Below are 57,671 nucleotides of genomic sequence, written 5' to 3'. Positions count from 1 at the left end.
ATCGAACAGCCCCGGCGGTGTTGCACAGTTCTTTGACCGGGATGCCCCTGCGGAAATGGCCAAAGTTGCCATGGAAGGGTTCCAGGAATTCATGGTCAAGCCGGACCAGGTCGACAGCATCCTGTCCAAGCTGGAACGCGCACGCGGCCGCATCTACAAATAAGCAGGCAAGATGCACCCATGGGTGCCTCTTTTCCCGCCTTTGACACTGCAAGGCGCGGCAGCCAGCCGCCCCTTGCCCCCGTTATCCGCCGTAAGGCGCAGGCCCCCTGCACCGCCGCCCAAGGATAGATCATGACCCAAGCTGCCCTGCCCACCGCATCCGCGCCAACCCGTTCTTATTGGCAGCGCAATCAACAGACGCTTGCGCCCTGGCTCTTTCTTATCCCCGCCATCCTGTTCTTTGTGTTCTACGTCATCTACCCGGTTTTTCAGTCGTTCAACCTGTCGCTTTATGTATGGGACGGATTGGGTGAGGCGGAATATGTGGGTCTGCGCAACTATGAGGACCTGTATTACGAATTTCAGGACCGGGATGCGTTTTACACCTCGCTGAAGAACAACCTGATCTGGCTGGTGCTGTATCTGCTGGCGATCCCTGCGGGGCTGTTTATCGCGCTGTTTTTGAACCAGACGGTGACGGGCATCCGCCTTTATAAATCATTGTTCTTTTTTCCATTCGTCATCTCTCAGGTTGTCGTGGGCCTTGTCTTTACGTGGTTCTATGATCCGGCATTCGGTATCCTGAATGTGGTCCTTGGATGGGTCGGAATGGGACCGATCAATGTGTTGGGTAATGAATACACCGTGACCTACGGGATTATCCTTGCCGGTCTGTGGCCTCAAACGGCCTATTGCATGATCCTGTACCTGACCGGCCTGAACGCCGTGAACCCCGAACAGATCGAGGCCGGGCGTCTGGACGGGGCCAAGGGGCTGCGCATGCTCTGGCATGTCGTGCTGCCACAACTTCGGCCCGCAACTTTCATCGCTTTTGTTGTCACAATCATTGGCGCGCTGCGGTCCTTCGATCTGATTTCGATCATGACCGGCGGCGGCCCCTTCGGGTCAAGCCGCGTGCTGGCGTATTATATGTTCGAGGTGGCGCTGTCCGAATACGGGTTCCGCATGGGATATGGTGCCGCAATCGCGGTCGTTCTGTTTGCGATCATGATGGTCTTTATCGCCTATTTCCTATGGTCGATGTACCGCGAGGAGAAACGCTGATGTTCCCGACACCGCTGGAAAAACGTGCCCCCGCCGCCAAGACGACCTATCAGCTTATCCTGCCGCTGGCCCTCATCGCGTGGCTGTTGCCCTTGCTGGCGGTCGCCGTGTTCTCGGTCAAACCGGGGGCGGATTTCACCAATGCAAATTATTGGGGCCTGCCATCGTCGTTTGATTTCTTTGAGAACTACGGTCAGGTCTTTTTCAACTCCGACATGCCGCGGTACTTGCTAAATTCGGTGTTCATCACGGTGCCGACGGTGATCGGTGCGGTGACCCTGTCCGCGATGGCCGGGTTTGCCTTGGGCATTTATCGGTTCAAGGCCAATATCTGGATTTTCTTCATGTTTGTTGCAGGCAACTTCGTACCGTTTCAAATCCTGATGGTGCCGGTGCGTGACCTGACGCTGGATCTGGGGCTTTACAATACCAAGACCGGGCTGGTGTTGTTTCACATCGCCTTTCAGACCGGGTTTTGCACGCTCTTCATGCGCAACTTTATCCGCGCCCTGCCCTTTGAACTGATCGAGGCGGCACGTGTCGAGGGCATCTCGGAGATCAGGATTTTCTGGTATGTTGTCCTGCCCCTGATGAAGCCCGCGCTCGCGGCCCTGTCGGTGCTGATCTTTACCTTCATCTGGAACGATTATTTCTGGGCCGTGGTGCTGACCCAGGGACCAGAAAGCCAACCCGTGACCGCAGGCATCACCGCGTTTAATTCGCAATTTCGCGCGATGTATCACCTGATGAGCGCAGGCAGCATTGTTGCCGCCCTGCCCCCGGTCGCGATGTTTTTCCTGATGCAGAAACACTTTATCGCCGGTCTGACGTTGGGCGCGGTGAAATAACCCTCAACCTGAGTATGCGAGATGACCAAGATTACGATGATCGGGGCGGGTTCAACCGTCTTTATGAAGAACCTGATTGGGGACGCGCTGTCCAAGGCATCCCTCAGTGCGGCGCATATCGCGCTGATGGACATTGATCCAAACCGGCTGGCGCAATCCGAACTGGTGGCGAAAAAGCTGATCCTGTCGGTGGGGGCCGCGGCAACGGTCAGCACCCACACCAACCAACGCGAGGCGCTGGAGGGTGCGGATTTTGTCATCGTCGCTTTTCAGATCGGTGGCTTTGATCCGTCAACCAAAATCGATTTTGACATTCCAAACACCTATGGGCTGCGCCAGACCATCGCCGACACACTGGGCATTGGCGGCATCATGCGGGGTCTGCGCACCGTGCCCCATCTGTGGAAGATCGCCGAGGATATGGCGCAGGTCTGCCCCGGTGCTACCATGTTGCAATACGTCAACCCGATGGCGATCAACACCTGGGCGCTGAGCGCGCGTTATCCGGCACTGAAACAAGTGGGCTTGTGCCATTCGGTGCAAAACACAGTTGAGGAACTGGCCCTTGATCTGGGACTTGACGAAAAAACGCTGCGCTACCGGGTGGGCGGGATCAATCACATGGCGTTCTTGCTTGAGTTCACGGATGCGGACGGCAAGGATCTCTATCCCGCAATGCGGGCGGGCTATAACGCTGGAAAAATCCCGCTTGAATCGCGCTGGAATGCGCGCTGTCCGAACCTTGTACGCTACGAGACCTTTATGCACCTTGGCTATTTCGCCACGGAGTCTTCTGAGCATTTTGCCGAATACGTGCCGTGGTTCATCAAATCGCACCGCCCTGACCTGATTGAAAAATTCCGCATCCCACTGGACGAATATCCTGCCCGCTGTGTTGAACAGGTGGCGACATGGGAAGATCAATATGCAGAGCTGCAAAATGCCCCGGCCATCGCCCATGAGGTGTCCAACGAATATGCGGCCACGATCATGGACAGCATCGTCACCGGCACGCCGTCCGTGATCTATGGCAATGTTGCGAACACCGGTTTGATCCCGCAACTGCCGCAGGGGGCGGCCGTTGAGGTGCCCTGCCTGGTGGACGGCCATGGCATACAGCCGACCGTCGTCGATGATATTCCCAAGCATCTGCTGGCGCTGATGCGTACAAATGTGAATGTGCAGGAATTGACGGTTGAGGCGCTGCTGACTGAAGACATCGCACCGCTTTATCACGCCGCCTATATGGATCCCCATACCGCCGCAGAGCTTGATCTGAGACAAATCAGATCACTGGTGGATGATTTATTGATTGCGCATGGGGACTGGATCCCTGAATGGGCACGTAAAAGACATGCGGCATAACCAAAGCGCATCGGCGCAACTTAAAAAGATGCTCGTTTCAACAAGGGAAAAGACATGACCCAGATCGCCACGTTTCACGACCTGCAAGGCAAATCGGTTTATATCACCGGTGGTGGATCTGGCATTGGTGCGTCATTGACGGATGGGTTTCTGGCGCAAGGGGCGAATGTGACCTTTATCGGCCGCTCTGATGCCAGCGCCTTTGTGGCGGATATGCAGGAAAAACACGGGCGCGCGCCGCTGTTTCTGCAAGGCGATATAACGGATACCGACCGTCTGCAGGCCACCATCAAAGAAGCCGCACATACATTTGGCCCGGTCGACGTGCTGGTCAGCAATGCCGCCAACGATCAGCGCCATACGATGGCCGAACTGACGCCTGACCGCTGGGACGCGCTTTTGGCAATCAATCTCAAGGCGTATTTCTTTGCAGCTCAGGCGGTCGCACCGGGGATGCAGGCGAAGGGTGCCGGGTCCATCATCAACTTCAGCTCGGTCAGCTATATGATGGGCAATGCAGGTTATCCTGCGTATACAACGGCCAATGGTGGCATTACGGCATTGAGCCGTAGCTTGGCACGCGAACTGGGGCCGGACGGCGTGCGGGTGAATGCGCTGGCCCCGGGGTGGGTTCTGACCGAAAAGCAACTTGAAAAATGGGCCACGCCAAAGGATCTTGCCGCACATCTGGACCGGCAGTGTCTCAAGACCCATCTGGCCCCGCGCGATATCGTCGATGCGGTGCTTTTTCTGGCCTCCGACGCCAGCCGGATGATGACCGGGCAATGTATGGTCGTCGATGGCGGCACGGTAACGACAGGATAATTTGATGAGTACAGGTGCCACAGAATGGATTGCGGTGGACTGGGGCACCAGCAATTTGCGCGTCTGGGCGATGCAGGGGGATGTTGTGTTGGCCCGCGCAGGGTCAGACGCCGGCATGGGCGGGCTGACGCGGGACGGTTTCGGCCCGGCATTGGCGGCACTTACTGACGATTGGGGCCTGCCGTCAAACGTGCCTGTCATTGCCTGCGGCATGGTGGGGTCCCGGCAGGGATGGGTTGAAGCGCCCTATCGGTCTGTGCCCTGTACACCGCTGGGCGATCGCATGATCAAGGTGCCGGGTGCCGCCAAGGACATCCGTATCATTCCGGGGCTTAAACAAGACACACCTGCGGATGTGATGCGCGGCGAAGAGACACAGATCGCTGGATTTCTGGCGCTCAACCCCAATTGGGACGGTGTCATCTGCCTGCCCGGCACCCATGCCAAATGGGTGCAGATCAGCGCCGGCGAAGTGGTCAGTTTCCAGACCTTCATGACCGGTGAACTCTTTGCGCTGATTTCGACCGGGTCGGTTCTGCGCCATTCGGTACAATCGGATGGCTGGGACGCAGATGCGTTTGTCGAAGCTGTTTCAGACACCCTGTCGCGGCCCGAAAAATTGGCGGCGCGGCTTTTTTCCATTCGCGCAGAGGATTTGCTGAACGCGACCCCTGCGCCGGTGTCGCGTGCGCGGTTGTCCGGGGCATTGATCGGGACCGAGCTTGCCGCCGCACGCCCCTATTGGTTGGGCCAACAGGTCGCAATCATCGGGGCCGATGCAACAGCACGGCATTATGTCGAGGCATTGGCCGCGCAAGGGGTGCCCGCGACTTTGGCGGATGCGGAACGGATGACCCTTGCGGGCCTGACCGCCGCCTATAAAACATCAAAGGTGACCTCATGACCTTACCCCTTATTGCGATCTTGCGCGGGATCACCCCGACAGAGGCCCCCGCGGTCGCAGGTGCGTTGATCGGATGCGGCATCACCACGATCGAAGTCCCGCTCAATTCACCCGACCCCTATGACAGCATCGCCGTTATGGCGCGCGAGCATGCGGATCACGCGGTGATTGGCGCGGGCACAGTCCTGACAGTTGAACAGGTAGATAAAGTTGCGGATGCAGGCGGCACATTGATTGTGTCGCCCAATTGCGACGTGGCGGTGATCGCGCGCAGCAAGGCGCGCGGTCTGCAAAGCTGGCCGGGGGTGTTTACCCCGACCGAAGCCTTTGCCGCCCTTGCCGCAGGTGCCGATGGTCTCAAACTTTTTCCCGGCAATATGGCGGGCACCGGCGGTCTTGCCGCCATGCGTGCGGTCCTGCCCAAGGGCACCTTGGTCTATGCCGTGGGCGGCGCAGGCGCGGACAACTTTGGTGATTGGATCGCGGCGAGCGCGGATGGTTTCGGCATCGGTTCTGCGCTTTACAAACCGGGCTTGTCGGTGGCCGAGGTTGAGGAACGCGCCCGTGCGCTGGTGGACGCCTACAAGGCTGCGATCAGGTGAGCACGTTCGACAGTCATACCTGTCTGTTGGGCGAAGGACCCTTGTGGCACCCTACACGCAACACGCTGTTTTGGTTTGATATTGCCCGAAAAACCCTTTTCTCGCGAAAGGGTGCAACACGCCGTGAATACCCGCTTGATGCCCATTATTCGGCGGCGGGCTGGGTGGACGACGACACGCTTGTCATTGCCTCTGAAACGGCGCTTTGGCGGTTCGATATCGGCTCTGGCACCCGCACTCATCTGGTTGATCTTGAGGCGGACAACGCCATCACCCGGTCCAACGACGGGCGCGCCGATCCTTGGGGTGGATTTTGGATTGGCACCATGGGCAAAACGGCAGAGCCAAAGGCCGGGGCGATCTATCGTTACTATCGCGGCACTCTGCGGCAGGTGGTGGGTGATATCACCATCAGCAATGCCATTTGTTTCGCGCCAGACCACAGTCATGCGTATTACACCGACACGACGACAAGGCAGATCATGCGCATCGCTCTGGATGCCAAAACCGGATGGCCCGATGGTGATCCGGAGGTTTTCAAAGACTTGGCCGCGGATGGCCTGAATCCGGACGGTGCGGTGACAGATGCGTCAGGCAACATCTGGGTGGCGCTGTGGGGGGCGGGTCAGGTAGCGTGTTTTGCCCCCGATGGCACAGCCTTGCGCCAGATCGAGGTCCCCGCAGCGCAGCCGACCTGCCCTGCTTTTGGCGGGCCTGATCTGCGCGATCTTTATGTGACATCTGCCACGCAAGGGTTAAAAAAGCCGGGTGCCACAGATGGTATGACTTTTTGTTTCCCGGATGTGTCCAAAGGGCTGCCGGAACCGCAGGTGATCTTATGAAACGCGCCCTTGGTGTTTGTTATTACCCCGAACATTGGCCTCAGGAGATGTGGGCACCGGATGCCGCACGCATGGCTGAGGCGGGCATCACATGGGTTCGCATTGGCGAATTTGCCTGGTCCAGGTTGGAGCCGCAGCCGGGTGTGTTGAACTGGGACTGGCTGGATCAGGCGATCGCGGTGTTGGCCGATGCGGGCCTCAAAATTGTGCTTGGCACACCCTCTGCCACCCCGCCGCGCTGGATGCTGAATTGGTTCCCCGACATGCTGGCCGTTGACGCCACAGGCCACGCGCGCAAGTTCGGTTCCCGCCGCCACTATTGCCACAGCCATGCAGGATACCGCGACGCAGCGGCACAGATGGCGGCACAATTGGGTACAAGATACGGGCGCGATCCGCGCATCGCCGCCTGGCAAATCGACAATGAATACGGCTGTCATGAGACGGTGATCAGCTATTCTGAGGCGGCGCGTGTTGCGTTTCGCGACTGGCTTGCGCAGAAGTACCAGGATATTTCGGCGCTCAACATGGCATGGGGCAATGTGTTCTGGTCAATGGACTATGGCAGTTTCAGCCAGATCGACCTGCCCAACCAGACCGTGACCCAGGCCAACCCGTCGCATGAGATGGCCTTTCGCCGCTTTTGTTCAGATCAGGTGGTTGCGTGGAATGCAGCACAGGTGGCGGCATTGCGCCCCTTAACGGATGCGCCGCTCATTCATAATTACATGGGCCGGGTGCTGGAATTTGATCACTTCGCCGTGGCGCGTGATCTTGATATTGCGTCCTGGGACAGCTACCCCATCGGCTTTCTGTCGGACCGATTGGAGGCGTCCGCCGCGCACAAGGCCCGTTATCTGCAACAGGGTGATCCCGACATGCAGGCCTTTCATCACGACCTCTACCGCGCGATGAACAAGGGGCGCTGGTGGGTGATGGAACAGCAACCCGGCCCGGTCAACTGGGCACCCTACAACCCTGCCCCCCTGCCCGGCATGGTGCGGCTTTGGACCTGGGAGGCCTTTGCCCACGGGGCCGAGGTGGTGAGCTATTTTCGCTGGCGCCAAGCGCCTTTTGCGCAGGAACAGATGCACGCAGGCCTGATGCGCCCGGATGATGTGGCCGCACCGGGACTGGCCGAAGCCGCCGCCGTCGCCGCGGAAATCGGCGAAATGCCTGAGGTCGATATTGCACAGCCTCCCGTTGCGTTGATCTTGGATTACGCGTCTGCCTGGGCTTGGAATGTGCTGCCGCAGGGGGCCGACTTTGACTACTTTCGTCTGGTTTTTGACGCCTATCAGGCGGTCCGGCGGCAGGGGTTTTCGGTGGATATTCTGTCAGCGGATCATGCGGATCTGAGCGGGTATAAATTGGTGCTGGCCCCCGGACTGGCCACCCTGCCCGATGATTTGCGTGCGGCAATGGATACCTGCAAGGCCCCATGCCTGATCGGCCCGCGCAGCAATCTGGTGACCGACGAACTGCGCATCCCTCAGCCAATGGGTCCTGCATTGACGAGGATGGATGCGACGGTGACACGGGTGGAAAGCCTGCCTCCGGGCGTGTCGCGGCCCGTTCAGGGCGGCGGTGCAATCGTGCATTGGGCTGAAACAGTTGAAGGGGCAGCAGAGCCCGTCCTGAGCGGCCAAGACGGTGCCCCCGCGCTGCTGGCCACTGGAAATCTGCACTATCTGGCAGGTTGGCCGGATGCGACATTGTGGGACAGGCTGATAAACACATTGGCCCGCCAAGGCGGTCTGGAACCAACGCAACTGCCCGAGGGCCTGCGCCTGCGCGACACGGCAACACATCAGTTTGCCTTTAACTATGGCACGGACCCTGTGACATGGCGCGACCGGGAAATTGCGGCCGCAGGGGTGGCGTGGTGGCCGCTGGACGACACAGGTCAGCCATAACACCGATGCGGATTGGACTTGATATGGCGGGTCGCTGCCGTAGGAAGGCACCATCAATGATGTAAGCCCGCGCTGTTGCGCAAGGCCCGCTCAATCCGCCGTTATCTTTCAGGAGATCAACAATGAAGGTCCGAACACGATGAAGTGGGATGAATTTCGCGCACGGGGCAAGGATGCCGCCGATTGGGCCGCCGATTACCATGCAAACCTGCGCGAGCGCCCGGTGCGCGCGCAGACAAAGCCCGGCGATATTCTGGCGCAATTGCCGCTGTCGCCCCCCGATGCCGCACAGCCCGTTGACGACATTCTGGCCGATCTGGAAAACACGATTCTGCCCGGTATGACGCACTGGCAGCACCCGCGTTTCTTTGCCTATTTCCCGGCCAATGCCGCCCCGATTTCGGTGCTGGCAGAATATTACGTCAGCGCCATCGCGGCGCAATGCATGTTATGGCAGACCTCGCCCGCGGCCACAGAACTGGAAACCCGTGTATGTGACTGGATGCGACAGGCGGTTGGCCTTCCGGATGGTTTTGCCGGAGTGATCCAGGACAGCGCCAGCACCGCCACACTTTGTGCGGTCCTGACCATGCGGGAAAAAGCGCTGGAATGGGCGGGCAATGCCAAGGGGCTGGCGGGTCAGCCGGCCCTGCGCATCTATTGTTCGGCCGAGGTGCACACATCGATTGACCGCGCGATCTGGATCGCCGGGATTGGTGAGGCCAATTTGGTTCGCATCAAAACCCATGGGCCTGCGCGCGGCATGGATGTGGACGCCCTTGGTGCCGCGATTGCAGCAGACCGCGCAGCCGGGCACCTTCCCGCCGGGATCATTGCGTGTGTCGGTGGCACCAGCGCCGGGGCAACCGATGACATCTGCGCGGTCATGGACGTGGCAGAGGCCGAGGGGCTTTACACACATATCGATGCTGCATGGGCCGGTTCGGCAATGATCTGCCCTGAATTTCAGGCGCTTTGGGCTGGCGTTGACCGCGCTGACAGTGTTGTTCTGAACCCGCACAAATGGCTGGGCGCGCAGTTTGACTGCACCACACATTTTCTGCGCGATCCGACCACATTGGTTAAAACGCTGGCCATCCAGCCAGAGTACCTCAAGACCCACGGGGCGGATGGCATCATTAACTACTCCGAATGGTCGGTGCCTTTGGGACGCCGTTTTCGCGCCCTGAAATTGTGGTTTCTGATCCGCGCCCATGGTCTGGACGGGCTGCGCGAGATGATCCGAAATCATGTGACCTGGGCGCAAGCGCTGGCCGCCCGTCTGGATGGCACGGCTGATTTTGAGATTGTGACGCAGCCAATGCTGTCGCTCTTCACGTTCCGCTATGCGCCTGAGGGGGTGAAGAATGCTGACGCTTTGAACCAAACGCTGGTGAACCGCATCAACGACGATGGCCGCATCTATCTGACGCAAACCCGGATTGACGGGGCATTGGTGATCCGGTTTCAGGCAGGCGCGTTCACCAGTACGGCTCAGGATGTCGATCTGGCGTATGATGTGATTTGCGAAACGGCTCAGGGGTTGTCGCGCGCGGTCTAGCGCGGGTGACGTCCAAAGAGCTGTGCCCCGGCAGAACGCAAAATGTGGCGGCGCTGGGAACAGCAAACATCAATGCATAAGGTGTTGATAGGTCTCATTTTCGAGGCGATGGCACCCTTAGGGCGTGATCATCGTCACGCCGGGAATGCGCTGAATGTTGGTCACATCGTCGTCGTAGATATCTGTCATTTCATCGACCAGTTCCTCGGTCCATCCGGGCATATCCAGTTCTTCTTCAATCTCGTCATCAATGGCGAATTTATCAAGAAACGCGGCAATCACCCGGCGCTTTTGGATCTCTGACATCTCTGGGTGTTTGTCGAGATAGGCCCTGAACCGCTGCATGCCCTCTTTGGTCATGATGGTGGCCAGCAAATCAAACCCGCCTGAGATCTTTTCATGGAGCTCAAGGCCTGCAATCTCACGGATGACCTGTGCCCAGATCAATGGCAAATCTTCATTGCACCAGACCGTAATCGGGATTTCCGGGGCCGCTTCTCGGATCAGACCAATGGTCTGCGACCATCGCAGATCAAGCGGATTGCGCCCCCCCCAGAACGCGGCATGTTTCTTGTCGATTGCCTTGTCAAAAAAGATGGGTACGTGGGATGCAGGGTTCCGAATGGCCATGAAAATCTCCAGATCATCATTCGGAAAAAGCTCTGCCATATACATCATCCGCTTTGCAGCGTCCGGGTAAAGATGGCCCCTCATCACGGCAGTGGCTGGTGTGCGGAAAAAATTCGGATCAGACAGGATCAGCCGATCCGCAGAGGCATCATCAAGGGCGGCATCCAGCAATACGTCACGCGCATCCGGCCCTGCCGGGGCCTTGTGCATGGCGTTGAGCGTGGCCCGAAACAGCCCCCGAAAACCGCTGGGATCCGGCACCGCGATGCCGCGTTCGGCAAAGCTGCTCTTGTTGTGAAGCAGACATTTCAGCAGTCGGTCTTCTTCGGTGTAATGGGTGCCTGTGTGCAATACCAGCTGCATATATTCCGCTTAAGATTGGGGTGCTGTTGCCGTTGAATAGCGGGTTCGCGAACAGGTGTAAAACTGCAATGTGATTGGCGACTTTCGACGGGTCGCCCCTTAGTCCCAGTGCCAAGGCGGTGAGCGTCTCGTTTTTACTCAGACCGATATGGCTCGTGCGCCATGGGCCCGTCGCCCGCAGCCATGCGCCGTTTGTTGGCCGACGTGCTCATTTGATCTGTGGAACGGCCATGCTTTGAGCCCGAAAGCAACACCATAGGAGGCGCGCAGGCTGCTCTTCTGATCGCTTAAGAGCATCGACCTTTGCCCTGACGAATGCGTCAAAACCTGGCCCGAAAATTTCCTTGCTCAGTAGGGTGTCAGCACTCTTGCATCCTTTTCAATCATCTACTAAAGAACGCCCACGCAATCGCGGCACTGGGTTGTTGATTGTGAAGACGTTGTAAAACGTTTGCCCCTATAGCTCAGCTGGTAGAGCAATTGATTTGTAATCAATAGGTCCGCGGTTCGAGTCCGTGTGGGGGCACCATTAAATTTCACTTATAAATCATATACCTGATCCAATTCGGCAAAGCCCGATAGTTTCCTATTTTAGTCAAAAGTAGACAATAAGTAGACGGTCTTAAGGGGGAGGCTCAGGATTCCGATAAGCTTCCGGATTTTCCATGCCGAATTCTCCGCTCTATGTGAAATCGTAACTATCTGATCAAAAAAGGAAAAATGGTGAGACCGTCCGGGTTCGAACCGGAGACCTACTGATTAAAAGAAAGACACGGCTGGAAATCCGAAGATACTCAGCAACGTCAACACACTGAATAGTATAAATACTATTCTAGAGACTAGCCGTCGGCTGTCACTGAAAATGCTGACAATCCGTGCCGATTGCACCAAATTTGCACCAAGCCACGAAATCGTTCATCCATTTCTAAGAACCGGACTTTCGCTGCAATGGTTTCTAATGCTCTTTGTGCGGACTTTCCGGACCTCGGCTGAGATTGTGCCAAAGTCTGCTTTCCGTCGACTGAGTAAATTTTTAGAGGGCCGGTCGTTTAAAGATCGAAGTTTGTAGGCATCATCACAACGTCCCGAATTGTCATGCCGCGAGGTCGCGTCAGCATGAACATAACAACTTCAGCGACTTCACTCGTTTCCAACAGGCTTCCAGAGTCTCGCGCCTCTTGTAGTTTCTCCGGTGGCCAATCTGACAGCAAGGCCGTGATAACTGGCCCCGGTGATATAGAGCCTACGCGGATACCATGCTTGAAAACTTGTCGACGAACAGTCTGGACGAAGCAGTTAATAGCCCATTTGGACGAAGCATATACGGGCTCCCATGGGGTGGGAAAGTGAGCAGCCAGAGAGCTGGTGACGATTATGTCGCCCGATCCTCGTTCGATCATGTGTGGCAATACATCGTGTACATTCTTCATCACAACGTTGACGTTCAGATTCATCATGCGATCAATGGCACTGGTGTCATTTTCAATCAAATCGCCACCGACATATGAGCCAGCGTTACAATGTAGAATGTCGAGCTGGCCGCACAACTCAAGAATTTTAGGAACCAATGTCGCGCAATCTACTGGATCCAACAGGTCGATAACAAGCGGAATGGCGGCGTCGCCATACCTGTCACAAATTGCCTTCAGCGCAATGGCATCACGGTCAACGATAACCACCTGTGCCCCAGCAGAGAGCATCGACTCGACACTTGCGAGCCCTATTCCTGACGCTCCGCCAGTGACCGCAGCAATTTTTCCATTCAATTCACCAGCCATAGGCCAATCTCCATTTTCGGTCGTTGCACTCTTTCAGTCCCAGCATCACGCATTCCAGACATTCATACAATGCGCAGCATCGGACACATTGGGCTCTGACCGGTCCTTCGCGGCGGCTTGCATGAAGGTCTTGTTTGGGCCTTCTTGTTGTTGAGAAACGCCTGCAGGAAGGGCGGATTGCTGTCGTTCGCTGCGGTCAGCCCCAAGTTCCGCTATGCGGACTTTCCGGACTTATGCAGGCGCAGCTAGTGCTCACGCAGAAAAACCTCGCAACTGCGGCATGGCTGTTGCTGCGTTGCAGCCAAGGTCACCAGAGCGGTCGTTCAAAACGGCGACGAGCCTCCAATCCCGAACCACCCTTTCGCTGCAACAAGGATTGACAATCAAGACGCGGGACAGAGCCGCCTTTTGCCAACGCAGCTTTCGCATACGCAAAAAATGTTCGCATTCGCGGCGGCGAACTTTCGGCGATGAAGCGGATTTCCCTAGACCGATCTTTCAATCACGTCGAACCCAGCTGATTACAAACCAACTATTCGTCGAAGTTTGCATAGTGCAGCAGGTTTTCGAAATAGGGGCAAGTAGTGCGAGCGATGGCGAGGTTGCGGGAGACATAGATCGCACATCCAAACGACCACGACATTTCATAATCCAGCCATGACCGACTCAGTCTAGTCTCAGAGTTCAGAATTTCTGACGGCCGCGAGGCCGTCACCAGAGCAAGCTTTATCGTCGTTTCGCAGAGCGCCGCCCGGCCAGAACGCCGGATTCCAGAATGATGCTGGAAACCAGATGCTCGCGGCGATAAGCCATTATGTGCACGCCCGCTACACCTTCAATCTCGCGCAACTGCTGCATAAGCTCAATGCAGATCTTCTTGCCCTCCTCCGAAGGGTTCGCGGCCCCTTCCATACGCGCGATAATCTGATCCGGGATGTGGATGCCGGGCACATTGCTGCGCATCCATCGCGCCGCCTTGGCCGACGCCAGCGGGCCGACACCGGCGATGATGAACACGCGCTTCTCTGCGCCCTCATCACGGACCCGCGCCATGAACCTTTCGAACAGAGGAATGTCAAAGATGTAATTGGTCTGGATGAACTCGGCACCCGCATCGATCTTCTTGATCAGCCGGTCGGGCCGCCAGTCATAGGGTGGAATACAGGGGTTTTCGGCCGCACCTAGAAACAGCTGCGGCGGGCGGGTGATTTTGCGCCCCGACAGGAACACACCTTTGTCGCGCATGGTGCGGATCGTGCGCAAAAGCGTGAGCGAGTCGAAATCGAACACCGGTTTTGCCCCCGGTTGATCCCCGACGCCCACACCATCCCCCGTCAGGCACAAGACGTTGGACACACCCAACGCCGCCGCTCCCAGCACATCGCCCTGAATCGCGATCCGGTTCCGGTCGCGGCAGGAAATTTGGTAGACCGGCGAATAGCCCGCGCGTGTCAGCAAGGCACATATCCCGATCGAAGACATGTGACAGTTTGCGCCAGACGCATCGGTCGCATTAATCGCATCAGCCACTTCGCCCAAAGGCTGTGCTGCTTCAAAGACATCCGCAGGATCGGCGCTGTCGGGTGGATTGAGCTCGGCCGTCACGGCAAATCGGCCTGATCGCAGCACCCGCTCCAGCCTGCTGTGTGAGACATGACCTTCCGGTGGCTTGATATAGGCAAAATGATCGGTGCCAACGCCATCCAAATCAATCATCGCTCAGACTCCGCTTGCGTGGCCTTGGGCGGCTCAACGCTCAGGGGTGCCGCCGCCGGCTCCTGCAATCGCGCTTCGGGGAACGCCTTCGCCAGCGTGACCCGTGCCGCATTCTGGCTCTCGCGCATCTGACCGGCCTTTTCACGGCTCACCCTCAGCCAGGAAGACGACCCCTTGAGCGTGTGCTCGACCGGTGGCAGGACCTCGCGGATTTTCCTTGCGCCCTCTTTCATGCGGCTTGCCCCGTCCCAGGCCAGCACCCAGACGCATTTCATATCGGGTTTGACCTCGCAATACCCGCCGTCGCGCACTCCGCCGCAGGGGCCGTTGCGCAATTGCTTCGGACAATTCATCGGGCAGGACATACCGGTAGACGACAAAACGCATTGCCCACACATTTTGCAATCGAATAGCAAGGTTTTTACGCCCTTTTCGATCATAGCAACGGGACGCTCGACCCTGTTGTACCCGATCCGGGAAAACAACGGATCAAGGGCAACCATCACCCTTTCAACGCATTTGTAGATCCATTCAAAACTGCGGGCGTGGCGAACAGCGAATAACCGGATGCGATACATTTTTGTCCCCTTCCCTGCGTCGGGCACAGGTTACGATAGATTTTGGCGCAGTCCACCCGCATAGCAGAGCTTGTGGATGACGATAAAGAAAGGCTTTCAAAGCGCCTCAGCAACACTTAGGCGTCGTGCGTTCTGTCTGCGTTGCTTCGGCGTCTCGCCATACCTGCGTGCGAAATTCTTGTTCAGCGCCCCGGAAGAGCCAAACCCCGAGGCCACAGCCACCTCGAGAACGGTCATGTTTGTCTGCATCGTCAGATTATGCGCGTGCTCCAGCCTCAGCTGCGTATAATACTGCATTGGCGATGTGCTCAGGTGGTTTTGAAACGACCGCTCAAGCTGGCGTACAGACACACCGCATTTCTCAGCGACCTGCGTCGCTTGCAACGGATACTCGATGTTGTACGCCATCACCCGCACCGCATCCGAGAGGATCTGGGGCACATCCCGCAACCGATGCGCCAGTGATCCGGGTTGGCTGGTATTCCCACGCCGCGGTAACGAAACCAGCAATTGATTTGCCGTGGCCTCCGCCGCCTGCGGCGAAATCGAGCCAATGATATCCAGCACCATGTCGAGGGTGGCCAGTTCTCCAGCGCAACTTATCACCGAGCCATTTGAGACAAAAAGCGCATCTTCAGTACAGACTTCACTGTATTGTTCCGCGAAAGCCGCGAGCGATTTCCAGTGAACCGTGCCCTTGCCGCCTTTGAGGATGCCAGTTTCGGCCATCAGCCAGGTCGCACCGCCTACGCCGTAAATTGACACGCCATTTCGGTTCGCAAGACGTAAGAGCGACAGAAGTCGGCTCCTCTCAACGATACGAGCCTCGGTATCGCTGCAAATGATGATCGACGCGGGTGCACGCCCACGGCCAAGTCGCACAATCAGGGCCTCTCCGTCCTCGTCACACTCGATCATCACTCCGCTTTTTGACCGCACAGACCTTCCGTCCAGCCCAGCAAGGATCAACCTTGGTGCAATCTCTGGAAACGACTTTGCCAGATGAGAAAAAGGCTCAATGATCGACCCCAGACTCAAAGTTGAGAACCCGTCCAGAACGACGACGGCGACATAACCATTTAGATCGATTGAATGAAACATGGGAAGAGAGCCTCCGTCGGCAAAGATTTGGGTCTAGGAGCGGCTTGATTTAATTGCGTGCATGGCTCATCTGCCTGATGTCATTTTGCGCCAAGATCTCTTGCCTGTTCACGCAGGACGAATTTCTGGATTTTTCCGGTCGAGGTGCGCGGAATGTCCATGAAGACAAACTTGCCCGGCACCTTGTAGGGCGCAAGCTGTTCTTTGCACCATGCCTTGAGCGTATCGGTATCCGCCACTTGCCCCTCTGCAAGTTCGACGAAGGCACAGGGCGTTTCGCCCCATTTTTCATGTGGCATTGCGACGACAGCAACAACCCCGACGGCGGGATGGCGATACAGCGTTTCCTCGACTTCGATCGACGAAATATTCTCGCCGCCGGAGATGATGATATCCTTGGACCGGTCCTTGAGTTGGATATACCCGTCTGGATGCATCACCCCCAGATCGCCCGAGTGGAACCAGCCACCGGCAAAGGCGTCTTGGGTGGCGGCGGGATTGCGGAAATACCCTTTCATCACCACGTTGCCGCGGAACATGACCTCGCCCATGGTCTGGCCATCGCGCGGCACGGGCAGCATCGTTTCCGGGTCCAGAACATCCAGACCCTCCAGCGGCAAGTAGCGCACACCCTGGCGGGACTTCAGCGTCGCCTGCCGGGTTGCGGGCAGAGCGGACCAGCCTTGATGCCAGTCATTCACCACCGCCGGGCCATAGGTTTCAGTCAGTCCGTAAAGATGCGTGACGTCAAAGCCAGCGGTTTTCATGTCCGCCAGCAGTTTTTCAGGCGGTGGGGCGGCAGCGGTAAAGAACTGCACGGTGCGATCAAGGTCACGTTTGGCCGCATTCGGTGCCGAAATCATCAGCGACATCACGATGGGGGCACCGCACAGATGGGTGACGCCTTCATCCGCCAGCGCATTCCAGATCGGTTCGGCCCGGACCTGGCGCAGGCACACATGGGTGCCGACAATAGCCGACAAGGTCCAGGGGAAACACCAGCCGTTGCAATGAAACATCGGCAGGGTCCAGAGATAGACGGCGTGTTTTGCCATCGACGTGGTCAACGCATTGCCCTGGGCCAGAAGGTAAGCACCGCGGTGATGTGACACGACACCCTTGGGATCACCCGTGGTGCCAGAGGTGTAGTTGATCGAAATCGCATCCCATTCGTCCAGCGGCATCAGCCAGTCGAAATCCGGGTTGCCACGCGTCAGGAACACGTCGTAATCGGCGGTCTTCACTTCGATGCGCGCACCATCGTATTCTGGATCGTCGTACTGGATCAGGACGGGCTTTACCGTGGCAAGGGCAAGCGCCTCCTGCATCAGCGGCATCAATTCACTGTCGACGATCACCAGTTTGGCCATTGCGTGATCCAGCTGGAACGCGATGATCGCCGCATCAAGCCGCGTGTTGATCGAATGCAGAACCGCGCCGCACATCGGCACGCCGTAATGGCATTCAAGCATCGCAGGCGTGTTGTGCAGCAATACAGACACCGTATCGCCGCGCCCGATCCCGTTCTTGCTCAATGCCGAGGCAAGTTGCCGCGACCGCGCGAAAAACTCCGCGTAGCTGCGCCGCAGCGAACCGTGCACGATTGCGGTGTGATCGGGAAAGACGCTGGCGGCGCGTTCCAGAAAGGTCAGCGGCGTCAGGGGCTGATAGTTTGCCGGGTTACGGTCCAGCCCAGAGTTGTAGAGATTGGTGTCCATTGGCTCAGATGTCCTGCCATTCGGGGCTACGTTTCTCGATGAAAGCGCCGATGCCTTCCTCGGCATCGCGGGCAAGCATGTTCTCGACCATCACCTGAGAGGCGTAGTCATACGCCTCAGACAGCGGCATTTCGCGTTGCGCATAAAAGGCCCGTTTACCGGTGGCCAGCGTCATGCTGGATTTCGATGCGATCCTAGCGGCCATTTCCATCGTGGCATCTTGTAATGCGTCGGCTGCGGCCACGCGATTGACCAGCCCGATTTCGGCCGCGCGACTTGCCGGTGTCATATCACCGGTCAGCAGCATTTCCATCGCGTGTTTGTTATTCACATTGCGTGACAAGGCCACCATGGGTGTAGAGCAAAACAGGCCGATATGAACACCAGGTGTGCTGAACTGCGCGGTGTCGGCCGCAATGGCCAGATCACAACTTGCCACAAGCTGACACCCCGCTGCGGTTGCAATTCCCGTAACCTCGGCGATGACAGGTTTGGGGCAGTTCACAATCGCCTGCATAACGCCGCAGCATAAGGTCATGACCTTGGTAAAATAAGCTTTGCCGCCATCAGGACCCGCGCGACCGGCGGTCATTTCCTTGAGATCATGGCCGGCGCAGAAGGCCGGCCCGTTGGCCGCGAGAATGATAACGCGTACCGACGCATTAGTACCCGCCTTGGCAAAGGCAGCACCCAGCTCTGCCAGCATCGCCTCGGACAGGGCGTTGCGCCGACCCACATCATTCAGGGTCAGGCGCAGGATGCCAGTATCATCCAGATCGCGCAGCAGTATATCGCTCTTTTGCATGGGGTCAGTTCCTTCTCTGAGGTCTACAGAATGTTGACTTCGACGCTGTTGGCCAGCGTATTGGCGATAAAACAATAACGATGGGCGCGATCCTGCATCTGCTCCATCTCTGCATCGCTGACCTGAAAGCCGGTGTCGAAACGCACCACCGGATGCAGGTCAATACGCGTGACCGACATCTGCCCCTGCGGGTTCTTGCCCAGATGGGCGACGGCGTAATCGTGATAGCTGGCCACCGGCCATTTGGCCTTGGCCGCCAGCGCGAGGAACGTCAGCATGTGACAGCTCGACAGCGCCGACGCGAGCGCCTGCTCGGGGTTGGTGCAGGCAGGATCGCCGCCGTAATCAGGGGCCGCGTCCACCTGGACTTCATTGCTGTGATTATACTGCACAACATGTTCGCCCGAGTAATTGCCTGACTGCAAAGCAGGCACGGTGCGATGCCAGTGCAAGTTAACAGAAATTTCTGACATTTTCAGGGCCTCTGATCTGATTGTGGCGTTCATGATGCTGCGATTTGTTTTTTGGGATCATAGAACGGACGTTCCACGATGGTGGCATTTTCCGTTCCAGGTTCGTTCACGATGCCGGATCTGTTCACGACTTTCACCCGTGTACCCAGATCGGCATGCTCTGTCGCGACCATCGCCAGCGCAATGTTCTGTTCCAGACGCGGCGAATAGACAGCAGACGTGACTTTGCCGATAACCACACCATTCTTTTCAATACGCCAATAAGAGGTGTTCGGGCCGTTCAGTGCGTCACCTTCGATAATCAGACCAACCTGTTTGCGGGTTACACCCTCTTCCTTGATGCGACGCAGCGCGGCCTTGCCGATAAAATCAGCCTCCATATCAAGATTCACCAACCTGTCCATTCCAAGCTCAAATGGGTTATTCGTGATATCCGCATCAGCGTGATACGACAGCATGCCACCTTCAATCCGGCGGATCGAGGATGTGTGGCCGGGTTTGAGGTTAAGGGGCGCGCCCGCAGCCATGATTTTTTCCCACAGCTCATCACCGCGTGATCCATCCTGAAGATAAAGCTCATAACCCAATTCGCTTGACCAGCCGGTGCGCGACACGATCAGCGGAATGCCGTCAAGGTCGAGCTCACGCAGCCAGTAGTACTTGAGGTCCGCGATGCTGTCGCCAAACAGAGCTTTCATGATCTCGCCCGATTTTGGCCCCTGCAATTGCAGCGGTGATACGTCGGGTTCGCAGATCGTGACATCCATCCCGGAATTCACGGCAAGGCCTTGCGCCCACAGCAGGATGTCGCTGTCAGCCAGCGAAATCCAGAATTTGTTTTCCGCCAGACGCAGCAGGATCGGATCATTCAGAAGCCCGCCATCGACATTGGTGATCATGATGTATTTGCACTGCCCTACCGCCAGTTTGGACAGATCGCGCGGGGTCAGCATCTGAGTGAATTTGCCGGCATCCGGGCCGGTGATCTCAACCTGACGCTCAACACCCACATCGCACAGGATCGCGTCGTTCACCAGGTTCCAGAAGTTCTGTTCCGGATCACCGAAGTCGCGCGGAATATACATGTGGTTATAAACCGAAAATCCTTTTGCGCCCCAGCGAACTGTTGCGTCGAAATAGGGAGATTTGCGGATCTGTGTACCGAAGCCGAAATCTTCCGATTGTAGGTCGTCTGCTTGTGTCATGTTATTCGCCCTTGTTAGCACGTGGCCCGACTGGCCATGGAGTGTTTGAACCTGGCGAAGGTTTAGTCTTGAAAGGCTATTGAAAGCGGGCTGAAATTTTGCACGTTACAAACCAATCAGACCAATTTTTGAACTTCAACAGACTGTTTGGGCGTGCGGGGTTAATTACTTGCCCTGTCCACCAGTTTTGCAAGATTGGGCTGGCTTGATTTGACCCGCCGAGTCGCGATGTAAGTCATGTAGCGATCAATCTCGACGTCCAGCGATAGCAGGTCGTTCATTAAGGATTGAAATGAGGCAAGGCTGGGGGTTGTCGTCTTCATCACATAGTCCATCCCGCCTCCCGTGGCGATGCACTCGGTGACCTCGTCCAGACTCATTATATGGGCCTCAAACCGTTCGAAATCCACCTTTCGGTGATGGGTCAGAGAAACAGTTACAATGACCTGGGTAAAGTCAACGATGCGGTCCAGCGCGAGTTCTGCGTGATATCCTCGTATGAAACCCGCAGCCTTCAACCTGTCCAAGCGGGCCCAGCACGGGGTGGCAGAAATATTGACGATCTCTGCCAACTTGATCTTGCTGAGTTGCCCGTGCTTCTGAACCGCGCTGAGAATACGAATATCCGTTGCATCAAGAGCATTCTTTTTCATCCAATCGAAACTTTCTTTGAGCCCTGTCACAACATTGAGCAACATCGCCTATGTAGCAACTTATTTAACTCCCCGGTGTACTATGGCCAACCTGATCGCAATGCGTCAGTAGTCAAGCGGCGATCAGAATCCAGATCTGCTAGGCAGCGGACTCATAAAACTCGATCCACAGACGTACCGATGCCAGATTGATCAGAGCTAGAAAGTTGCATGACGTTTTCTCATATCGGGTTCCGATGCGGCGGAAAGAGGCTTTGAGACGGGCAAAGAAGCGTTCTATTTTGTTGCGCTCTTTGTAGATTTCGGCGTCAAAATCCTTGGGCAACTTACGGTTGGATTTGGACGGGATCACGTCGATGGCCCCTTGTTCCCAGATCATCTCGCGGATCCAATCGGCGTCATAGGCCTTGTCCGCTTGCACGTATTGACCGGGTTGCAGCGCATCCAGAAGGTGCTTGCAGGGCGGCGCGTCATGGGCCTGTCCGGGTGTCAGTTCGAACCGGATCGGCAGGCCGTTCTGATTGGTAAGTGCATGAATTTTTGTACCTAAAGGCCGCATCCCCGATGACATGCACCATGCAGGCGGGCGTAATCCCTCCGCGCCCGAAACGGTGGCCGAGGTCATCTGTAACGCTGCCAATGAGACCGGCGACCGCTTGCGCTTCCGCTTCCGCTTCCGTGCCGGTGAGGATGCGGAGCGACTGTTGGACGAGCGCAAGAGCCAGAATGACGCGAGTTTCATAGGCGGCATCAAGAAGCTAATGAGCGGCTGAGTCTATGTCGTCTATGTTCCGCAATGTGCAAATTCGCGGCCTCAGATCTGCTGCAGACTGTATGAATGACCGGAATCATCGCCGCGCAGCAGCACCGAAGTTTGAGCACCCGCAGCATTCTTCGCGCTGCGACCGCACGCAGCGCGAATTTGCCAGTTCCGGTGTTGGGCTCAAACCTGCCTTTAGCCGCAAACTGCTTGAAGGTCCGGTTTGGGCCGCAAGCGGCAACCTTTACAAAGGGCGGAAAAGGGCCGCTAGCAGCAACAAGAAGTTTAAACTCTAAAGCAATCCCAGCACTGCATTCCCCTCGAACAATCCTGCATCACGCACATAGCGGCCTAGCATAACATCAGATGCGTGACCCGTTTGCGCTCTCACCTTATGGTTCGGCACACCAGCCTTGATTGCGCTGGTGGCAAACCCAGCCCGCAGTGAATGGCCACTGTAGCCTTCGGATGCTAATCCTGCTCTGCATAAGCAATTGCGTAAGATCGTGGAGACCGCGTCGCTGCGCAGATGCGTGGTTGAGACCTTGCCGTGACGATCAACAGAACAAAACAATGGACCCGCTTTTTCTGCCGGATATTTTTGCCAAGTTGCAAGAGCGGTGACGGGGCAGTGACGGGTTCGCCCGAGAGGGATGCCAATTTTGCGGCCCTTGCCTTCCTGATCGGTCTTTGAACGTCGAAGGTGCAATATAAGGCCCTCAGAAACCGCTTCGATGTCGTCTGTTCTCAACCCCACCAATTCTGAAGCACGCATGCCTCCAGCCCATCCCAGCAAGAGCAAGGCCCGATCTCGGCGATCCCGTATGCTTTCTCCGATACTATCCAGAACAAGGAACAGATCATCTCGAAGCAGTGGCTTTGCTTGTTTCTGCGCGGTGCCCTTCGCACGACGGATCCCTTGCAACGTCGTGCGCACCAGCTCACTTCGGCACGGGTTGGGCCAGCTGTTGGCGGAATGAACTTTGCTTATTGTGGCAATGCGCCGTGCGAGAGTCGCAGGTGTTAAAATTTCGGCATTCTCAGCAAGGTAACGCGCCACGTCGTCGGCGGACGCCGGTAAGTTTCCGCCCCAGGATTTGAAATGGGCAAGATCAAACCGATAGGCTCGGCGCGTGTTTTCTGAGATACTTTCACGGACATAGTGATCAACCGCTGCATTTGCAGTTTGAGCGCCAATATCGGTGCCAATTGTGGGCCGGGATAAGAGAGTATTATCCCGGGTTAGGCGATGATCAGTCCAACTGTAGTTCTTTGCAAACCTGCTCATGTCAGATAGGCCCTCAAGGCCTCAGCGCGACAGGCATTCACCAGATCAAACTCATCACGGAGGATCGAAAGCGCATCCGCGACTGCTTCGTCTGGGATGCCCCATCCGAGGTGCGTCGCCTGATGTTTCAGATCAGCAGCCAATTTACAGTCTCGGCGATGACTGAGTTGGCCGCAGTCCAATCGATACACTAATCCGCCAATGGTTTTGGGCCGAGAGACAGAACCATTGGCGGTGTCTGATAGGAAATCGTGAATGCGTTGAGATCGGCCAATGTAGCGTCGGAACCCATCCAACCCAACCCGGGTGTGTTGTCCCATTGCCCATGTCGGGATCGCGGTGCCTGTCGGGCTATCAGGCAAAGCGTCATCCGTTTCAGGGCATTTGGTATCTGCATGACAGCCAACGGCAAACAACATCGGGGCAAGGATTGAACCCGTTGTCTTCAGCCCCAACAGTGATGTCTCCGCCAATCCCATCGGCGTTGTGTCAGAAGCGTTTCGATGGATTACATCGGCCCAAATCTTCTTCTTGATGGCCGATGCGGGAAGATCGCCGATACTGCCTGCTTGAACAAACATCAAATTCGCAAGGTTTAAGACCCCTCCCCCCGGGGGGTCACTTTTGAACAAATCCTCCAACTGCTCAGCCTCAAATGTGGCGATGCGCTCTTCCCGCAGATTGGGGCTGCGTGACACGACATCAAACAGATCATCCGTTGAACGATCTTTGGTGGCAGCACACATCAGCTCGATCAATGCTGTTGCGGCCAAAAGGCATCCGCCAAGCTCAACACGCAACCGCGTATTGGACCCAGCCAAAATTGCCATCATGGTGACGTCGAGATCGCCAACACCGATGTCTTCCAATGCTATGATTGGCAGTCGTCTCCAGAAATACGCCGGATAGTTCTCAAGAAGATAACTTGCTGCGAGCCACGCGAGATCGGGTTTGTCTCTGCGTATCGACTTTTGCAGAAGGCTCGATGCAAGCCATCGGTCAAACACGCGCGATGTCTGAAGGGGTCGTGCCTCAAACGACCCGACAAGGTCGCGTAAACGGTCTTGAATGGCGTGTTGGAAATTGTTGTGTGCAATCATTGCTCAGCTCTCCAGATTTTCCGGAGGGCTTAGAACCCCGTACAACGCTATGCTGTTTGGCCGAGAGAGCAAGAGATAAGCGTGAGATCGGAGCGAATGTCGATCATTCGTCTCTGACGTTAAATGTCGCTCTCGGCCCTCACCGGACCTTGGTATATTGTGCCGCGAATGGCGGGTTGGAGCCCGAAGCCGACATCAGTCTTGAGCACAGGATCAGGCAAAAGGGGCGGAGAGCTGACAATCTCTGCGGCTGCAAGACTTCGCGAACGACTTCTGTTTGCCGGACTTTCACTCAGAAAGAATTCCACGAACAACCAGCATTGCACCAGAAAGAGCTCAAATCGGTCATTGGAGTTGGTCAAGTTTCATTAGAAGCTGACGTTGTGTTATCGTGGTATCATCCACCGAGGTTTCATATGCCAAAACGGGTGCAAAACTTTCTCAGCGAGCATGGACTTGCCGAATACACTAACGCTTTTCACGAGCAGGGTGTTGATTACGATTTACTCGTCAACTTAACTGACGGTGATCTGCGTGAACTAGGGGTAAATAAGCTTGGCCACCGCAAACGCATCCTGGTCGCAGCAGCGCAGATCGAACCTGACGCGGGAGACGAAGGATCAGTCAGGAAGCGCCTGCTAACCTTTATGTTTGCTGATCTGGTCGACTCAACAGCACTGTCGACACAAATCTCCTTGGAAGATTATCGCGCGCATATCCGCAGGTTTCAGGACGCGGCTAAAAAAACCGTAGAACAGTACGGAGGATATGTCGCAAAGTATTATGGCGATGGCGTATTGGCGTATTTCGGGTACCCCAAAAGCCATGAAGAAGATGCAGATCGGGCAATTCGAGCAGGCTGGGATCTAGTCAAGCTGGTATCGGACTTACCCCGCTCAACGGAAGACGTTTCTGTGGCTGCCCGTGTCGGTATTGAAACAGGGCCAGTGGTTGTCGGAGAGGTCGTTGGCGAAGGTATGGCCAAAGAACACAGCGCTTTAGGTTCGACACCAAATCTTGCAGCCCGATTGCAGTCGGCAGCCCCGCCAAACGTCGTGGTTGTTGGCCCGGCCAGCCGACGTCTCGCGGATGGTACCGCGCATTTCGTAAGCCTTGGCCCCCACATTATGAAGGGGTTCCAAGATCCAATTCCTGTCTGGATGGTGACCGCCATTGCCAGATCGCGAGACCGCCTAGATCGACAAAAGGGCGGCCTGACCCCGCTTATTGGCCGCAGTCAGGAGTTGAAAGCTCTGACTGCTGCGCTGGGTCGGATGCGTGTAGGTGCGTCTGCGGCGGTAAATGTGATAGGCGAAGCTGGTATAGGAAAGTCGAGGCTTGTTCGTGAGTTCTATGATAATTTTGGGGAAACCTTTACCAGTCTAAAGGGGCAATGCAGCCCGCATGGTGGGGCCACCGCTTTTCACCCGTTTATTGAAATGGTCCGCCAATATGCAGCCGAAAGGAAACGGGAAGGTCTATCCCTTGAAGACGCGTTTGCGGCGATTGGTCTAGATCGCAAACGCCACGTGCCCTATCTGATGCTGCTAATAAGAGACAGCAATGCCGATCAATCGCTAATTGACCATGACTTGGTCGGGCGCCGTACACTTGAAGCATTGGTCGAACTGATTGTGGCTCAAGGCCGGACCTATCCTACGGTACTGTTTCTTAATGATCTGCACTGGGCGGACGAGAGATCAGCAAGTGTTGTCGACCATCTGATCCGCGAAGTTGATAAGCCCGGCGTTCTAGTCGTCACTTGTTTTAGACCGGATTTTGATGCGACCTGGCTCAGCGCCCCAGGGGTTGAAAATATCTATTTGGTTCCGTTGGATCGTGAACAATCGTTCATGCTACTGCGCGAGTGCGTGGTGTCAGATGAAGAAGCCCGTGGATACAGTAGGCTCATCGACCGCGCCGGAGGCAATCCTTTGTTTTTGGAAGAACTTGCACGCCACGTTTTGGAAACCCAACAGAGTACGGAAGCTGATAGCCATGCTGCTATTCCCGATACGCTTGCGGGTCTCTTGATGCAAAGGGTGGATGCTCTTTCACCCGGTGCGCGCCGCGTCGCGGAAATGGCATCGGTCCTAGGTCGTGAAACAGAGATATGTTTGCTTGGAGACAGCTTAAAAACCGAAATCGATGAAATTAGCGGGCTTGGCATTCTGGAACCCTCGCCACAGAACGAGAACAAAGTGCACTTTCATCACGCGCTGGTTCAGCAAGCAATCTATGAAAGTTTGCTGTCGAATGACAGATGCATGCTTCACCGTGAGGCAGCGCAGAGGCTAGAAAAAACATACGCCGGTAATCACACCGAAATTGCGGAAATACTTGCCTATCATTTCGAAGCCGCAGGCGATCAAAAGGAAACTGCACGTTTTGCCTATTTAGCCGGATGCAAGGCGCTGGACCTTTTTGCGTTGCGCGACGCCGAAATGTGGTTTGGAAAATGCCTGGACCTAGCAATGGAACAAACCGGGGACGAAGCAACACTACTGCTGGCTCGTACCGTCGTGAACCAAACACAGGTTCTTTGCTGGAACGGGGATTTCACCGCGATGACCCAGATGGCAAAAAGCCACTTGCCGCGCATACAAGAACTTGGTGAAATTGAAGAGGTTTCTCGATCGCTGACTTGGATCGGCGAAGGTTATCTGCATGCTGGACGTTTCAAAGAGGCCGCAAATTCGTTGGCCTCTGGCCTTCACATTGCTCGCCAACTTGGAGATGAAAGTTGCGTCGGCTACGCGCTTGGTTTGTCACTCTGGTTGGACAGTATCGTTGCAGAAGGCGAGCGATACTCCAACGTGTTGTCTCAGGCAGACGTTGTGCAAGCGACAGGTGAACAGCTTGGCGATCGCTATCTGAAAACACTGGCCTATTATGGACGATGGTGCCACGCGATGCAGAGTGGCAAAATACGTGACGCCGTAAATGTGGCGGGATCTCTGTTTGAAATTGGCGATTACGACACTTATCCGCCAGCAGAATGTTGGGGAGCATGCCTGCTCGCTGTCAGCCATGCGGCAGCCAGAAATTCAAATAAAGCGCTACATTTCGCACGCGCTGGTATGGAAAGCGCCGCCAGCGGCTTTGATCGCCTGATGTCCGAACTTGCTTTGGGAATGACGCACGTGGCGCTGGGTGAGCCAGAGCAAGGTCTGGAACGACTTTCCAAGGCACCGTGGCGCAGCGAACAGATTGGCGGGTTCTACTTTGCATATGCCGGGGACGCCGCGTATGGCACCGCGTTGATTCAAACGGGGCGATCTGAAGAAGGAGCCAAATGGCTTGAGAAGGGCATCACCTACTTTGAGGAGCGCGGGAACTTCCGTGCAGCAAGTATTTCCAGGCTGGAACTTCTGAAATACAACATTACGTCCAGAAAATTCTTGGACGCGCGAAGGATCTTTCAGGAGATTCAGGACAGCGCGATCAATTTGGAAATGGATGGGCTGCGCTCAGAGGCAATAGGACTCGTTGCCGATATGGAGTTTCGAGCGAAGAACCTTGATACGGCGAATCAGCTTATCGAACAGGCGATTCAAATTTGTACTCCGCTAGGCTGGCTTGCTCTGGAGCAGAGGTTGAACCAAACCGCGTTGCGGATCAAAAATGCGTCCGATGTTTGAGCATTCTGTCAGAATGCAGCCTTCCACTGTTCAGTATCAACAAACCAGCGCTCTTCGATGATCTTGTCGTCGGAGTTGAACTTGAACAAGACTGCACATTGCGACCCATTCGGCAGTTTTTCGGATGTAAATTCGATCACATTCATGATTTCGTTGTCACCAGGGCAATAGCGTAGATCAGTGATGTCAAAGCCCGGAGGCAGCGCTTGGCCTATGCTGTCAAGAGCTGCCCTAAAAGCAGTCCGACCCTTCAATACATCGTCCTGCCCGGGCAAAACGAAAATCATATCCTCCGAATAGAAACTGGCGAGCTTGTCCATTTCCCCTGCCGCAAGTGCTGCCCATCCTGCCTTGAGATCTTCTAACTGTTTTTCGTGTGCCACGTCTAATCTTCCTCCCCTTAGAAAAAGTACGCATTTTTAAACAGTACCATATTTTGACAAATTCTGCGGAGAAATCGGAGCGGGTCTCTTCAGTAGGCTTGGGAAACCTGTTTCGGCAGAGCGCAGCCCTTTTGTTCGAAGTGCCTTTATTTCTGGTTTGTTGGATGCCCAAAGCAGAACTGACATTTGCACTTTGACAGCTGAAATATGGCGACGTCAAATCCGGTATTTGGTAAGTTACGGCCGTTCGCGACGGATCAGGCTAACTTGGCGAAGGACAAGAAAGTTCGCTGAGCAAACGTTCAATCGGTCTGTTCATGCGGACCTGCAGCGAACGGCGGGTTTGTCCTGTGTGGATGGCACCTGCAAAGCAAGACTTTTTTCGAAGTAATCGGCAATTTGTCAGATACGGTCTTGTGTTCGGCCTGTTCGCGCGGAGCTTAGGTCCGCTGGCCTTGATGGTTTCCGCTGATCAAGTCCCCATTCTCGCAGACGGACAGTTGTCGTCCTGGACAAACCCCGGGGTGTCTCGATGTTGCGGCTGACTTGTCCGCCATCACTTCATTGGTCTTGCTATCTCGTTGTTCGTTCCTTCTGGGTTCAGACTGCTCGTACTTCGTAGGGCTGATTGCGCGATAGCACCGCCCAGATAATCCGTGCAGTTCTATTTGCCATGGCAATCGCCGCCAACTTGGCTGGCTTTCGATGTAAAATGTCGGCGAACCAAGGATCAAATCGCTCTGGTGCGCTTTTGATCTGTTTGATGCGGGAGGTCATACCAACGACCATAAGCCGTCGAATGTAGCGGTCGCCCATTTTTGATATGCGTCCCAGGCGCTCCTTGCCACCGGTTGATTTGTTAATTGGCGTCAGGCCCAGCCAAGCCGACAAATCTCTACCGCTTTGGAACTGTTCGCCACTCCCCACGGTCGCCACGATCGCAGAAGCGGTGATGGGGCCGATGCCTGGGATCGTTTGAAGCAACGCTATTCGCGGTTCTGATTTTGCCGCCGCAGTCATGCGGCGGCCGTACCAATTCACCCGCAGATGCAGAGCTAGAAGTTGCTCGCTGAGATCTAAAATCACTTCGCAGGCAGCTGGCGGTAGATCAGGTAAAAGCCCTTCGGTCGCATTCTTTGCAAATTTGACGACGTGCCCGACACCCTGAGCAAAAATAACGCCGAACTCTGCCAGCAAACCGCGAAGCATGTTGATCGTCTGGGTTCTTTGCCGAACAATCAGGTCTCTGGCCCGATGCAGCGAAAGAATGGCTTGCTGCTCAGGAGATTTGACTGCGACAAACCGCATTGTTGGGCGCATGACAGCTTCGCAAATTGCTTCTGCATCAGCTGCATCGGATTTCCCCCGCTTCACATATGGCTTCACGTAAATAGGCGCAATCAGCTTCACCTCGTGGCCAAGCTTGCAAAGTTCGCGCGCCCAGTAATGGCTTGATCCGCAAGCTTCCATGCCAACTAAACACGGCTCCAAGCGTTCGAAGAATGCCAACAACTGAGCTCGGCGCAAAGACCTATTAAACGCAATGGTTCCGTCTTCAGTAATTCCGTGTACTTGAAAAATGTTCTTGGCTAAATCTAGACCGACTGTTGTAACATGCATTGGGTGGCTCCTCTCATAAGCAGTTAACGACAACTGCAGTATGGACAGTTTCGTTCTGGAGACTTGGATGGGCGGCGGGTCTGGTGCCATTATTGAAGACTTCAACGATAACGACGACCGGAGCGTTCTAAGGTATGATGAGACCCAAGATCCCCTAGATTGAAGTAAGTGCAACTGCAATCGGAGCAGATATTTTGATGGATAATGAGGTCGTGGTTACAGTTTTGAATGCTTTTTCACTGAATGTGGACGACATCGCACTTATCGTCACTAAATTTGGTCCATCGCAACAGCCGATTGGTTAAATCAAATCTGAAGTCGTACTTACAATTTCCACGAAAGCAGACTTTGATACATCGATTGCATGTTGCGGCTTTTTCCGCAGAGCCAAAATCTGGAACTTCAATTGGCAAAATTCGTCTGACTGATTTAGTCGACGACTACTTGTTGGTTATATGCAAAGGCCTGCGCGATTTCGGCCAATGCCGAGACTGCGATAAGGTTGGCATTGCGCAGTGATGGTACAAGGCCGATTGGGCCCCTGATCCGCTGTTGATCTCGGTCCGAGATGCCAAGGTCTGCCAAATGGGCAAGTCGAGCAGCCTGGGTTTTCTGGCTTCCCAAAGCACCGATAAACCCAGCCGGGGTCGCCAGTGCTGCAACAAGGAACGCGGGTTCCCAGTCGTGATCGTGGAACAGAGTTAAGAAACCACTGGTCTCATCTAAATCTAGTTTGATGATACTTTGCTGAGACGTCACATGCGTTGGGGCGTCTTTGCAGTAAGCCGTGACCGCAACTAGATCATGCGTGTCGGGCGAAAAGCAAGTCACATCAAATCCGATGGCATGTGCAACCTTGGCTGTAGCGCGAAAAACGGCACCGCGCCCGGCAAGGGTCAGGGCCACTTTGGGTTGGTAAGCCATCTTAATCGCAGCAGGAAAAGCCTGAACAGTTTCGGATTTGGGATGAAACGTCAGATGTGCGGGCTTGCGTCCCAACAAGGCGTCATAGGCTGCGACGAGCGCTGTTTTGTCGGGCGTAGGGTCGATCCACACTGACAGGGCCCCGCCACAAGGCAAGGTCAAATCGTGGAATGGCGAACCATCTCCGTAACGCAACAATCGTGCCGTTCCAGATCGCAAGCAATCCAGTGCCTGAAACAAGATATCCTGATCAATGCAGCCGTTGGACATATAGCCCGTCATCTCTCCCTTATCCGAGACAACGGCCAGCGACCCGACATCACGGGCGCTTCCGCCTTTTATATCAACAGAGGTAATCAAGACAAAACGCTGCCCTGTTCTGACATAGGTCGCAACCTGCGCCAGAACATCGACAGCGTGGTCTTGGTATATGATTGGATTAGCCAACCTTTTCGGCATCCAACACGTCTGCAAAGTTCTTGAAGAACTTGGCCGCAAGCTTTTTCGCCGTGCTTTGGATCAAACGGCTACCAAGTTGCGCCAGCTTACCGCCGATCTGCGCCTTGGCATCATATGTTAGGATCGTAATGTCACCGTCTGCAACCAATGACACATCTGCTCCGCCTTTGGCGTGGCCCGCAGCGCCGCCATTGCCTTGCCCCGTCAGGGAGAACGCATCAGGGGCACCGCTTTTGTCCAATTGAACATCACCGCTGAATTTCGCCTTCACTGGCCCGACTTTCAGCACGATCTTTGCCTCAAGTTCTGTGTCTGAATGCTGGATCAGCTCTTCACAACCCGGAATGCATTGGCGCAGGATTTCAGGATCGTTCAAGGCCTCGTAAACGCGGGCCATTGGTGCATTGATGGTGATTTCATCTTTCAGTTCCATGGTTTGTCTTTCCTAACAGCAGGGGAATTGGATGGACGCAAGTGTTTCGGCTTGCGCAGGTGTGAGGGCCCATTTCTGACGGAAGGCCCGAAAATAGTTGCGTATTTTTTCATGTCATACCCATTTGCGAAGCCATTTGTTCGAAAGCCGCAAACGCGGCGGGCGTGTCGATATCATTGAAGAAACCGGGTTGGGTCATCGGGACGTTTTGGGCCAGTTCAGGATTGGCGCGTGTGAATTTTCCACAGCCAGGATTGGCCTGATCAGCCAGCAATTGGGTGCGCAGTGCTGCGGGCACAATGATCGGATTACCACGTGCGGAGTCTTTGTAAGGGATCGAAATTTTCTGAACATCTGCGGCCAAATGCGCCGTGATTAGCGCGCGCAGCTCGTCGGCTGTAAGTTGTGGCTGGTCGCCAAGCCCGATCAGATAGTTTGATGCATCGGCGGGTGCAGCAAGAAGCCCTGTACGGACTGAAAAGGGCTGTCCCGCTTGATAATCAGCATTGTGAACACACTGGATCGGCAGACCTGCAAGCGCCGCTTCAATCCTATCGGCTTCAAATCCTGTCACCAAGCAGACCTGTCTGTCCACGACAGCAAGATAGGTTTCAACGACGTGCCGGATCATCGGTTTGCCGTTGATCGGCAACAACAACTTGTTGCGCGCCTCCATGCGGCGCGACAAGCCAGCGGCCAATATAATCGCCCCGAAGCTATCCATTTTGCGCGACCTTCGCCAAAAGATCGCGTTTGACCTGTGTCAGTTCCGCAAGGATCGAAAGCGCGATCTCAGCAGGCGTCACCGCTCCAATGTTCAACCCAGCGGGCGCGCGGACAGAGGCTATTTGTGCGGGATCTGTGCCCGCAGCGATCAGCTTTTCGGACAGGTTGGCAAACTTTTTGGTACTGCCGACAAATGCAACGTAATCGACTGCATCGGCTAGTCCGGTCTTCAGCGCTGCAAGATCACCTTGGCCTTGTGTCGCAATCACAAGATACCGCCCGCGACCTTGCGTGCGTGCGGCCATCGGGGCGTCAGCACTTGCGGTGGCCACAGCCCATCCAAACTGCGGAGCAAGCTCAATTAGCTTTTCAGCAACTGGAGACTGTCCAAAAATCAGTAAATCAGGCGTGGGGATATAGGGCTCGATAAAGATGTCGATTGTGCCTTTAGACGGGCATCCGTTGCGCGCAAAGCGGACACCATCAACGTCATCGCCCGCGCGTACACCTTTTTCTGTCAGATCTTCTTCCGGAGCGACTGAGATAAACTGCGGCTTTCCTGTCGCGTAGGCCCGCAAAGTTGCGTCCTTGATCGCACCACGCACACAGCCGCCGCCAAGCCACCCTTCAAGGATCGTTCCATCTTCGCGCAGCAACGCCTTGGCTCCGGGCTTGGCAGAGGTGGTGCCCGCGGTGCGCACAATCGTGGCAACTGCGAAGCAGTCTTCGCCCATCTGCAGCCCGTGATCAGTGATCTGTTTGGGTGTCATAGCCGCGCCAGCTCTGTTTCAAGCGCCGCTAAGTCGCCCAGCGTATTGGCTGCACGGAATAAATCCAGATGCGGCAAGGCCCCAGCCATCGCTTGGGCTGTTGGAGCGTAGCCGTCCCAGCCTTTCAGCGGATTGAGCCAGATGACTTTACAGCCACGTTTCTTTAAGCGGACCAACGCATCGGAGATCCCATCGGGCGACGCTGTGTCATAGCCGTCTGACAGGATCATCACGACGGTGCGGTTATCGACAAAACGACGGGCATAGGTGCCTGCAAAGGTGTCGAGACTATCCGCAATTTTGGACCCGCCTGCGAAACCTTCGGCCAGCAATGACAACCGTGCCAAGGCGCGGAGCGCGTCTTTGTCGCGCAAGGCTTCGGTGATCCGAACAAGGCGGGTGTGGAAAAGATAAGCATCCGCGCGCGCATCTGCCCGCATCAGCCCTGCAAGAAACGCCAGAAAGACACGCGAATAGACGGTCATCGAACCTGAGACGTCGCAGATCGCGGTAATCCGCAGGGTGCGGTCGGGCCGTTGGCGTTTGGGGAGTGCGAAGGGTTCGCCACCGGTGGCAAGACTTTGCCGCATGACTTTGCGAAAGTGAATTTGATCTCCTTTGCGCGCGGCTTTGCGGCGACGTGATCGCCGATCCCGCAAGGCAGCCCCAAGGCGGAGTGCGATTTTTTCAGCCTCGGCAATATCTTCGGGCCGGACAAGGTCGCGCAGGTCTTTCTTGAACAGGTTGGTTACATCTGTGGCGATGAGTTTGCCTTCCCCATCGCTTTCCGCGTCCCCATCACCACTGTCTGGGGCGCTGATGTCGCCAGTTCCACCGCTTGCCTCTTCCGTTGCCTCGCGACTGGACTGCACATTTTCGCTTTGGCTTGGCACAGCTGTTGCGGTTACGCGGGTTTTGACCCGCCCGCCATTCATCCAAAAGCTGTTAAACAACCCATCAAATTGTGCCGCTTCTTCGACGCAGCCGGCAAATACGGATTTAAGCGCGCGGCGTGCGTCATGCGGGTTTGTCGCGTTGATATGGGTTAAGGCGTCCAGCGCGATGCCAGTTTCACCCACGCCAAGTCGCAAACCATTGTCGCGCAGATGTGCGACGAATCCAGCCATGCGCTCAGCTGGTCCCGGATCGCGGGCAGCGAATTTGGTCACAAGCGTCATGCCGCTTTGCCTGCCAGACGTTGTGCGATTTCTGTGGGGATCGCATCGCGGTCCACTTGTGTTTTCAGCAAGGTCGTCAGCGTTGCCTGCAAAATTTCAGGGTCATCTGTCAGATCGGCCACGCCGAGCCCCATCAATGCGGCGGCGAAATCCAACATCTCGGCGATGCCGGGCTTTTTCTCTAGCTCTTGTTTGCGCAATGTCTGCACAAACCCAACGATCTGAGCGCAAAGCCGGTCTGTAATGTCTGGATAGCGCGTCACCAAAATGGACAATTCGGTCTCAAGATCAGGGTAAGGCACGTGGGCATAGAGGCAGCGTCGCCGCAACGCATCGCTCAGGTCACGGGTGCCGTTGGCAGTTAGAATGACCATGGGGCGCGTCGTTGCAGTGATCGTACCCATTTCAGGAATGGTCACCTGAAACTCCGACAGGATTTCGAGCAGGTAGGCCTCAAACTCTTCGTCCGCACGGTCGATTTCGTCGATAAGTAGGACGGGTGCCTTGTCTTGGCGGATCGCCTTCAACAGGGGACGTTCAAGCAGAAATTCATCCGAGAATATCCGCGCTTCAACGGTTTTGCCTGTCTCGCCATCCTCAGATGCTGCGCGGATCGCCAAGAGCTGACGTTGGTAATTCCATTCGTAGATCGCTTGCGCAGCATCCAAGCCTTCGTAGCACTGCAAGCGGATCAGCTGGGTATCTTGAACAGCCGCCAAGACGCGCGCGACCTCGGTCTTGCCGACGCCTGCGGCCCCCTCCAGCAACAAAGGCCGCCCAAGCGACAAAGACAGATGCAGCGCCATAGCGAGATCACCAGAAGCGATATACCCCTGGTCGGCCATAGCCGTTTGTAGCGTCTTCCAAGTCATCTGTGTCCTCCCAGATGATGCGGGCAGCGCGTTGCAGCCCGCATCTATGTCCTAGTCGTGCATGCCAAGATTATTGGCTGTCTGCCAAATGCGCCAATGGTCATGGGGCATATTGGTGTGACGGTTGCCAAAGGGCCGGAACGCATCCTGTACAGCGTTCGAGAAGCAAGGCACGCCGCCGACATGCGGGCTTTCGCCAACGCCCTTGGCCCCAATCGGGTGGTGCGGGCTTGGGGTGACCGTGAAGTCCGTCTCATAGTTCGGGACCTCCCACGCCGTTGGCAAGAAGAAGTCCATTAACGTGGCCGTCTTGACGTTGCCCATGTCGTCATAAGCAATCTCTTGCCCAAGGGCTACGGCAAGCGCTTCGGTCAAGCCACCATGGATTTGCCCTTCGATGACCATCGGGTTGATCCGTGTGCCGCAGTCATCCAGCGCATAGAAACGGCGGATTTCTGGGACACCGGTGTCGACGTCAATGTCCATGACACAGACATAGGCCCCAAACGGGTAAGTCATGTTGGGCGGATCGTAGTAGCTGACCGCTTCCAGACCTGGTTCTAGCCCCGGGATGGCCTGATTGTAGGCGGCATAGGCGATTTCTTTCATCGTCTTGAACCGCTCCGGCGCGCCTTTGACGACGAAGCGATCCACGTCGAATTCCACGTCGTTGTCGTGGACCTCAAGCAGGTAGGCCGCGATCATCTGCGCTTTGGCACGGATCTTGCGCCCTGCCATTGCCGCCGCAGCACCCGCAACGGGGGTCGAGCGAGAGCCATAAGTACCCAAGCCATAAGGGGCGGTGTCTGTGTCGCCTTCCTCAATCGTGATGCTTTCGGCGGACAGGCCAATCTCGGTCGCTAGGATTTGCGCGAAGGTTGTGGCGTGGCCTTGACCTTGGCTGATCGTCCCAAGCCGCGCGACGGCAGACCCAGTTGGGTGGATGCGGATCTCGCAGCTATCGAACATGCCCATCCCAAGGATATCGCAGTTCTTTACGGGGCCAGCACCGACAATTTCGGTAAAGAACGACAGACCAATGCCCATCACCTTACGGGTTTCACCGCGCTTGAACGCTTCGACCCGTTCGGCTTGCTCAGCCCGAAGACCTTTATAGTCCACCGCCAAAAGCGCCTTGTCCCAAGCGGTCTGATAATCGCCGGAGTCGTATTCCCAGCCAAGAGCAGCCGTATATGGGAACTGTTCCTTCTTGATGAAGTTGATCGACCGCAGCTCTGCTGGATCCATGTTCAACTCAATCGCAAGGACTTCGATCATCCGCTCAATGAAGTACACAGCCTCGGTCACGCGGAACGAGCAACGGTAAGAAACACCACCCGGGGCTTTGTTGGTGTAGACACCATCGACACCAAGGTAGGCGACGGGAATGTCATACGATCCGGTACAGATGTTCATGAAACCTGCTGGAAACTTGGTCGGGTCGGCACAGGCGTCAAACGCACCGTGGTCGGCTGTCACATGACAGTGTAGGCCGGTGATCTTGCCCTCTTTGGTGGCACTGATCTTGCCCTTCATCCAGTAGTCGCGGGCAAAGGCGGTGGACATCAGGTTTTCCATCCGGTCCTCGACCCATTTCACAGGGACCCCCGTGACAATGGAGGCGACGATCGAGCAGACATAGCCGGGATAGACCCCAACCTTGTTGCCAAACCCGCCACCGATGTCGGGCGAGACGACGCGAATGTTGTGCTCTTCAATACCGGACAAAAGTGATGCTACTGTGCGCACCACATGCGGCGCTTGGAAGGTTCCCCATAGGGTCAGTTTGCCGTTCACCTTATCCATGGACGCGACGGAGCCGCAGGTCTCTAGCGGACACGGGTGGGTGCGGTGATAATACATCTCTTCGGTGGCCACGACTTCGGCATTGTCGATCACTTGATTGGTGGCTTCTTCCTCGCCGGCTTCCCAAGTGAAGATGTGATTGGGGTGCTTGCGCGGACCGTGCGCACCGTTGGGGATCGAGCCGTCTTCGGCCACCAGATCTTCGCGCAGCACCACATCAGATTGCAGCGATTTGAATGGATCGACGATCACCTCAAGCTCTTCGTAATCGACCTCGACCAACTCAACTGCATCAGCTGCGACATAGCGATCCGAGGCCACAACAAATGCAACTTCTTGACCTTGGAACAAGACCTTGCCATCTGCCAGCACCATTTGCTTGTCACCCGCGAGCGTGGGCATCCAGTGCAGGTTCAGCGGTTCAAGGTCTTTGGCGGTGAGCACCGCTACAACGCCGGGCAGCGCCATTGCGGCGTCGGTGTTGATCGATTTGACCCGCGCGTGGGCATAGGGCGAGCGCACAAAATCGCCGTGCAACATGCCTGGCAGTTTGATGTCGTCGACGTAGTTGCCCTTGCCTTGGGTGAAGCGCGCGTCTTCGACCCGCTTGCGCGAGCAGCCCATGCCTGAGAGGCCCGCGACCCGTTCTTCGCGTGTGATTTCGTCCTTCATTGTGCCGCCTCCTTGGCTGCATTCATCTCAGACGCTGCTGAAAGAATTGATTTCACGATATTCTGGTAGCCCGTGCAGCGGCAGATGTTGCCGGCGATGCCAAAGCGCACATCTTCCTCGGTCGGGTTGGGGTTTTCCTCGAGTAGCTTCGCTGCGCGGGTGATCATGCCCGGCGTGCAGAAACCGCACTGAAGACCGTGGTACTCTTTGAAGTTCTCTTGCAGGACGTGCAGCGCGTCTGGGTTGCCGAGGCCTTCGATGGTGGTGACCTCTGCGCCATTGGCTTGGGCCACAAAGACAGTACAGGATTTCACAGACTTGCCGTTCATCGTCACTGTGCAAGCGCCACAATGGGACGTTTCACAACCGACGTGCGGACCGGTGATGTTGAGTTTTTCGCGCAGCGCGTAGATTAGCAGCTCGCGGGGTTCGGCTAAGAATTCGTGATCCTCGCCGTTGACGTTCAGTTTGACGTGCATCTTGTTTGACATGTGTGTTCTCCCTTACGCCCGTGACCAAGCGCGCGCGATGGCGCGGCCAAGGACGATACCAGCGGCGTGGCGTTTGAATGCGACCGGGCCTCGGTTGTCTTCTGTTGGATCAATATCGCTTAGCATGGCCGTGACGGCAGCTTTTATCGATGCCTCATCACAGCCCGTGCCGGTGAGTGCCTCTCCAGCGGCCTCTGACCAGACCGGCGTATCGCTGAGGTTGGTCATCGCGATCGAAGCTGTCGCTACCTTGCCGTTTTCATTAGAAATTTGCACGGCTGCAGCAGCGGTCGCGTAATCGCCGATCTTGCGCTTTTGTTTCTCGTAGGCGAAGCCACCAACGGGAACCGCGAATGTCACGGCGGTCAGAACCTCTTCGTCATCGCGTTCCGTCATATAGGCGGCTTCGTAAAAAGCGCGCGCATCAACGGCGCGGTCCCCATCCGGTCCGACCAGATGAAACTGCGCGTTCAGGCATTGCATAAGACCGGGCATATCGTTGCCGGGGTCGCCGTTCGCGACATTCCCACCAACAGTGCCCATGTAGCGGACCTGCGGGTCGGCAATTTGCAGAGCTGCCTCTTTCATAATGGGGGCAGCCTGTTCCAACTCGGCAGAGTTGATGATCTCGTGCTGCGTGACCATTGCACCGATCTTGATGGTGCCATCCTTGATGGTAATCCCGTTTAGACCTTCAATGGCTTGCAAATCGATCAGATGCGGCACCTCGGCCATCCGCAGCTTCATCATTGGGATCAGGCTGTGCCCTCCCGCGATCACCCGCGCATCGTCCCCATGTTCTTGAAGCAGAGCAATCACCCCTGCCATGTCTGTCGGCCTGTAGTATTCAAACGCCGCTGGTATCATTGCTTCGCCTCCCGTTTCCGCAATTATTTTTCAGAAGAACAGATTGTACGCAGCGGTATGCCGACGCTTGCATTATTCAACGAAATGATCTGATTTTTGCACGAAATGCATCTTAGGCCGCACGAACTGCGGCGCTATAGGCCCAGTGCGTCTTGGACGAGCTTTAAATTCGACCGGCTGACCGGGACAGAGGGGAGTTTGGTGTCGCCAAAGCGACACACACCATTGTCTTTCAGCCGCTCGAAGTGCTCGACTAGCTTTGGGTTCACTAAATAGCTGCGGTGGGTCTTAATAAATCCCGCCCCATCCAACCGCTTAAGGGCCTCGGTGATCGGCCAGGCGCAGAAGTGCTTTTCATCCTTGGTGTAGATGTAGGTATAATGGCCCTCGGCGCGCACAAATGCCACCTGAGCGGGGTCAATCAATTGCGTAACGCCATTGCGTTCGCATGGAATGCGGACAGCGATTGGAACAGGCACTGACACAGTGGGCATCGTGGCGGGAGTCGCAGACACAACTGAAGGTTCCTTAACCGAGGATGTGGTCGGGTTAAGGAACGTCACGCCCATCCAAAGAAAAGCGCCAAAGATGACAAAGCTTGATAAGATAACGCCCATCGCCAGCGTTTCGTTACTCATCACCGGGCCGAATTCATGCAGCGTGGGAACAGCGACAAAATTAGTCCCAGCCATGGCGGCAAAATGAACAGCACTGACGGCTGCCCCAAAGCACAACGTCCCCAACAAGATAGTGCGATTGGACCGTTGGCCATAGGCAATCCAGAACGCAGCAATACAAAGCCCAACCGCAGACACGACGGCCAGAAGGATTCCGAAAGGTGTATAGACCGCGCGGCACAATTGGAGGCCGGCCATTCCGACATAGTGCATCGCCAGAATGCCGCATCCAACAATGGCACCTGCGGCGGACAAGGTGACAGGCGTCCGTTCGTGAAAGTGCAGTAACAGCAACGCCGTGCCCACAATAAGGATTGCCAGCAAAGCGGACGCGAGGGTAATCGCCGCATCATAATAAAAAAGGATAGGCATCTGAATGCCAAGCATCGCCACAAAATGCATCGACCAAATGCCGCCACCTAAGGCTATGGCCGACATCGCAATCGACCCCTTGCGACGCAAGACACTTTGCTTTGAAAGGTCCTTGGACAAGGTCAGACCCGTGAAGCCCGCGACAAGGGCAATCACGATCGAAGCGATAACAAGCGCGGCGTTGTGACTAACGTCTAAAAACTCCATCCTGTTTGATGGCACCAAATTTCAAACAAATCAAACTGGCAAGATTCGCATTCGATTAAACCCTACGTCGGCAAACAAATGTGCCACATGCCGCCAGCCGCACGCGCCATTCGCCGAACTGAATGCGTTGGAAACTGGACAAAAAACAGCGAACAGACTGGATTAACCTCGCGATTGTTAGAGGTCCAGTGTGGTTTTAATCTATGACATAGGTGAAAAATTAGCTTGCGCTGGCGTGTCGGTTTGCTCCGCCCCGCTTTTGCTCATTATGCCGGACCACGTCTCTTACATCTTATGGGTCGTGGCCCAAGCGGCGCTAAGATCTGCAAAGCGGCCATTGACGCAACCATAGCGAGCGGCAGCTTTGTCCGCGTTGCAGTCATCCATATCAATCTGGTGAAACGGATTGGTCAGGACGCATCTCGAAACGCGGTGACGGGTCCATGCGCAAACTGCTTTATGAAGCCGCCAACATTCTGATCCAACGTGTGTCCCGCTTCTCACCACTCAAAGCATGGGCCATGCGGCTTGTGGGGCGAAGAGGTATGAAGAAGGCCATTGTTGCCACAGCCCGAAAACTGGCCGTCATCATGACCCGCATCTGGCGCGACGGCACAACCTTCGCCTGGACCAAAGAGGGATTACCAGCATGAGTTAACTTAAAACCGAATACGCCCGTCCGGGTGTAAAGACGTCCCATCGGGACGGTGGCCGGATGACCTCGCCGTCGAATGTCGATGCGCTTAAACTCAAGCGACCTCGCAGCGGACCTTTTTGAGGCACCAGTCCCCGACGCCATTATGAGGCGGCATCGCCGACCTCGGAGAGAACCATGAGCCCGATGAGACCGAAATACGCTCTTGAATTAACAGCCGCAGATAGAGAACCTTCGTACAATCGGCAGCATCTTGCGGCGATTCCTTCGATCGTGCAGACATGGTCGATAAGGCGAAATGGATGCAATGCGATACCGTCGTTTGACTGATCGACGTTATGCAGGCATCAAGACCCCTCTCAGGACACCTCGACGACGTTAAAAGAAAGTTCGCTGTATGACTGACAACGCTTCCGAAATCATTCTGCACAATTATCCCCAATCACCTGTCGCAGAAAAGGCGCGGGTTGCCTTGGGAATGAAGGGGCTGTCTTGGCGCAATGTCGAAATCCCGAGGTTGGCACCAAAGCCAATGCTGACAAAACTAACTGGGGGGTATCGGCGCACACCCGTGATGCAGATCGGTGCTGATATTTATTGTGACACCCAATGTATCCTTCAAGAATTGGAGAGGCGCTATCCGACGCCAACATTCTTTCCAACAACAGACGCTGGCCTGATCTGGGCGCTGAGTCGATGGACGGACGGTGCGATGTTTGATCTGGCAGTGAAGATCGTTCTCGGTTCGGCCGGAGAAGCACTGCCGAAGGACTTCGCAGAAGATCGCGGTCGGTTGTATCTTGGCGCTGACTGGGCTGCGGGCTTAAAGGCCGCAAATGCCGACTTGCCCCATCTTGCGTCGCAGATGCGTGCGCCTTTGCATTGGGTGAATGCGCAGATGTCTGATGGCCGCGCCTTTCTGCTTGGCGGTCATCCGGCTGCAATAGACGCGCAACTGTATCATTTGGTGTGGTTCCTGCGCGGCCGCTGGGACAAGGGATCTGCATTTTTGTCTGAGTTTTCTGACCTCGTCCGCTGGGAGGAAAATGTCAGAGAAATAGGCCATGGGACTTTCGTTCAAATGTCGCCCGAAGATGCGATCATAAAAGCCAAAGAACATGAACCGGCAACAGCGCCCTTTACGGATGACCTGGATCCGCAGGGCCTGAAGCCCGGAATGCGGGTTGTTGTCTCCCCTGATCTTGATGGTGGCGAACAACCCGTAGAGGGAGAGGTCGTCGTCGCCGATCACGATAGGATTGCGGTTCATCGTTTTGATGCGGATGTCGGAAGCCTTTGCGTTCACTTCCCCCGGGCAGGATATCGGGTCGATATTGTGGATTGATCGCTAGTGAAGTACGTTACCGATTACGGCAAAGCCGCCATCTGAAAGGCTACCGGTTCAGCATAACAACTTCCCGAAAGAGGACATCTGGCTAAATCGGTGTGCCCATTGTACGCAGAATGGCTGCAACGCCCCAAAATCAGACACTCTTACCGACTAATTCTAAACGTCGGACAGTAAGTGTATCGTCAATAACGTTAAAGTGGTCTTTGAGCGAAGCACCAGATAAATGGACAGTTTGTATTGAGGAGCACTGGAATGAGATTAAATCACGTAACGATGGCATCGGTCATTACCATTAAAATATTCTCACCTGCCCAAGCCCAATCGGTACACGAAGCGCCGCTTTGCGAGGCGGCTAAAACAAACCGCGTTGTCGAGATCGTCTACGACAAAGACGCCAGCAAAGGTTGCCTTCCGCGTCTAGTCGATGTGCATCAAGTCGCAATTGGAAATAACGGCAAACTATATATGCATGGCTGGCAGACCCGTGGGTGCACCAAGGGGCAAGATTATGCGTCCGAACGGGTTTTCAGATTCGATAAGATAAGGTCAGCTAAGGTGATTGAGGGTGTCTTCAACGAGAAATCTCACTCCATCAAAGCTGAAGGCTGGGAGGGTTGCATCGGTTCAAATTGTTATATCAAAGAGAACATTTGCGAATAGAGCTTACTTCCTAAGCGTTTGGCGAACCCGCGCTTTCGGCCCATACCGGCCCTTCACGACTGGGTTCAAATGCTGCGATGCGGCCCGTCATTGCAGCCGTTCGTGCATCGTGCAGCAATTTGTTGGCTCAAACGTCGGTCAGCGGACGTAGCGGTCATAGAGCAAACTGAATGAAACCCGGGTTTATTCGGGCACGTCGGCTAGTCGCAATCCATCAATCAGATGCCCTAGATCACCTTTGTTTTTGTAGGGCAGCCTTTCAGAAATCTTCGTCAGTGTCTCATCTGGTCGTAGTGTCAAATACTCGTCTGAATGAATACGAGCAGCGTCCAGATCACCCAGCTTTGCATAAGCTGCCGCCAACCACTGGTGCAGACCGTCAGCATTCGGATAGCGTCCTAGACCCTCTTCCAAAGCAGCGACAGAGGCATCGTAACGTTTTGTGAGATAGAGTGCAGTTCCCAACACCTCATAGTAAAAGGAGATGGCAAACACGGGGTTATACCGCAAGGCAAGCTGCGCTTCTTTAACCGCGTCTTCGGAGGCTCCGGACGTAATGAGATAGTAACCCAACGCGAAATGCGCGTCGGCGTTGCTTGGATCTAACTCTACCGCTTTTCGTCCTTCGGCGACTGCCAGTGAGTGTCGTCTCGTCCAGCAGTAAACGTCGCCAAGAACCATATGAGCCTTCCCTAATCCAGAATCTAACTGGACGGCTTGCTTGGCGTGCTGTGAAGCCAACTCAAGCGACGCCTTAGGATCGGAACTCCACCGCTGATTGGCGTCATGCACGCAAGCCCACGCAAGCCCCGCATGTGCTGGAGCGTATTCTGGATCCAATTCGATTGCGCAAGAATAGAGCTCGAGCGCTTTAGCATTGTCGAGTTGGGTGCTGCGAGCGTGAAAAGCATTTCCTTGCAAGACATAGTCATACGCCTTCAAACTTTTGACTTCCTTTCGGAATGCACGCTCTTGTTCCGCTTGGGTGAGAGTGACTGCCAATTTGGCAACAATGCTTTCAGTGATACGGTCTTGAAAGTCGAAAACTTCCGCCAACTCTCCGTCGAACCGATCCGCCCACAGTTGGTTGGAATTATCTGTATCTATTAGATTGGCGTTGACGCGGACTCGGCCACCACCCCTGCGCACACTACCCTCAAGAACATACCGAGCACCAAGCTCACGCGCTGCTTGGCTGGCGGAAAAAGAGCTGTTTTTGTATTCCCGGGTCGCATTGCGAGCAATGACAACAAGTCCTGATATTTTAGACAAGTCAGTGGCAATGTCGTCTGCCACACCTTCGGAAAAATACTCATCCTCCGCGTCGCTCGACAAGTTTTGGAAGGGCAGAACAGCAATAGACGGTTTTTCTTGCTTTACCTGGACCGCACCCTTCGCGGGCCAGCGGAATAACCTGAGCGGATGCTCTAGCCCCTTGATGTCGTGCTCACCTGCGTCAACAAAATCTGCTTCAACCCGATTTCCGACACTCTCACGCACAAGTGAAGAAACGCATATTCCGTCAGGCTCCGCCAGCGCTTCAAGTCGGGCGGCTACGTTCACACCATCACCGAAAATGTCATCGCCGTCGACAATAATATCTCCGAGATTAACACCGATCCGAAGTCGAATTTTGCCGTTCGCTTTGATACTGCGTCGCTGTATCGACAATGCCGCGTCGACTGCATCGACGGCGCTTGAAAACTCTACAAGCGCTCCGTCACCCATCATCTTTACAATCCGTCCACGCTTGTCAGCGACGACCGGATCAAACACTTCAGTCCAGTGTGCCCGCAATGCCGCCAAAGTGCCTGCTTCATTCTCGCTCATCAAACGCGAATAACCGACCACGTCTGCTATTAATATTGCTGCCAGCCGTCGTGCCATTCCCGCTCCTACTCGAAGCTGACACTATCTAAAGGTGTCTCGGAAATCCATCAATGAAACAGCTCTTGCGGTCATTCGCTGCAAGCGCGAAATCTCATGCCGCGATCAGGTGAAGCTGACATTCAGACGACGGTCACAACGCGCTTTCCTCTGCACTGACGCGAGGCAGCTACTAGCCCTCAGCGGCCCATCAATAAATGACGTTCTGTTCGATTACGTGCTAGAAAGGTACAAGCTGGCTTGTAGGAAAACCGCTAGATTTTGCCAGCAATATCCAGATAGCAACAGGGGAAATGAAATGAACTCTTTAACGCTGGATAACCCAGTCTTTGAAACCTATGCGCTGGTTGCGGCACTGATGGTGCTGAAGGTAATGCTGCAAGGCTGGATGACTGTTTATCGGATGATAAAAAGCGATTCAGGTTTGGTAAACCCTGAGGACCTACAGAAAGGTCCGATAAACAAGAACCCGAGACCCGACCAACTTGAGCTCAATGACTATGTTGACCGCTCACGTCGCATGCATCGCAATGATCTGGAAAACATCCCAGCATTTTGGGCGGTCGGTTTGGTCTTTGTTGTCGTCGATCCTGCTTTATGGCTTGCCCAAATTCTGATGTATGGCTTCGTGGGCGCGCGACTGGCCCATGCCGGTGCCTACTTGACAAAACAGAGTCACGAAGTCCGGGCGACTTTTTATACGTTTGGATCAATAATTGTGATTTTCATGGCGGCTTACGTTCTTTGGACGGTGATTTGAGCGTACTATGTTCGTGAATGGTTCCACCCTGAGACCTGCAAGTTTGTTCTGTGAGGCGGTCAAGCGGTTGCACAATCAAGCCCGATATTTGAGGAAATATTCTTTTAGCTGGACCTGCTTCCAACCGTGCGTCTGTGTTACGTATCTAAGATAGCGACCATTGCCACTTTTATAGGAGATTGAGATGACGGCCCCTGTAGAAAGAACTGAGAAGCTTCACAATCTGAAAGACAAAATGCGGGAAATGGAGGTGCTATTTGAGGAAATAGAAACCGCATTCGGGGATTTGACTGACGAAGAAAAGAGATCACTGAAAGGTTTGGCAAGCGCGATTGAATACCACGCCAGCAAATTGAAGAGTTAGTCGTTGTCAACTGGACGCCTTGTAGCCAAAAACTGCATTAAGCACTTTTCAACGTTAGGGCGGGGGCCGATCGTTCGCTGCATTACGCATCAAGCTCTGCTGGGCGGGCATAGTAAATAGAGCATTCTAAGCTTCGGACGAGGCCAACAACTCTCCGCCATAGGCATCCATCATCTCTGCACCGAACTCCTCTGCGCCTTCAATGCGAAGGGCTGAGACATGGGCGATGGCACCATCGCGCACCTCGCGGCTTGGATAAACCGTCACGATGGCGAAACGGTCTAAGTCAACGTCCACGAGCATTGAATGCTTTGCGCCCAAAGCTAACAGCCCAGGGAAGTATTTTAGCTGCATCAGGTCTGTCACATGCTGAAGGCTCTCAGTTTCGCTTATCATTCGCCAGGTCGTGATTGATACAAAGCTCATTTGATCTTCCTCCGCTACATACAAGCATAGCACATTTCGACTAAGCCCTGTTACCTTCGGTGTTATCAACTTGGTTGCTGGCTGCAGGCTTTGGGCCGGAAGCGGTAGTCTTCACAAAGGGCGGAAAGCCGTCATTCGCTGCGTTGGGCACCGACGTCTGCTATAGGCTAGAATGATATCTAGGCAGCACACCTATAAATTACTTATCAAACACATGTTCTTGTGATTCATTTCCTAAAAACCACCAGATGGGAGAAGGGCAATGGCGCGGTCGGACATGAGCGATTTGGAGTGGGAGTTCATCAAGGTAGTCCTACCCAACAAAGTTCGCGGCAAAAAGCGCGTGGATGACCGGCGCGTTATCAACGGCATATTTTACGTCCTGCGCACGGGCATTTCCTGGGCGGATTTGCCGGACGAATACGGCCCGCCGAGTACGGTCTACAACCGCTTCAACCGGTGGAGCTACCGGCTCAATCTTCGCAGATCAATGGGAAAAGCATAAGACAAGCCCATAGCAGAAACGTCAGAATCTTGCTGCGCGCGCTTGCAGGGCTGAAAATACTGCGAGGCGTATGATCCAGTGCTGCCTCGCTGCGCAAAGAACGGCCATTCGTGCAAAACGGCGGCAAAGATCATAGATCGAATTAACAGATTGTGGCCTTTCTGGACTTTGGTTGCTCGATGTGAGCGCCGGACACAGGCCTTTCCTTTTACGCATTATTCCTTTCTTGTGATCATGCCGAGCAAGCCATTCTTGCAATGCCATCATTTCTTTACGCCGGCGTAGGAGGTTCCCATGCCGGCCAGATGGCTCATGCTTTTCGTTCTTTTCGCTGCTCGAACCACGATGGCGTTTCAGTTTCAGGTCGTGGGTGCGCTATCACCGCTGTTTCGAGAAACTTTTGGTGTTGGCCTTGCTGAAATCGGGTTTCTGATCGGGATATACTTCGTGCCTGGTGTCGTTTTGGCGTTCCCCGGCGGCGCGCTTGGCCGGCGCTTTGGGGACCAGAGGATGGTTCTGGTCGGTCTCGGCATGATGATCGCTGGAGCCTTGCTGATGGCGATGTTCGATGATTGGAACGCTCAGATCGCGGGCCGGCTTCTGGCAGGTGTCGGCAGTTTCTTTCTGAACGTCCTGATGACGAAAATGGTCGCTGACTGGTTCGTAGGTCGCGAGATCAGCGTTGCCATGGCTCTGTATCTCGGGTCTTTCCCTGTTGGCATTGCGCTTGGGCTGATAGTCCTGCCCTTTTGGCCCCGGCGCAGCGTGCCTCTGGCATGTCCGTCTTTTTCGCAATGAACTACGCTGGCTCTCTGTGTGGTCCAGTTGTTTCGGGTTGGTTGGCGGAACAGACGGGCGATATTTCTGTCGCCTTCCAGTTTGGTGCCATCTCGCTGGTCGTCAGTCTTCTATTGCTGATCCCATACCAGCGGCTCGCTGCAAGGCGATCCACGTCCGCTTAGGGCTCGGAGCCGCCCAATGCCAATGCAGCACGCCTCTTGCTTCTGGCCGTCAGTAACCGGCCGTGGAAGACAAAGGCTAAGTCCTGCATTTGTCGACGTGTGGGACAATTCCGAGACCTTTGCGCTTCGGCAGGACCCTTTCCTGTCTCTGACAGCGAATTTGAACAGCGGGCCCAAAGTGGACAGAGCAACATTCAATCGAAATCGAACTGCATATAGTCAAAGAAGTCGGTCAGCTCGATCGGGTCTGAGCATTCTGGGTATCTTTCGATAAACCTAAAGCCTAGGCTTTCATAGATGCGGAGCATATCTCGATTGCCTGTCACAGCATTCACCAAAAGGGTGCGCCATCCCATCTTCCGAGCGGCCTCCATCCGTGCGTCCACCAAAGCTCGGCCAAGTCGGTTTCCACTTGCCTCCGGTCGAACAAAAAGACGCTTTAGCTCTCCGGCATCTGGGCGGGCCTGTTGCAGGGTGCCACACCCCACGAGACGGTTTTGTTCGCCATATGCCAAAACCAAGCGGCCGGTTGGCGGCAAGAAAGTCTGAATATTTGCCAGAACGGATGATGCCATATCTTTTGGTTCATTTTTCGCAGACCCGCCGACCAAAGCGAGTTTTTGAAGGATGACGGTATAATACTCAGTCAGAAGTTCTTCCAACGCGGGTTTGTTGTCTACTTCGGTAACCGAAACGATTCGATACTCCATGACGACATCTCCTGATGCTCGGTAAAGACAGACAGCCTACCCCGCTGCTCCGCGCCGACGCATTAAAATTTGCGAGGCATCGTCCAATGGCGTAACTTACATTGCATTGTTACGCCTTATGTCGACGATAGCAACTTTGTCCCGCGACGTGCATGTCTGTGTCTGCTGCGGTGAAAGCACGTCTTCGATTACAACCCAGACAATGTTTGTGAGTTACCGATCTGGCGACATTAGCAGCAACGCAGCGATGGTCGCGCCACGCTCGCAAAGCAATGCTGCGTCAGCGAAGTGCGAAAAACGAACGGCGGCAATGTCCGCAGTGTTGACCTTGGGACTGACCGCAGCGAACGACAGCAATCCCTCGTTCATAATCTATCACCCCTATTTTCTGCGCACCCCGCGCAAGTCGGACCGCTGCATCGTGTACCTTGGGCTTCTATGAGCTGAACGCAGTTGCCAAGACCACATTACCCCTTCACTACACAGCACGACCGCGTTCTTGCCCAACCTGTTACTGATCTAGTCCAGGGCAATCATTGACGCGTTTGGTGTTAACCGGGGTTTGTCAAGAAGCGCCAGAGGGCGGTCTTCGATTGGCAGTGGATGATCCAGCATGACGCCTGCTTTGGTGAACCTGTAGTTTGCCAAAACACCTTTAGGCCATCTCCCGGGAGTTTCAGTGCAACGGTGAGCCTAGTGGGAAGCACCCCATGGTGCGCTCCGTGCAATCAATTGCACGAGATATGGTATGCTGGGCGGCGTTTGAATAAAGCCTAACAGCACGAGCATTTATCACTTGATCAATGATCAGTACTTGCAACAGAGTCACCTTCCCGGAACCCCCACAGTGGGGGTATGGATTGATATCAAGGTAGGAATTATCTTTGGTTCACAGCTGTATGGGCAGTTTTAGGCTGTTTGGCGTGCTAAACAGATATCTAGGTTATGGGAGGTTCTTCTACCGGGTGTGACCTTCTCTGGCTCTTGTAGTTTGTCTCGGAGAACTTGGCCTTATCGGCCACTTTGACTGGCCGAGTTGAGCCCCCAACCTGTGTCACTTGTGTCAAACAGGCAGTGAATTTTCGACTTAAATCAATGAAGCAGGATGGAAAAGTGACACAAACAGGACATTTCATACGCCAAAGTGACCTAAAACCGCACCAGTGTGTCACTTTTTTGATCGGATAGTTTGAACCCCTGACATTTCGGATTGATGAACTCAACAAGCAATTTGCAAAGTGCTCTGAGCAGAAAATCCAAAGAATCCAGCCGCCACGCGATCTATTCTTGGCGTTAAAGTACGGTTGAGTAGCCGCGCCAACAATGACTAGATTGCCCCACTATCTGTCCTCAGCCTACCCATAAGAAATATGCGCCGCATACAGCGCCCAGAAACAGTTTGGGTTAGACGGGTAGGCGTTTGGTCGGAAAGGTCACTGTATGGGTCCCTGAGGGGCTCTCACGGCAATTTACGACGTGCAAAGCCCCCCGTTGGAGAGAGGAATTTTCCATCATGCCGCCAAATGGGTATTTTGGCTTACAATCACTTTCTTGCAATCATTTGCGCGCCGCTCAGTGATCAGCACTCTCGCGACATGTTCACTTTATAAAATCAATCGTGTGGTGAATCTTTCATTTGCTGTGTTTTGCCGGGTCATTGCCGGACCAGCGCCAAAATCGGCAGCGGATTGGCAGTAGGTCGGGCGCGGATCGGTGGCGGCTCGCGCGCGCGTACGCGTCAATTGTTCTCCCTTACTTACCCCGAGAGGAATGTCCCTGTCTCTTACCTCGGGGATGTTTGTCGTTTGCTTGAATGGGTTCCATGAGCGCAGCGAAGGGCACCCCTAGAGTATATTATATATTAAATGATACTATGTTTCTTTGTCCCCAGTAAAATATATAATATACTCTGTTATCCTATTACCTGTAATATATAGATAGAAAAGAAAGTATCATTCGCTAATTTTGGGGATCAGATTAGTGTCAGATTGAGATCAGATTTGTAGCAAAACGACATTCGTCAGGCCTCCCCGTCAGCCGTCTCCTCCGCAGAATTTATCGCCTTGAACTGTGGCATCCACGTGAAGTAGGCCTCCGCCAAATCTGCATCCCAGTCCTGCCAAAACGATTTATTTGTGCCCGCCAACATCCCTGTCCATGGTTGATCAAGCCCTGTTGTTCTCACAAACATCTCTTCCACAAACGCATACTCCGCACACATCCAGAACAACCGCAGGGTCTTGAGATGTGGATAATCAAGAACCATCGGTGTGTAACCTAGGCCTTTCTGTAGGAATGACTCTGTCTCTGTCTGGATTTTCATATGGTTTTTGGCCTCAACCATGAAGGTGGCCCACCCCTCTGGCGTGATGGTGTGCTTGAATATCTGCAACTGCCAACCTGCCCGCCAATCCTTCGCCAGCCCGTGCAAGCAGCCGTATTCATCACGGGTTACGGATTTCTTAGGCTTCCATTCTGTGCCAGCTTTGATCGCTTTTGCTTGTTGCTTGGCATTCAACTTATCGTTCAATACGACGCCATTGCGAAAGGCTTTGCCCATCTCTGACGCTAGGCGCGACGGCTGATTAGGGTCAGGTACACCGACACGAACAAGAAGAGCATTCTTGCCCTCGACCTGCTTGCACAATGTGTCGTACGGCGCTTTGCTGAACTTCCGCTTCACTGTGATGAGGCTTACGTCCGCTTGATCGGCCCAATCCTGTAAGGGTTGGATTGCCCAGACATAGCCTTCAAACTCTTGCCCTTGCGTTTCAATCGTCTTGCGCACCAACGCTTCCAGCGGGTCTTGCGTGGGCGGGTTTTGGTCTTTAGATTCAATCATGGGAATGGCCCCCCAGCCATTGTCACGTTCACTTCTCATGGTGTGAAAAAGGCCCTCGGCACTGCAATGCCGGGGGTGTTTTGTTGTCAGTCAGCGTTGGGTTTCAGACCAGCGGTTCCCCCGGCCTCAATCATCCCAACCAAAACTTTGAATCTATACCTGACAGCAGCGCCAATCCTGACATAAGGTATGCGCGGTTCTCGGTTGTATCGTCGCGCCAGGTTTCGATCCTTGGCCAAGAACGCTGGCGACACGTTCAACATTTGAGCCGTTTGGTTGGGGGTGAACAGTTGCTCGAAAGCCGGGTCAGCTTCGACAGGGGCAGCGGTCACAGGGACAACGGCGGGGTCAGTGCCAACAGTTTCAACAGTGTCCTCGACGGGATCATGTTCCTTCGCATGAAGAGTGGCCACGGCGCATTTGTTTGGTGCAGTCGGTTTTTTCAGTTTGATATTCATGATTTTCATTTCCACGGGTGGATGAACGCTACCGACAACGGTGGCAGCACAAACCTAGCCTCTGATCTAATTTCGCGCTCGCAAGCAACGATTTCGACACGCGGCTGTTTCCCTCCGTGGATATGTCGCTACAGAATACGCCAGACCGTTAATTGGATGCAAGCAGTTTGGCGTCAATTAAGTCTGATATGACCTGCACCGCTTCACGCTGCATCGGTTCCCCGATATCCTTGTAATGGTCAGTTGCGGAACGCAGTTGCACATGATTGATCAGGGCCTTGCACACGTCCTCCTGTATCCCGGCCTCAATCGCCAGATTTACAAATGTAGAGCGTTGATCATGCGGTGAATGTTGCGACCCATACCGCTTAGACGCGGTGTAAAACGGCTTCTTGGTGTCGTATGTTGCAGCGCCCCACACAAATGGCGTTGACCCAAATTCCTCCTCCAGATGCTCAAACGCGGCCTTACATTGGCTTGACATGTACACCCGATGATCCCGGCCATTCTTCGTGTCTTTCAGATCAAAATACCCATCGCTTAAGTTTACTTGTTTCCAAGTCAGGGTGGTTATCTCGCCGTTTCGGCATCCAGTGCGCAGAGCAATCTCCGAATATTTCTGAAACCGGGACGGCTGCATTGTCGCAACCACGGCCAGCCACGCTTTCAGGTCCGCTATCGGTCTCTTTTTCGGCGGGACCATGCTTGGCCGCTGCGTGCGTTTCGTCGTGTTCTCTGTAGGATTGGCCCGCAAGATGGGATACCCGTCGCTATCCGTGAGATTTAAGCGTGTATGGTTCCAGATCGCCGACAGAACCCGTTTGGTACAAAGAGCAGACGCAAGGCCAGGATTTTCTTCAATCTCCAGAAAACGGTCAATCCAATCGTTTGGTGTGATTGTGGAAAGCGGCCTATCTCTCCAGTCAGCAAGGCGACGGTCAATGGCATCTCGATACATCGCAAGTGTCGTGGGTTTCAATTTTGACCGCTCCAGCTTGTATTCAAAAGCCTCTTGCAAGGTGATTTGATCAGCCGCATGCAGTTTCTTGTTCTTTGACGGGTCAATCCCATCGGCAAACTTGGCAAGCAGTACGATGGCCTTCTTTCGCGCAATGGTGACAGTGATCGCTTTGTCACCAACAGCATCACCAATCACCTTGCGACGCACCTTGTTGCCCACCCTACCCTCTACAACGAAGGTCTTGGACGTCTTGCCGATTTTAAGGCCAAAACCCCGCAAGACACTGTCACGAATGAAGTCCTGATCCTTCCCAATTGGCAGGGTGGCGTTCTCGACAACAGTGGATGTAATGTTTTGCATGGTTGGCCCCTAATGGTGTCTACTTTTACCCCAAAAGTAGACAGTTCTGTATCCACCCAGATAACGGACCGTCTAATTAGATCAACCCCAAACCCATATTTTTAACGGGTTGAGAGTGTCTACTCTACTTTGATCTATGCCCATCTACCCTACAAATTTTGATTTGTAATCAATAGGTCCGCGGTTCGAGTCCGTGTGGGGGCACCATTTTCCGGTTCTTAGAAGTTGAATGAAATCCGATAAAGCGCTTGGGGCTTTGTTCGAGATCGTCTGCCTATTGCCTGCGTACCAACTCCGAGCGCGGGCCCGGAAAAGAAGCATGTTTGGTGCAAATGTGAAAGCAAGAGGATCAACCTCCTTGCCGGAATAGGCATGTTGTTCTGACGTGTCAGGCGACCCATGCAGCGATGTTCAGATATGTTTTTGCGCTTCAATCAATTGTGGGCGGCCATGTGTTTCTCAACACGCCGGGCGATCAGGTTGATGCCCTCTTCAATCTGATGCGCCGGGATTGACGAGTACCCCAGGCGGAAGAAGTTCACCGGGCCATCGTGACCCGCAAAGAACGCGGCCCCTGGTTCGATCATGACCCCATCCTTCAGGAGGTCTTCGGCCAGCACCATTGTATTGATCCCGTCAGGCGCTTTGATCCACAGGCTTGAGCCACCAAACTTGGCGGCCCCTGCCAGAGTCAGGCTTGTGTTGGCGATTGCGTCAAGCACAGCGGCGCGACGGACTGCAAGTTTCCGGCGCATGTCACGGATCAACAGGTCGTAGTGACCCTGAGCCAGAAAATAAGCCGCTGTGCGCTGCAAATGGCCGGGCGGATGGCGCAGCATCATGGAGCGCAATTCCCGGGCTTCGGCGATAAATTCGCGTGGCGCGACCAGATACCCCAGGCGCAATCCCGGGAACATCGCTTTCGAAAAGCTACCGACATAGATGACCCGCCCCTGCCGATCATAAGATTTGAGCGCCGGGCTTGGCGGCTCAATGAAACTCATTTCGAAGTCATAGTCGTCCTCGATGATCACGAAATCCTTTTCCTCGGCATCCGCAAGGAGTTGCAACTTGCGCGCCGTAGGCATGGTCACCCCGGTGGGTGCATGATGGCTTGGCGTGATGAAAACCGCCCTGGTTCCGTCGGGGATGTTCTGAGGGGGCAAACCGTATTCATCCACGTCCACGGTATTCACATTTGCACCGCACCACGTCAGCGCCTGCAACGTATCGGGATATCCGGGATTTTCGCAAACCGCACTCAAGGGCTGCCGGGTCAGTAATTCGATGGCCAACCAAAGCCCATTCTGCGCGCCGACGGTGATAAGGATCTCATCCGGATTTGCGGAAATGCCACGCCGCGGCAGGGACCGGCAGCGGATATAGTTGACCAACAGCGGATCATCCAGATCAGCCATGTCGCCCGCCATATCGATGAAGTCGAGCCGTCCCATCGCCTGACGGGCGCAATCGCGCCACGCCGCGTAGTTGAAAAGAGTCGCATCCATCTGCCCATAGGCAAATGGATAGGGCAGTTTGCGCCAATCGACCGGCTTCACAATCCGACGACGTTCGGTCAGAGAACTTGCCAGAAACGCCTTCCAGTCCAAAGCGTCATCGTCGCGGTCTTTTTCAACGGCTGCGACAACGTTGGTGACAATGTCTGTGGTGGCAACGACATAGCCACTGCGGTTCTGGGTCTCCAGATATCCCTGGGCCACCAATTCAGAATAGGCCAGCGTGACGGTCATCCGAGCAACACCCAGATACTCGGCCAGTTTGCGCGACGACGGCAAATGGGTGCCGGGTGCGGCATGACCTGACTGGATGAAAGACACCGCAGTTTCACGTATTTGGGTCTGAATTGGGCGGTGGCCTTTGCGATCGAGAAAAAACGATTCTGGGGGGATGCGGGTTGCTGGCATGTCAGACACTCGCAAACGGACTGGTCTAAGTCAAATTCGAATCTGGCCCTTAGCACAACCAGTGGCTTGTATTAGCCTACGAATTCTTGGTGGGGACCGGGAGACAAACCTCATCAGGTTACGTAGCGTAAAGAAGCGCTCATCAATGAGGAGGATTCCATGACAATTATCACCCGAATAACATCTGTTGCTGCCGTCGCGGCGGCGACCGCTCTGCTGAGCTTTGGCACTGCTGAAGCGAAAAACTTCAAGGTGGCCGTTGGCGACAGCGGCGGAAGCAGCCAGGAAGCAACTGGCAAAGGTTTTGTTGCAGCCCTTGAGGAACTGTCAGGCGGCAAGCATACCGCAACCCTGTTTCTAAACGGTCAGCTCGGCTCTGAGCAGGACACCGTTAACGAAGCGGCCATCGGCACTCTGGATATGTCGATCCTCGCCATCAACAACGTCACACCGTTCTCGCCAACCGTCGGCGTGTTCTCTTTGCCATATGTCATTCTGAGCCTTGAAGACGCGGAAAAGCTGACCCAGGGCCCGATCGGCGCTGAGTTGACAGAGAACACCATCAACGATGCCGGCGTGCGCATCATCGCGTGGACCTATACAGGTTTTCGGGTTCTGACGAATTCAAAGAAGCCGGTCAAATCCGTGGCCGACCTGCAGGGGCTGGTGATCCGTGTTCCCAAGAACGAAATCATGATCGACACCTACAAGGCCTGGGGCATCAGCCCGACGCCGATGGCGTGGTCAGAAACCTTTGCGGGTTTGCAGACCAAAGTTGTTGATGGTCAGGACAACCCCTACACAACAATCAACGCGATGAAGTTCTATGAGGTACAAAAGTACGTCACAAACATCCGCTATATCTTCTCGATTGAGCCGTTGATCATTTCCGAACAGGTATTTCAGGAACTTTCAGCCGAAGATCAGGCCATCGTTCTGGAAGCAGGCAAGGCAGCGACAGCCGCTTCTGCACAGTTCCTGCGTGAAAAAGAAGCCGAGATCAAACAAATCCTGATCGACGAAGGCATGGAAATCACGGACCCTGAGAACAACGAAGAAGAGTTCATCAAGCTCGCAACAGAGGCCGTGTGGCCAAAGTTCTATGACAGCATCGGCGGCATCGAAAAGATGAACGCTGTGCTTGCAGAAATTGGCCGGGACCCGGTCTCTGAATAAAGCGAAAACAGAAATAAAGAAAAGCGCCTTCGGGCGCTTTTCTCAACCGATAGCGAGGGGCCGATGACAAGATTCTGGTATGTAATTGACAATATAGAGAGCTACATCTGTCGCACCTTGCTTGCGATTTTTGTCTGCCTGTTGTTCTTGCAGGTAATCGTTCGGACATTGTTCGATTTTTCTTTCTCCTGGGTCGAAGAGCTTTCGATCTACATGTTCGTCTGGTTTGTATTTTTCGGGGCGAGCTATGCCGCCAAGAAAGGCGCGCATAACCGGGTGACGTTTCAGTTCAAGTTCCTGCCCCCTGGTGCGATCAAATATATCGAGGCTTTTGCAGACCTGTTCTGGGTCTTTTTCAACGTATATTTTGTGTATCTGTCGATCGACTTTATCTTCAACAAGATGAACAGGTTCCAGTCGTCACAGACAATGGGTTTCCACCTGAGCTGGGTCTATATCGTTCTGCCGATTGCGTTCTCGCTTATGACGTTCCGCGTTCTGCAGGTGAACTATAAAAAGATCATTCTGGGTGAAGATCTGCGCGATCCTGACGCCATCGATCTCGAAGAGGTGCGCGCCGGAACTACAAAACCTGAGCAGGAGAAGACATAATGGAATCTCAGATCATTCTCATCCTTTTCGGGGGCTTCTTGCTTTTGATGTTCATCGGGGCCCCGATTACCGTGGCCTTGGGTGTTTCGACACTTATCTCGTTCATCTATCTTGGTGAAAATCCGATCAAGTTCGTCCAGATCGCCTATACTTCTGTTGGTTCATTCCCGCTCATGGCGCTGCCTGCGTTTATCCTTGCCGGGGCGCTGATGGAGGCCGCCGGTTTATCGCGACGGCTTATCAATGTGGCCGAAAGTTTCGCAGGCCCGTTCACAGGCGGCATGTCCGCAGCGACTGTTTTTGCCTGCCTGTTTTTTGGCGCGATCTCAGGCTCCGGCCCCGCCACAACGGCTGCTGTGGGCATGTTGATGATCCCCGCAATGATCGAGCGCGGGTACGGTCGCCCCTATGCGTCCGCCATCACGGCATCCTCGGGGGGGCTTGGTATCGTTATCCCACCCTCAATCCCGTTGATCATCTTCGGCATCGCAGCCCTTGGCATGCCAGCCCCACCCGAAGCGGTCGAGCAGTTTGGCCAGTTCCAGACCGTTTCGATCCCCAAACTCTTTATTGCAGGCTTCATGCCCGCATTCCTGATCGCGGGCAGCTTGTTGTTCATGAACTACATCCTGTCTAAAAAACGTGGCTACAAGGGGTCTTCGGAAGGGTGGTCAGCGCGGCAGATCTGGTGTGAGCTATAC

The 57,671-nt window shown here is 54.8% G+C and carries 54 protein-coding genes, 1 tRNA gene and 2 pseudogenes (2 of these 57 running past the window's edge); 23 read left to right on the top strand and 34 right to left on the bottom strand.

Features of this window, described 5'->3' with window-relative positions; genetic code table 11:
* From C1J02_RS09255 to C1J02_RS09210, 10 genes are all read left to right on the top strand, one after another.
* Positions 1–163 carry the 3' portion of an ABC transporter substrate-binding protein gene (locus C1J02_RS09255; protein ID WP_254693282.1) on the top strand. The gene continues 1,058 nt to the left of window position 1, outside the view, so 163 of the gene's 1,221 nt are visible here — the last part of the coding sequence; its start codon lies off the left edge, out of view; it ends in the stop codon at positions 161–163.
* Positions 164–294: 131 nt separating this feature from the next.
* Positions 295–1,227, top strand: coding sequence for a carbohydrate ABC transporter permease (locus C1J02_RS09250; protein ID WP_114878315.1), 933 nt, complete (start codon positions 295–297; stop codon positions 1,225–1,227).
* The gene (locus C1J02_RS09245; RefSeq protein ID WP_114878314.1) at positions 1,227–2,075 is read left to right on the top strand and encodes a carbohydrate ABC transporter permease; all 849 of its coding nucleotides are present in this window, start codon (positions 1,227–1,229) and stop codon (positions 2,073–2,075) included. The genes C1J02_RS09250 and C1J02_RS09245 overlap by 1 nt, the downstream gene beginning before the upstream one ends.
* A gap of 21 nt (positions 2,076–2,096) precedes the next feature.
* Positions 2,097–3,440 carry an alpha-glucosidase/alpha-galactosidase gene (locus C1J02_RS09240; protein ID WP_114878313.1) on the top strand — a complete coding sequence of 448 codons (1,344 nt, stop codon included), beginning with the start codon at positions 2,097–2,099 and terminating at the stop codon, positions 3,438–3,440.
* Positions 3,441–3,494: 54 nt separating this feature from the next.
* The gene (locus C1J02_RS09235; RefSeq protein ID WP_114878312.1) at positions 3,495–4,265 is read left to right on the top strand and encodes an SDR family NAD(P)-dependent oxidoreductase; all 771 of its coding nucleotides are present in this window, start codon (positions 3,495–3,497) and stop codon (positions 4,263–4,265) included.
* Positions 4,266–4,269: 4 nt separating this feature from the next.
* Complete coding sequence (locus C1J02_RS09230) at positions 4,270–5,169, top strand: 2-dehydro-3-deoxygalactonokinase (RefSeq protein ID WP_114878311.1); 900 nt, start codon at positions 4,270–4,272, stop codon at positions 5,167–5,169.
* Positions 5,166–5,771: a 2-dehydro-3-deoxy-6-phosphogalactonate aldolase gene (locus C1J02_RS09225; protein ID WP_114878310.1), complete on the top strand. Its 606-nt coding sequence runs from the start codon at positions 5,166–5,168 to the stop codon at positions 5,769–5,771. Before C1J02_RS09230 ends, C1J02_RS09225 begins: the two co-directional genes overlap by 4 nt.
* Positions 5,768–6,613: an SMP-30/gluconolactonase/LRE family protein gene (locus C1J02_RS09220; protein ID WP_254693252.1), complete on the top strand. Its 846-nt coding sequence runs from the start codon at positions 5,768–5,770 to the stop codon at positions 6,611–6,613. The genes C1J02_RS09225 and C1J02_RS09220 overlap by 4 nt, the downstream gene beginning before the upstream one ends.
* Entirely contained in the window at positions 6,610–8,529 is a 1,920-nt protein-coding gene (locus C1J02_RS09215) for a beta-galactosidase (protein ID WP_114878309.1), read from the top strand. Before C1J02_RS09220 ends, C1J02_RS09215 begins: the two co-directional genes overlap by 4 nt.
* A 139-nt stretch (positions 8,530–8,668) precedes the next feature.
* Positions 8,669–10,090, top strand: coding sequence for a pyridoxal-dependent decarboxylase (locus C1J02_RS09210; RefSeq protein ID WP_114878308.1), 1,422 nt, complete (start codon positions 8,669–8,671; stop codon positions 10,088–10,090).
* A gap of 117 nt (positions 10,091–10,207) precedes the next feature.
* On the opposite strand, the gene C1J02_RS09205 is transcribed toward C1J02_RS09210, so the two are convergent.
* Entirely contained in the window at positions 10,208–11,083 is an 876-nt protein-coding gene (locus tag C1J02_RS09205) for a hypothetical protein (protein WP_114878307.1), read from the bottom strand.
* A 453-nt stretch (positions 11,084–11,536) separates the two neighbouring features.
* Here C1J02_RS09205 and C1J02_RS09200 point away from each other — a divergent pair.
* A tRNA-Thr gene (locus tag C1J02_RS09200) sits at positions 11,537–11,612 on the top strand.
* A gap of 520 nt (positions 11,613–12,132) precedes the next feature.
* On the opposite strand, the gene C1J02_RS09195 is transcribed toward C1J02_RS09200, so the two are convergent.
* From C1J02_RS09195 to C1J02_RS09135, 12 genes are all read right to left on the bottom strand, one after another.
* A complete protein-coding gene (locus tag C1J02_RS09195) occupies positions 12,133–12,861 on the bottom strand; it encodes an SDR family oxidoreductase (RefSeq protein ID WP_114878306.1) in 729 nt (242 codons plus the stop codon).
* Between the two features lie 726 nt (positions 12,862–13,587).
* Positions 13,588–14,577, bottom strand: coding sequence for a methylenetetrahydrofolate reductase (locus C1J02_RS09190; protein ID WP_114878305.1), 990 nt, complete (start codon positions 14,575–14,577; stop codon positions 13,588–13,590).
* Positions 14,574–15,155, bottom strand: coding sequence for a methylenetetrahydrofolate reductase C-terminal domain-containing protein (locus C1J02_RS09185; protein WP_114878304.1), 582 nt, complete (start codon positions 15,153–15,155; stop codon positions 14,574–14,576). The genes C1J02_RS09190 and C1J02_RS09185 overlap by 4 nt, the downstream gene beginning before the upstream one ends.
* Before the next feature lie 96 nt (positions 15,156–15,251).
* Positions 15,252–16,256, bottom strand: coding sequence for a GlxA family transcriptional regulator (locus tag C1J02_RS09180; protein WP_114878303.1), 1,005 nt, complete (start codon positions 16,254–16,256; stop codon positions 15,252–15,254).
* Positions 16,257–16,336: 80 nt separating this feature from the next.
* On the bottom strand, positions 16,337–17,974 hold the full coding sequence (locus tag C1J02_RS09175; RefSeq protein ID WP_114878302.1) for an acyl-CoA synthetase: 1,638 nt from the start codon (positions 17,972–17,974) through the stop codon (positions 16,337–16,339).
* Positions 17,975–17,978: 4 nt separating this feature from the next.
* Entirely contained in the window at positions 17,979–18,779 is an 801-nt protein-coding gene (locus C1J02_RS09170) for an enoyl-CoA hydratase (RefSeq protein ID WP_114878301.1), read from the bottom strand.
* 23 nt (positions 18,780–18,802) lie between these two features.
* Positions 18,803–19,252, bottom strand: a complete 450-nt coding sequence (locus tag C1J02_RS09165; protein ID WP_114880482.1) for an OsmC family protein — start codon at positions 19,250–19,252, stop codon at positions 18,803–18,805.
* Between the two features lie 29 nt (positions 19,253–19,281).
* Complete coding sequence (locus C1J02_RS09160; RefSeq protein ID WP_114878300.1) at positions 19,282–20,457, bottom strand: glycine cleavage T C-terminal barrel domain-containing protein; 1,176 nt, start codon at positions 20,455–20,457, stop codon at positions 19,282–19,284.
* A 161-nt stretch (positions 20,458–20,618) separates the two neighbouring features.
* A complete protein-coding gene (locus C1J02_RS09155; protein ID WP_114880481.1) occupies positions 20,619–21,110 on the bottom strand; it encodes an Lrp/AsnC family transcriptional regulator in 492 nt (163 codons plus the stop codon).
* 139 nt (positions 21,111–21,249) lie between these two features.
* Positions 21,250–21,735, bottom strand: a complete 486-nt coding sequence (locus C1J02_RS09150; RefSeq protein WP_162798294.1) for an IS5 family transposase — start codon at positions 21,733–21,735, stop codon at positions 21,250–21,252.
* A gap of 427 nt (positions 21,736–22,162) precedes the next feature.
* Positions 22,163–23,158 (bottom strand): site-specific integrase, encoded by a 996-nt coding sequence (locus tag C1J02_RS09140; protein ID WP_114878297.1) that lies wholly within the window; start codon positions 23,156–23,158, stop codon positions 22,163–22,165.
* Positions 23,155–24,258: a hypothetical protein gene (locus C1J02_RS09135; protein WP_162798293.1), complete on the bottom strand. Its 1,104-nt coding sequence runs from the start codon at positions 24,256–24,258 to the stop codon at positions 23,155–23,157. Before C1J02_RS09135 ends, C1J02_RS09140 begins: the two co-directional genes overlap by 4 nt.
* 176 nt (positions 24,259–24,434) lie before the next feature.
* Here C1J02_RS09135 and C1J02_RS09130 point away from each other — a divergent pair, with 176 nt between their 5' ends.
* Complete coding sequence (locus C1J02_RS09130; protein WP_162798292.1) at positions 24,435–27,899, top strand: AAA family ATPase; 3,465 nt, start codon at positions 24,435–24,437, stop codon at positions 27,897–27,899.
* Between the two features lie 8 nt (positions 27,900–27,907).
* On the opposite strand, the gene C1J02_RS09125 is transcribed toward C1J02_RS09130, so the two are convergent.
* The 12 genes from C1J02_RS09125 to C1J02_RS09070 form a co-directional block, all read right to left on the bottom strand.
* Positions 27,908–28,282 (bottom strand): nuclear transport factor 2 family protein, encoded by a 375-nt coding sequence (locus C1J02_RS09125; protein ID WP_205389890.1) that lies wholly within the window; start codon positions 28,280–28,282, stop codon positions 27,908–27,910.
* A 600-nt stretch (positions 28,283–28,882) separates the two neighbouring features.
* The gene (locus C1J02_RS09120; protein ID WP_114878294.1) at positions 28,883–29,902 is read right to left on the bottom strand and encodes an IS110 family transposase; all 1,020 of its coding nucleotides are present in this window, start codon (positions 29,900–29,902) and stop codon (positions 28,883–28,885) included.
* A 429-nt stretch (positions 29,903–30,331) separates the two neighbouring features.
* Positions 30,332–31,273, bottom strand: a complete 942-nt coding sequence (locus C1J02_RS09115) for an XdhC family protein (protein ID WP_254693251.1) — start codon at positions 31,271–31,273, stop codon at positions 30,332–30,334.
* Positions 31,266–31,718, bottom strand: coding sequence for a CoxG family protein (locus C1J02_RS09110; protein WP_114878292.1), 453 nt, complete (start codon positions 31,716–31,718; stop codon positions 31,266–31,268). Before C1J02_RS09110 ends, C1J02_RS09115 begins: the two co-directional genes overlap by 8 nt.
* A gap of 109 nt (positions 31,719–31,827) precedes the next feature.
* Complete coding sequence (locus C1J02_RS09105; protein ID WP_114878291.1) at positions 31,828–32,442, bottom strand: NTP transferase domain-containing protein; 615 nt, start codon at positions 32,440–32,442, stop codon at positions 31,828–31,830.
* Positions 32,435–33,214, bottom strand: coding sequence for an XdhC family protein (locus tag C1J02_RS09100; RefSeq protein ID WP_114878290.1), 780 nt, complete (start codon positions 33,212–33,214; stop codon positions 32,435–32,437). The genes C1J02_RS09105 and C1J02_RS09100 overlap by 8 nt, the downstream gene beginning before the upstream one ends.
* The gene (locus C1J02_RS09095) at positions 33,211–34,392 is read right to left on the bottom strand and encodes a VWA domain-containing protein (protein ID WP_114878289.1); all 1,182 of its coding nucleotides are present in this window, start codon (positions 34,390–34,392) and stop codon (positions 33,211–33,213) included. Before C1J02_RS09095 ends, C1J02_RS09100 begins: the two co-directional genes overlap by 4 nt.
* Positions 34,389–35,264, bottom strand: coding sequence for a MoxR family ATPase (locus C1J02_RS09090; RefSeq protein ID WP_114878288.1), 876 nt, complete (start codon positions 35,262–35,264; stop codon positions 34,389–34,391). The genes C1J02_RS09095 and C1J02_RS09090 overlap by 4 nt, the downstream gene beginning before the upstream one ends.
* Before the next feature lie 51 nt (positions 35,265–35,315).
* Positions 35,316–37,742: an aerobic carbon-monoxide dehydrogenase large subunit gene (locus tag C1J02_RS09085; protein WP_114878287.1), complete on the bottom strand. Its 2,427-nt coding sequence runs from the start codon at positions 37,740–37,742 to the stop codon at positions 35,316–35,318.
* Positions 37,739–38,233 carry a (2Fe-2S)-binding protein gene (locus tag C1J02_RS09080; RefSeq protein WP_114878286.1) on the bottom strand — a complete coding sequence of 165 codons (495 nt, stop codon included), beginning with the start codon at positions 38,231–38,233 and terminating at the stop codon, positions 37,739–37,741. Before C1J02_RS09080 ends, C1J02_RS09085 begins: the two co-directional genes overlap by 4 nt.
* Positions 38,234–38,245: 12 nt before the next feature.
* Positions 38,246–39,100: a xanthine dehydrogenase family protein subunit M gene (locus C1J02_RS09075; protein WP_114878285.1), complete on the bottom strand. Its 855-nt coding sequence runs from the start codon at positions 39,098–39,100 to the stop codon at positions 38,246–38,248.
* Positions 39,101–39,234: 134 nt separating this feature from the next.
* Complete coding sequence (locus C1J02_RS09070) at positions 39,235–40,356, bottom strand: MHYT domain-containing protein (protein WP_114878284.1); 1,122 nt, start codon at positions 40,354–40,356, stop codon at positions 39,235–39,237.
* A gap of 392 nt (positions 40,357–40,748) precedes the next feature.
* Between C1J02_RS09070 and C1J02_RS09065 the strand changes: the two are divergent.
* The 3 genes and pseudogenes from C1J02_RS09065 to C1J02_RS09055 all read left to right on the top strand — a co-directional run.
* A pseudogene (locus tag C1J02_RS09065) lies at positions 40,749–41,009 on the top strand (transposase); the annotation flags it as partial.
* A gap of 399 nt (positions 41,010–41,408) precedes the next feature.
* On the top strand, positions 41,409–42,356 hold the full coding sequence (locus tag C1J02_RS09060; protein WP_114878282.1) for a glutathione S-transferase family protein: 948 nt from the start codon (positions 41,409–41,411) through the stop codon (positions 42,354–42,356).
* Positions 42,357–42,614: 258 nt separating this feature from the next.
* Positions 42,615–43,022, top strand: a complete 408-nt coding sequence (locus tag C1J02_RS09055; RefSeq protein WP_254693250.1) for a WYL domain-containing protein — start codon at positions 42,615–42,617, stop codon at positions 43,020–43,022.
* A gap of 183 nt (positions 43,023–43,205) precedes the next feature.
* Here C1J02_RS09055 and C1J02_RS09050 read toward each other — a convergent pair whose 3' ends face one another.
* Entirely contained in the window at positions 43,206–44,909 is a 1,704-nt protein-coding gene (locus tag C1J02_RS09050; protein WP_114878280.1) for an adenylate/guanylate cyclase domain-containing protein, read from the bottom strand.
* A gap of 298 nt (positions 44,910–45,207) precedes the next feature.
* Between C1J02_RS09050 and C1J02_RS09045 the strand changes: the two genes are divergently transcribed.
* Complete coding sequence (locus tag C1J02_RS09045; RefSeq protein WP_114878279.1) at positions 45,208–45,669, top strand: MAPEG family protein; 462 nt, start codon at positions 45,208–45,210, stop codon at positions 45,667–45,669.
* A 184-nt stretch (positions 45,670–45,853) separates the two neighbouring features.
* Positions 45,854–46,033: a hypothetical protein gene (locus C1J02_RS09040; RefSeq protein WP_114878278.1), complete on the top strand. Its 180-nt coding sequence runs from the start codon at positions 45,854–45,856 to the stop codon at positions 46,031–46,033.
* A 126-nt stretch (positions 46,034–46,159) separates the two neighbouring features.
* Here the strand turns inward: C1J02_RS09040 and C1J02_RS21160 are convergent, their stop codons facing one another.
* Positions 46,160–46,330: a hypothetical protein gene (locus C1J02_RS21160; protein WP_254693249.1), complete on the bottom strand. Its 171-nt coding sequence runs from the start codon at positions 46,328–46,330 to the stop codon at positions 46,160–46,162.
* A 406-nt stretch (positions 46,331–46,736) separates the two neighbouring features.
* On the opposite strand from C1J02_RS21160, the pseudogene C1J02_RS09030 reads away from it, so the two are divergent.
* The 3 genes and pseudogenes from C1J02_RS09030 to C1J02_RS21285 all read left to right on the top strand — a co-directional run.
* Positions 46,737–46,925, top strand: a pseudogene (locus C1J02_RS09030) (transposase); the annotation flags it as partial.
* A 333-nt stretch (positions 46,926–47,258) separates the two neighbouring features.
* The gene (locus C1J02_RS09025) at positions 47,259–47,762 is read left to right on the top strand and encodes an MFS transporter (protein ID WP_114878275.1); all 504 of its coding nucleotides are present in this window, start codon (positions 47,259–47,261) and stop codon (positions 47,760–47,762) included.
* Positions 47,741–47,926 carry a hypothetical protein gene (locus C1J02_RS21285; protein ID WP_368073780.1) on the top strand — a complete coding sequence of 62 codons (186 nt, stop codon included), beginning with the start codon at positions 47,741–47,743 and terminating at the stop codon, positions 47,924–47,926. Before C1J02_RS09025 ends, C1J02_RS21285 begins: the two co-directional genes overlap by 22 nt.
* A 194-nt stretch (positions 47,927–48,120) precedes the next feature.
* On the opposite strand, the gene C1J02_RS09020 is transcribed toward C1J02_RS21285, so the two are convergent.
* The 7 genes from C1J02_RS09020 to C1J02_RS08995 form a co-directional block, all read right to left on the bottom strand.
* Positions 48,121–48,636, bottom strand: coding sequence for a GNAT family N-acetyltransferase (locus tag C1J02_RS09020; RefSeq protein WP_114878274.1), 516 nt, complete (start codon positions 48,634–48,636; stop codon positions 48,121–48,123).
* 213 nt (positions 48,637–48,849) lie between these two features.
* Entirely contained in the window at positions 48,850–49,005 is a 156-nt protein-coding gene (locus tag C1J02_RS20870) for a hypothetical protein (RefSeq protein ID WP_162798291.1), read from the bottom strand.
* Positions 49,006–49,017: 12 nt separating this feature from the next.
* Positions 49,018–49,143 carry a DUF4113 domain-containing protein gene (locus C1J02_RS21280; protein WP_368073779.1) on the bottom strand — a complete coding sequence of 42 codons (126 nt, stop codon included), beginning with the start codon at positions 49,141–49,143 and terminating at the stop codon, positions 49,018–49,020.
* 1,513 nt (positions 49,144–50,656) lie between these two features.
* A complete protein-coding gene (locus tag C1J02_RS09010) occupies positions 50,657–51,478 on the bottom strand; it encodes a hypothetical protein (protein ID WP_162798289.1) in 822 nt (273 codons plus the stop codon).
* A gap of 86 nt (positions 51,479–51,564) precedes the next feature.
* Positions 51,565–51,936, bottom strand: coding sequence for a helix-turn-helix domain-containing protein (locus C1J02_RS09005; RefSeq protein ID WP_162798288.1), 372 nt, complete (start codon positions 51,934–51,936; stop codon positions 51,565–51,567).
* Between the two features lie 148 nt (positions 51,937–52,084).
* The gene (locus tag C1J02_RS09000) at positions 52,085–53,257 is read right to left on the bottom strand and encodes a tyrosine-type recombinase/integrase (protein ID WP_114878270.1); all 1,173 of its coding nucleotides are present in this window, start codon (positions 53,255–53,257) and stop codon (positions 52,085–52,087) included.
* A gap of 434 nt (positions 53,258–53,691) precedes the next feature.
* The gene (locus tag C1J02_RS08995; RefSeq protein ID WP_368073778.1) at positions 53,692–55,095 is read right to left on the bottom strand and encodes a PLP-dependent aminotransferase family protein; all 1,404 of its coding nucleotides are present in this window, start codon (positions 55,093–55,095) and stop codon (positions 53,692–53,694) included.
* 246 nt (positions 55,096–55,341) lie between these two features.
* On the opposite strand from C1J02_RS08995, the gene C1J02_RS08990 reads away from it, so the two are divergent.
* The 3 genes from C1J02_RS08990 to C1J02_RS08980 form a co-directional block, all read left to right on the top strand.
* Positions 55,342–56,358, top strand: coding sequence for a TRAP transporter substrate-binding protein (locus C1J02_RS08990; protein ID WP_114878268.1), 1,017 nt, complete (start codon positions 55,342–55,344; stop codon positions 56,356–56,358).
* A 63-nt stretch (positions 56,359–56,421) separates the two neighbouring features.
* The gene (locus C1J02_RS08985) at positions 56,422–56,970 is read left to right on the top strand and encodes a TRAP transporter small permease (protein ID WP_114878267.1); all 549 of its coding nucleotides are present in this window, start codon (positions 56,422–56,424) and stop codon (positions 56,968–56,970) included.
* Positions 56,970–57,671: the 5' portion of a TRAP transporter large permease gene (locus C1J02_RS08980; RefSeq protein ID WP_114878266.1), read on the top strand. 639 nt of this gene lie beyond the right edge of the window; only the first 702 of its 1,341 coding nucleotides appear in the window; its start codon is at positions 56,970–56,972; the stop codon falls past the right edge of the window. Before C1J02_RS08985 ends, C1J02_RS08980 begins: the two co-directional genes overlap by 1 nt.

Origin of the sequence: Sulfitobacter sp. SK011 (genome assembly GCF_003352065.1) — a bacterium.
Lineage (GTDB): Bacteria > Pseudomonadota > Alphaproteobacteria > Rhodobacterales > Rhodobacteraceae > Sulfitobacter.
This window is presented reverse-complemented; position numbering and strand designations above follow the sequence as displayed.

What these genes read in the sequence shown, in the direction of transcription:
- C1J02_RS09250 (WP_114878315.1), top strand. Translation starts at nt 295, where the DNA reads ATGACCCAAGCTGCCCTGCCCACCGCATCCGCGCCAACCCGTTCTTAT.
- C1J02_RS09245 (WP_114878314.1), top strand. Translation starts at nt 1,227, where the DNA reads ATGTTCCCGACACCGCTGGAAAAACGTGCCCCCGCCGCCAAGACGACC.
- C1J02_RS09240 (WP_114878313.1), top strand. Translation starts at nt 2,097, where the DNA reads ATGACCAAGATTACGATGATCGGGGCGGGTTCAACCGTCTTTATGAAG.
- C1J02_RS09235 (WP_114878312.1), top strand. Translation starts at nt 3,495, where the DNA reads ATGACCCAGATCGCCACGTTTCACGACCTGCAAGGCAAATCGGTTTAT.
- C1J02_RS09230 (WP_114878311.1), top strand. Translation starts at nt 4,270, where the DNA reads ATGAGTACAGGTGCCACAGAATGGATTGCGGTGGACTGGGGCACCAGC.
- C1J02_RS09225 (WP_114878310.1), top strand. Translation starts at nt 5,166, where the DNA reads ATGACCTTACCCCTTATTGCGATCTTGCGCGGGATCACCCCGACAGAG.
- C1J02_RS09215 (WP_114878309.1), top strand. Translation starts at nt 6,610, where the DNA reads ATGAAACGCGCCCTTGGTGTTTGTTATTACCCCGAACATTGGCCTCAG.
- C1J02_RS09210 (WP_114878308.1), top strand. Translation starts at nt 8,669, where the DNA reads ATGAAGTGGGATGAATTTCGCGCACGGGGCAAGGATGCCGCCGATTGG.
- C1J02_RS09205 (WP_114878307.1), bottom strand. Translation starts at nt 11,083, where the DNA reads ATGCAGCTGGTATTGCACACAGGCACCCATTACACCGAAGAAGACCGA.
- C1J02_RS09195 (WP_114878306.1), bottom strand. Translation starts at nt 12,861, where the DNA reads ATGGCTGGTGAATTGAATGGAAAAATTGCTGCGGTCACTGGCGGAGCG.
- C1J02_RS09190 (WP_114878305.1), bottom strand. Translation starts at nt 14,577, where the DNA reads ATGATTGATTTGGATGGCGTTGGCACCGATCATTTTGCCTATATCAAG.
- C1J02_RS09185 (WP_114878304.1), bottom strand. Translation starts at nt 15,155, where the DNA reads ATGTATCGCATCCGGTTATTCGCTGTTCGCCACGCCCGCAGTTTTGAA.
- C1J02_RS09180 (WP_114878303.1), bottom strand. Translation starts at nt 16,256, where the DNA reads ATGTTTCATTCAATCGATCTAAATGGTTATGTCGCCGTCGTCGTTCTG.
- C1J02_RS09175 (WP_114878302.1), bottom strand. Translation starts at nt 17,974, where the DNA reads ATGGACACCAATCTCTACAACTCTGGGCTGGACCGTAACCCGGCAAAC.
- C1J02_RS09170 (WP_114878301.1), bottom strand. Translation starts at nt 18,779, where the DNA reads ATGCAAAAGAGCGATATACTGCTGCGCGATCTGGATGATACTGGCATC.
- C1J02_RS09165 (WP_114880482.1), bottom strand. Translation starts at nt 19,252, where the DNA reads ATGTCAGAAATTTCTGTTAACTTGCACTGGCATCGCACCGTGCCTGCT.
- C1J02_RS09160 (WP_114878300.1), bottom strand. Translation starts at nt 20,457, where the DNA reads ATGACACAAGCAGACGACCTACAATCGGAAGATTTCGGCTTCGGTACA.
- C1J02_RS09155 (WP_114880481.1), bottom strand. Translation starts at nt 21,110, where the DNA reads ATGAAAAAGAATGCTCTTGATGCAACGGATATTCGTATTCTCAGCGCG.
- C1J02_RS09150 (WP_162798294.1), bottom strand. Translation starts at nt 21,735, where the DNA reads ATGACCTCGGCCACCGTTTCGGGCGCGGAGGGATTACGCCCGCCTGCA.
- C1J02_RS09140 (WP_114878297.1), bottom strand. Translation starts at nt 23,158, where the DNA reads ATGAGCAGGTTTGCAAAGAACTACAGTTGGACTGATCATCGCCTAACC.
- C1J02_RS09135 (WP_162798293.1), bottom strand. Translation starts at nt 24,258, where the DNA reads ATGATTGCACACAACAATTTCCAACACGCCATTCAAGACCGTTTACGC.
- C1J02_RS09120 (WP_114878294.1), bottom strand. Translation starts at nt 29,902, where the DNA reads ATGCATGTTACAACAGTCGGTCTAGATTTAGCCAAGAACATTTTTCAA.
- C1J02_RS09110 (WP_114878292.1), bottom strand. Translation starts at nt 31,718, where the DNA reads ATGGAACTGAAAGATGAAATCACCATCAATGCACCAATGGCCCGCGTT.
- C1J02_RS09105 (WP_114878291.1), bottom strand. Translation starts at nt 32,442, where the DNA reads ATGGATAGCTTCGGGGCGATTATATTGGCCGCTGGCTTGTCGCGCCGC.
- C1J02_RS09100 (WP_114878290.1), bottom strand. Translation starts at nt 33,214, where the DNA reads ATGACACCCAAACAGATCACTGATCACGGGCTGCAGATGGGCGAAGAC.
- C1J02_RS09095 (WP_114878289.1), bottom strand. Translation starts at nt 34,392, where the DNA reads ATGACGCTTGTGACCAAATTCGCTGCCCGCGATCCGGGACCAGCTGAG.
- C1J02_RS09090 (WP_114878288.1), bottom strand. Translation starts at nt 35,264, where the DNA reads ATGACTTGGAAGACGCTACAAACGGCTATGGCCGACCAGGGGTATATC.
- C1J02_RS09085 (WP_114878287.1), bottom strand. Translation starts at nt 37,742, where the DNA reads ATGAAGGACGAAATCACACGCGAAGAACGGGTCGCGGGCCTCTCAGGC.
- C1J02_RS09080 (WP_114878286.1), bottom strand. Translation starts at nt 38,233, where the DNA reads ATGTCAAACAAGATGCACGTCAAACTGAACGTCAACGGCGAGGATCAC.
- C1J02_RS09075 (WP_114878285.1), bottom strand. Translation starts at nt 39,100, where the DNA reads ATGATACCAGCGGCGTTTGAATACTACAGGCCGACAGACATGGCAGGG.
- C1J02_RS09070 (WP_114878284.1), bottom strand. Translation starts at nt 40,356, where the DNA reads ATGGAGTTTTTAGACGTTAGTCACAACGCCGCGCTTGTTATCGCTTCG.
- C1J02_RS09060 (WP_114878282.1), top strand. Translation starts at nt 41,409, where the DNA reads ATGACTGACAACGCTTCCGAAATCATTCTGCACAATTATCCCCAATCA.
- C1J02_RS09055 (WP_254693250.1), top strand. Translation starts at nt 42,615, where the DNA reads ATGAGATTAAATCACGTAACGATGGCATCGGTCATTACCATTAAAATA.
- C1J02_RS09050 (WP_114878280.1), bottom strand. Translation starts at nt 44,909, where the DNA reads ATGGCACGACGGCTGGCAGCAATATTAATAGCAGACGTGGTCGGTTAT.
- C1J02_RS09045 (WP_114878279.1), top strand. Translation starts at nt 45,208, where the DNA reads ATGAACTCTTTAACGCTGGATAACCCAGTCTTTGAAACCTATGCGCTG.
- C1J02_RS09040 (WP_114878278.1), top strand. Translation starts at nt 45,854, where the DNA reads ATGACGGCCCCTGTAGAAAGAACTGAGAAGCTTCACAATCTGAAAGAC.
- C1J02_RS09025 (WP_114878275.1), top strand. Translation starts at nt 47,259, where the DNA reads ATGCCGGCCAGATGGCTCATGCTTTTCGTTCTTTTCGCTGCTCGAACC.
- C1J02_RS21285 (WP_368073780.1), top strand. Translation starts at nt 47,741, where the DNA reads ATGTCCGTCTTTTTCGCAATGAACTACGCTGGCTCTCTGTGTGGTCCA.
- C1J02_RS09020 (WP_114878274.1), bottom strand. Translation starts at nt 48,636, where the DNA reads ATGGAGTATCGAATCGTTTCGGTTACCGAAGTAGACAACAAACCCGCG.
- C1J02_RS20870 (WP_162798291.1), bottom strand. Translation starts at nt 49,005, where the DNA reads ATGAACGAGGGATTGCTGTCGTTCGCTGCGGTCAGTCCCAAGGTCAAC.
- C1J02_RS09010 (WP_162798289.1), bottom strand. Translation starts at nt 51,478, where the DNA reads ATGATTGAATCTAAAGACCAAAACCCGCCCACGCAAGACCCGCTGGAA.
- C1J02_RS09005 (WP_162798288.1), bottom strand. Translation starts at nt 51,936, where the DNA reads ATGAATATCAAACTGAAAAAACCGACTGCACCAAACAAATGCGCCGTG.
- C1J02_RS09000 (WP_114878270.1), bottom strand. Translation starts at nt 53,257, where the DNA reads ATGCAAAACATTACATCCACTGTTGTCGAGAACGCCACCCTGCCAATT.
- C1J02_RS08990 (WP_114878268.1), top strand. Translation starts at nt 55,342, where the DNA reads ATGACAATTATCACCCGAATAACATCTGTTGCTGCCGTCGCGGCGGCG.
- C1J02_RS08985 (WP_114878267.1), top strand. Translation starts at nt 56,422, where the DNA reads ATGACAAGATTCTGGTATGTAATTGACAATATAGAGAGCTACATCTGT.